This is a genomic window from Nocardia sp. NPDC004068, assembly GCF_042874315.1.
Classification (GTDB): domain Bacteria; phylum Actinomycetota; class Actinomycetes; order Mycobacteriales; family Mycobacteriaceae; genus Nocardia.
On the sequence record NZ_JBIAMW010000026.1, the window covers coordinates 1 to 51,530 of the forward strand.

At 64.9% G+C, this 51,530-nt stretch carries 36 protein-coding genes, 1 tRNA gene and 1 CRISPR repeat array; of the genes, 7 read left to right on the forward strand and 30 right to left on the reverse strand.

Translation table 11 applies throughout. The features are described 5' to 3' along the window. Positions 1 to 749: 749 nt before the first annotated feature. The 15 genes from ACFYTQ_RS36650 to ACFYTQ_RS36720 form a co-directional block, all read right to left on the reverse strand. Entirely contained in the window at positions 750 to 1,892 is a 1,143-nt protein-coding gene (locus ACFYTQ_RS36650; RefSeq protein WP_387370867.1) for a hypothetical protein, read from the reverse strand. Between the two features lie 54 nt (positions 1,893 to 1,946). Beyond that, positions 1,947 to 3,419, reverse strand: coding sequence for a hypothetical protein (locus ACFYTQ_RS36655; protein ID WP_387370869.1), 1,473 nt, complete (start codon positions 3,417 to 3,419; stop codon positions 1,947 to 1,949). Positions 3,420 to 3,422: 3 nt separating this feature from the next. After that, positions 3,423 to 4,640, reverse strand: coding sequence for a DUF1173 family protein (locus ACFYTQ_RS36660; protein WP_387370871.1), 1,218 nt, complete (start codon positions 4,638 to 4,640; stop codon positions 3,423 to 3,425). Beyond that, a complete protein-coding gene (locus ACFYTQ_RS36665) occupies positions 4,637 to 5,068 on the reverse strand; it encodes a hypothetical protein (protein WP_387370872.1) in 432 nt (143 codons plus the stop codon). The genes ACFYTQ_RS36660 and ACFYTQ_RS36665 overlap by 4 nt, the downstream gene beginning before the upstream one ends. A 59-nt stretch (positions 5,069 to 5,127) precedes the next feature. Next, a complete protein-coding gene (locus ACFYTQ_RS36670; protein WP_387370874.1) occupies positions 5,128 to 6,498 on the reverse strand; it encodes a type IV secretory system conjugative DNA transfer family protein in 1,371 nt (456 codons plus the stop codon). Next, on the reverse strand, positions 6,495 to 6,974 hold the full coding sequence (locus ACFYTQ_RS36675) for a hypothetical protein (RefSeq protein WP_387370876.1): 480 nt from the start codon (positions 6,972 to 6,974) through the stop codon (positions 6,495 to 6,497). Before ACFYTQ_RS36675 ends, ACFYTQ_RS36670 begins: the two co-directional genes overlap by 4 nt. Before the next feature lie 10 nt (positions 6,975 to 6,984). Further along, on the reverse strand, positions 6,985 to 8,385 hold the full coding sequence (locus ACFYTQ_RS36680) for an ATP/GTP-binding protein (RefSeq protein WP_387370878.1): 1,401 nt from the start codon (positions 8,383 to 8,385) through the stop codon (positions 6,985 to 6,987). 175 nt (positions 8,386 to 8,560) lie between these two features. Next, positions 8,561 to 10,138, reverse strand: coding sequence for a hypothetical protein (locus ACFYTQ_RS36685; protein WP_387370880.1), 1,578 nt, complete (start codon positions 10,136 to 10,138; stop codon positions 8,561 to 8,563). Further along, positions 10,135 to 12,327: a hypothetical protein gene (locus ACFYTQ_RS36690; RefSeq protein ID WP_387370882.1), complete on the reverse strand. Its 2,193-nt coding sequence runs from the start codon at positions 12,325 to 12,327 to the stop codon at positions 10,135 to 10,137. The genes ACFYTQ_RS36685 and ACFYTQ_RS36690 overlap by 4 nt, the downstream gene beginning before the upstream one ends. Before the next feature lie 13 nt (positions 12,328 to 12,340). After that, positions 12,341 to 13,081 carry a hypothetical protein gene (locus ACFYTQ_RS36695; RefSeq protein ID WP_387370884.1) on the reverse strand — a complete coding sequence of 247 codons (741 nt, stop codon included), beginning with the start codon at positions 13,079 to 13,081 and terminating at the stop codon, positions 12,341 to 12,343. A 38-nt stretch (positions 13,082 to 13,119) separates the two neighbouring features. Continuing rightward, complete coding sequence (locus ACFYTQ_RS36700; RefSeq protein WP_387370886.1) at positions 13,120 to 13,527, reverse strand: hypothetical protein; 408 nt, start codon at positions 13,525 to 13,527, stop codon at positions 13,120 to 13,122. A gap of 29 nt (positions 13,528 to 13,556) precedes the next feature. Beyond that, a complete protein-coding gene (locus ACFYTQ_RS36705) occupies positions 13,557 to 14,912 on the reverse strand; it encodes a MinD/ParA family protein (protein ID WP_387370888.1) in 1,356 nt (451 codons plus the stop codon). 37 nt (positions 14,913 to 14,949) lie between these two features. Continuing rightward, positions 14,950 to 16,116, reverse strand: coding sequence for a peptidoglycan DD-metalloendopeptidase family protein (locus tag ACFYTQ_RS36710; RefSeq protein WP_387370890.1), 1,167 nt, complete (start codon positions 16,114 to 16,116; stop codon positions 14,950 to 14,952). Beyond that, positions 16,116 to 18,026 carry a cutinase family protein gene (locus ACFYTQ_RS36715; protein WP_387370892.1) on the reverse strand — a complete coding sequence of 637 codons (1,911 nt, stop codon included), beginning with the start codon at positions 18,024 to 18,026 and terminating at the stop codon, positions 16,116 to 16,118. Before ACFYTQ_RS36715 ends, ACFYTQ_RS36710 begins: the two co-directional genes overlap by 1 nt. Positions 18,027 to 19,016: 990 nt before the next feature. Continuing rightward, positions 19,017 to 20,027 (reverse strand): GAF domain-containing protein, encoded by a 1,011-nt coding sequence (locus tag ACFYTQ_RS36720; protein ID WP_387370894.1) that lies wholly within the window; start codon positions 20,025 to 20,027, stop codon positions 19,017 to 19,019. A gap of 46 nt (positions 20,028 to 20,073) precedes the next feature. Here ACFYTQ_RS36720 and ACFYTQ_RS36725 point away from each other — a divergent pair, with 46 nt between their 5' ends. Next, positions 20,074 to 21,279, forward strand: coding sequence for a cytochrome P450 (locus tag ACFYTQ_RS36725; RefSeq protein ID WP_387370896.1), 1,206 nt, complete (start codon positions 20,074 to 20,076; stop codon positions 21,277 to 21,279). A 413-nt stretch (positions 21,280 to 21,692) separates the two neighbouring features. Beyond that, positions 21,693 to 22,718, forward strand: coding sequence for a GAF domain-containing protein (locus ACFYTQ_RS36730; RefSeq protein WP_387370937.1), 1,026 nt, complete (start codon positions 21,693 to 21,695; stop codon positions 22,716 to 22,718). Positions 22,719 to 22,939: 221 nt separating this feature from the next. Here ACFYTQ_RS36730 and ACFYTQ_RS36735 read toward each other — a convergent pair whose 3' ends face one another. The 12 genes from ACFYTQ_RS36735 to ACFYTQ_RS36790 all read right to left on the reverse strand — a co-directional run bounded on the left by ACFYTQ_RS36735 (position 22,940) and on the right by ACFYTQ_RS36790 (position 39,846). Then, positions 22,940 to 24,070 (reverse strand): DUF6301 family protein, encoded by a 1,131-nt coding sequence (locus tag ACFYTQ_RS36735; RefSeq protein ID WP_387370898.1) that lies wholly within the window; start codon positions 24,068 to 24,070, stop codon positions 22,940 to 22,942. Beyond that, a complete protein-coding gene (locus tag ACFYTQ_RS36740) occupies positions 24,067 to 24,513 on the reverse strand; it encodes a hypothetical protein (protein WP_387370900.1) in 447 nt (148 codons plus the stop codon). Before ACFYTQ_RS36740 ends, ACFYTQ_RS36735 begins: the two co-directional genes overlap by 4 nt. After that, complete coding sequence (locus ACFYTQ_RS36745; RefSeq protein WP_387370902.1) at positions 24,510 to 24,989, reverse strand: DUF6301 family protein; 480 nt, start codon at positions 24,987 to 24,989, stop codon at positions 24,510 to 24,512. Before ACFYTQ_RS36745 ends, ACFYTQ_RS36740 begins: the two co-directional genes overlap by 4 nt. Positions 24,990 to 25,049: 60 nt before the next feature. Next, entirely contained in the window at positions 25,050 to 33,308 is an 8,259-nt protein-coding gene (locus tag ACFYTQ_RS36750) for a toxin glutamine deamidase domain-containing protein (RefSeq protein ID WP_387370904.1), read from the reverse strand. A gap of 47 nt (positions 33,309 to 33,355) precedes the next feature. Continuing rightward, positions 33,356 to 33,679, reverse strand: coding sequence for a WXG100 family type VII secretion target (locus ACFYTQ_RS36755; RefSeq protein WP_387370906.1), 324 nt, complete (start codon positions 33,677 to 33,679; stop codon positions 33,356 to 33,358). 77 nt (positions 33,680 to 33,756) lie between these two features. Beyond that, complete coding sequence (locus ACFYTQ_RS36760; protein ID WP_387370908.1) at positions 33,757 to 34,209, reverse strand: YbaB/EbfC family nucleoid-associated protein; 453 nt, start codon at positions 34,207 to 34,209, stop codon at positions 33,757 to 33,759. 598 nt (positions 34,210 to 34,807) lie between these two features. Then, a complete protein-coding gene (locus ACFYTQ_RS36765; RefSeq protein ID WP_387370910.1) occupies positions 34,808 to 36,931 on the reverse strand; it encodes a hypothetical protein in 2,124 nt (707 codons plus the stop codon). Next, positions 36,928 to 37,239 carry a hypothetical protein gene (locus ACFYTQ_RS36770; RefSeq protein ID WP_387370912.1) on the reverse strand — a complete coding sequence of 104 codons (312 nt, stop codon included), beginning with the start codon at positions 37,237 to 37,239 and terminating at the stop codon, positions 36,928 to 36,930. Before ACFYTQ_RS36770 ends, ACFYTQ_RS36765 begins: the two co-directional genes overlap by 4 nt. A 234-nt stretch (positions 37,240 to 37,473) precedes the next feature. Further along, positions 37,474 to 37,773 (reverse strand): hypothetical protein, encoded by a 300-nt coding sequence (locus tag ACFYTQ_RS36775; protein WP_387370914.1) that lies wholly within the window; start codon positions 37,771 to 37,773, stop codon positions 37,474 to 37,476. Beyond that, on the reverse strand, positions 37,770 to 38,162 hold the full coding sequence (locus ACFYTQ_RS36780) for a WXG100 family type VII secretion target (protein ID WP_387370916.1): 393 nt from the start codon (positions 38,160 to 38,162) through the stop codon (positions 37,770 to 37,772). The genes ACFYTQ_RS36775 and ACFYTQ_RS36780 overlap by 4 nt, the downstream gene beginning before the upstream one ends. A 435-nt stretch (positions 38,163 to 38,597) precedes the next feature. Further along, positions 38,598 to 39,560 carry an IS3 family transposase gene (locus tag ACFYTQ_RS36785; protein WP_387370918.1) on the reverse strand — a complete coding sequence of 321 codons (963 nt, stop codon included), beginning with the start codon at positions 39,558 to 39,560 and terminating at the stop codon, positions 38,598 to 38,600. After that, positions 39,523 to 39,846: a transposase gene (locus tag ACFYTQ_RS36790; protein WP_387370920.1), complete on the reverse strand. Its 324-nt coding sequence runs from the start codon at positions 39,844 to 39,846 to the stop codon at positions 39,523 to 39,525. The genes ACFYTQ_RS36785 and ACFYTQ_RS36790 overlap by 38 nt, the downstream gene beginning before the upstream one ends. A gap of 98 nt (positions 39,847 to 39,944) precedes the next feature. After that, positions 39,945 to 40,796: a CRISPR direct-repeat array (repeat unit 26 nt; unit sequence GGGCTCATCCCCGCGCGTGCGGGGAG). A 273-nt stretch (positions 40,797 to 41,069) separates the two neighbouring features. Here ACFYTQ_RS36790 and xerC point away from each other — a divergent pair. Beyond that, positions 41,070 to 42,521: a tyrosine recombinase XerC gene (gene xerC / locus ACFYTQ_RS36795; RefSeq protein ID WP_387370922.1), complete on the forward strand. Its 1,452-nt coding sequence runs from the start codon at positions 41,070 to 41,072 to the stop codon at positions 42,519 to 42,521. 13 nt (positions 42,522 to 42,534) lie between these two features. Here xerC and ACFYTQ_RS36800 read toward each other — a convergent pair. Continuing rightward, positions 42,535 to 42,608 (reverse strand) — tRNA-Met (locus tag ACFYTQ_RS36800). 632 nt (positions 42,609 to 43,240) lie between these two features. Here ACFYTQ_RS36800 and ACFYTQ_RS36805 point away from each other — a divergent pair. Continuing rightward, complete coding sequence (locus ACFYTQ_RS36805; RefSeq protein ID WP_387370924.1) at positions 43,241 to 43,789, forward strand: transglycosylase family protein; 549 nt, start codon at positions 43,241 to 43,243, stop codon at positions 43,787 to 43,789. A 61-nt stretch (positions 43,790 to 43,850) separates the two neighbouring features. On the opposite strand, the gene ACFYTQ_RS36810 is transcribed toward ACFYTQ_RS36805, so the two are convergent. Next, on the reverse strand, positions 43,851 to 46,862 hold the full coding sequence (locus ACFYTQ_RS36810; RefSeq protein WP_387370926.1) for a UPF0182 family protein: 3,012 nt from the start codon (positions 46,860 to 46,862) through the stop codon (positions 43,851 to 43,853). A 126-nt stretch (positions 46,863 to 46,988) separates the two neighbouring features. Between ACFYTQ_RS36810 and ACFYTQ_RS36815 the strand changes: the two genes are divergently transcribed. Further along, positions 46,989 to 47,582, forward strand: a complete 594-nt coding sequence (locus ACFYTQ_RS36815; protein WP_387370928.1) for a PPA1309 family protein — start codon at positions 46,989 to 46,991, stop codon at positions 47,580 to 47,582. Positions 47,583 to 47,781: 199 nt separating this feature from the next. On the opposite strand, the gene ACFYTQ_RS36820 is transcribed toward ACFYTQ_RS36815, so the two are convergent. After that, entirely contained in the window at positions 47,782 to 48,807 is a 1,026-nt protein-coding gene (locus ACFYTQ_RS36820; protein ID WP_387370931.1) for a PDZ domain-containing protein, read from the reverse strand. 50 nt (positions 48,808 to 48,857) lie between these two features. Between ACFYTQ_RS36820 and ACFYTQ_RS36825 the strand changes: the two genes are divergently transcribed. Together ACFYTQ_RS36825 and ACFYTQ_RS36830 are read left to right on the forward strand one after the other, a co-directional pair. Further along, positions 48,858 to 50,258 (forward strand): zinc-dependent metalloprotease, encoded by a 1,401-nt coding sequence (locus ACFYTQ_RS36825; protein WP_387370933.1) that lies wholly within the window; start codon positions 48,858 to 48,860, stop codon positions 50,256 to 50,258. Between the two features lie 210 nt (positions 50,259 to 50,468). Next, on the forward strand, positions 50,469 to 51,482 hold the full coding sequence (locus tag ACFYTQ_RS36830; protein WP_387370935.1) for a TOMM precursor leader peptide-binding protein: 1,014 nt from the start codon (positions 50,469 to 50,471) through the stop codon (positions 51,480 to 51,482). The last annotated feature ends 48 nt before the right edge of the window (positions 51,483 to 51,530 follow it).

The window sequence follows — 51,530 nt, forward strand, 5'->3', positions numbered from 1 at the left end:
CCAGGCGATTCACGAGTCACACCCGGTCTGAAGAACCAGCACCACCCTGCCAGCCAGCCCCAGGCCAGCCACCACAAACACTTACAGGCGGTTCACCGTCGGCGGAATCCTTTCCGCCGAAGACAGCCGCCACCTCGACACCCTGCTCGGCTTCACCGCAGCGGAGTGACCGCGATATGGTTTCAGCCGCGACGGTTGCGGAAGTGAGGTTGCGACAACGTCATCGACGCGGAGGTCGGCAAGGGCTTGTCCGCGGCGAGCGCAGCGGCCGGGCCCGTAGCGCGACGCTCGCCCCATAGTCGTGACGGCTTCGCGGCGCGGACCGGCCCTCCAACATCGGTGACAGCGAGCCGGACACAAGTTACGACTTGACCGTCCCGACGCCAGAAGAGCCGGACCGCTCCCTGCAAACAAAGCCATGATCGTGCCCGCCAGCCTCCGGACCGCAGAAAACCGCCGCCGGTGGCCCACGATCACCGGCCCGAGCCGGGGCTGTCCCGGGCCACTGAACTTGTCATACGCGGCCAGCTGTCGAACGAGTCAATTCGGCTTCGGATACTCGAATCCTACTTCGAGCGTCAGCGTCCCCCACGAAAACCGCTGGTCAGTACCGGTCGAATTCGCCCCGACAGCTAGATCCGGTAGGCACCCACAATGACCAGGCGTTTTCCGGTTGCCCATGTTTTCGGTGTCCTGCCGGGGAGCCGAACCTGCGAGAAACTTTCGGTGGCGCAGAGGAACTCATCGGTCTATCTCAATCTCTGGGAACGTCCAGGAGCGGGAGCTTTCCGTCGCATCATCTGTCGGCGGGCACCAGTACTGACGGCCGGTCCGTCGCTCGGGGCTTCCCGTGCCACGGCACCGACTGGTTCATCACCAGCCGTCCGCCGTCCTGGTCGGATAGGAGGAGAAGACGAAACTGGACTGACGGCGCGAATTTTGCTTCTTGGTTCTGGCGCTTCCGTTTTGGGTTCTGGCAACACGCTTCCCGCGGGCGTGTTCTGGCCGCCGAATCCGGGGTGGCAGTCCACGCAGAGCGAATCACGGAGTTGGCGCCAGTCGCCGCACTTCGCGCATTCGCCGTTCAACTCCGGGACTTGGTGGGGTTGCGAGTGCGAGGATGGCTCGGGGGTGGTGTGGGTTCGGACCCATCGTTCGATCACCGCCCGTGCTTGCGGGTCGGAGTGGCGCCATTCCTGGCGGAAGATGCCGCGGGAGGTGGTTTCGAAGGTTTCGGCGAGGAACTCGAGGCGGGCTTCGACGGCTTGTTGGCGGGTGTGGCCGAGGGGCAGTTCGGGGACGCCTGGGCGGCCTGTGCTGCGGCATTCACCACAAAGGCCGTCATCGCCGCGGCCGTTGCGGTTTCGGTCGGTCCAGCGGTCGGCGGCGGAGCGTTCGATGCGGCACGACACGCACAGTTGTTCCTGGGCTGTGGGGAGGGCGTCTTCGTCGTAGTCGTGTTTGTCGACGATGAGTTCGGGGCGTGGGGTGCCGGGGTCGTCGCGTTCGTCTTTGGCGAGTTTGTCTTCGTAGGCCTCGATCTGGCTGCCGGGTGGGGGGTGGGTTTCGCGGCGCGCCGGTCTGCGCTCCACCATCCGTGCTGGGATGTATTGCCGTTCTTGGGGTTTGGGGACGCAGGCTTCGATCAGTGCGCGGTGGGTTTCGTGTTGTTGCCAGAGTTTGCGGAGTTTGGCGAGGGCGGCGGCGTGGGTTTTGTAGCGTAGGGTGTCGGCGATCTCGGAGATGATCAGCCAGGTGTGGTCGTCGATGCCCTGTTGGAGTTGGCGTAGTTCGCGTTTGGCTTGGCGGAGGTTTTGTGCGTCGACCAGGGCGCGGAGGGTGTCGATGGCCTCGGCGGTGGATTGGTCGGTTGGGGAGGGGGTGCTCGTCATGATGGGGTGCTCCTTTGGGTGTGGCCTCCTGGCGGTATCGCGGCGGTGGGGGTTTCAGAGGTGGCGGCCGCGGTGTGGTTGCGTGCGTGGGGTGTGAGGACGGCGCGCGGTGGCGCAGTCGCGGGTTTCGTTCGCCGCGTTCGATCGAAGGGGAGGTGCGGTCGTTCTGCTGGGCGTGGCGGTAATCGGGTGCGCGCGCTGCGCTGCGACGTTCGCGCGGAGTTGTCGGCAGACGCCGAGGTCGTCGGTCAGCTGCGCGAGGGTGTCTTCGTGGCTTCGCAGCGCGGCAAGAGAAGCGAGCGGAACCTGTTGCGCTATAACGTCTTCAGTGACATGACGCAGGTCTTTGGCGTGTTGCCGCAGCGCGTTCACGAGCTCGTGGTGGCTGCCGTAGTTGCCGATCGGCAGGATCTGGGTCCAGGTTTCGCCGTCGCTGGTGAGGAGGAGGTGTTCCTCGGCGTACCAGGGTGTGGTGATGCTGGTGTCGCGGTATCCGGCGTGGATGGTGCTGGCCGGGTCGCCGGGGTGCGGGTACTCGATGGCGATGCCGCGGTCGGTGTGCTGTCGCAGCCGTCGGGCGGCTCGGTCGACGAGGTCGTCGAGCCATGTTCGCCCGAGAGGTTCGATGGCGTAGGGGTTGGTCGACGCGAGGTTTGCGTCCGCCTCGGCGAGACGCCGCGGGGCATCTTCGATGTCGGCGTGAGCGGCGAAGTCCCGGATTTGATCGCGGAGATCGTCGGCGCGCAGACGATGTTCGAAGCGGTGCTCGACGTCCCAGGGGTTCTGCGCCGCAGCCGAGGCGGTCGAGTACTCCTCGAGCAGCACATCGACGCGCAGTTCGTCCAGCCAGGGCAGTCCACGCGGCTCATGCCAGGCGTTCAACAGATCGTCGAACCGGACCAGTTCGGCCAGAAGTTCCGTCGGCCGAATCCGCTGCGCGGTCATCACGACGCGTTGATCACCGAATTGCACCTCCTGACAAGAGATCTCGACACGGAGTTGTTGGTCGGGCAACGCCGCGACCTGCTCGGACAGCCAGTGCCGCGCCTGCCACCAGCTGGTCGCGGGTATGCGGCGGGCTTCGGTGTCGCCGACCCGCGCGTAGCTCGCCTCGTAGGCGACAGCACCCGAAAAACGTTGCGTAGCACGCCGTCTAGCGACCTCGCGGTGGCGACAGTCGAGTTCCGACACGAATTCCAGGACATCGATCGTGGGGTCGTCGGGCGGGTGTTCCTCGCCGAGGGGCGCCTGCAAGATGAGCCTGTCGAGGTAGGCGGACAGTTGCCGGGGCTCTGTGGTCCATTCGTGGTACGCGCGTTGGAGGTAGCGCCAATGGGTTTGCCACTCGTCGCGTTCGAGCCAGGCGGAGCTGATGGTGTTGATCTCGTCTCGCAGCGTCTCCGCTTCGTCTCGGCTGCGGCTGTGCCCGATCGCGGTGTCGAGGCGGACGGTTCGTTCGAAGTCCGCGTGCATCGCGTCGAGCACCTCGTGCGGGGAGGCGTAGTTCCATCGATCGTCGTCTTCCATGGCCTATCCCCTGGGCTGAGTGGTGTCGACGACCGCGTCGGGTGCTTCGGCGGCGGGCAGGGGCGGGACGTTGACCGCGGTGGTGGTGTTCCAGATCCACGGGGTCAACGGGCTGGAGTCGGGTGCGGGGTGGTGGGTGTCGGTGATGTAGCAGGCCGTCGGCGGTGTGGTGTCGGCGAGGACGGCGGTGGCGATCGGTGCGGTGTGGGCGAGCATGTAGCGCAGGGATTTGACGAAGCGGCGACGCTGCGCGGTGAGCGCACCGATCAGGGCGTACTCGGTGACGGTTTCGAACGGGATCCAGTCCCTGGTCACGGTCATCATCGCGGCCGCGTCGGCGAGGGCCAGGCCGACCTGGCTGAGGGTGAAGGTGGCGAGAAGGATCAGATGGCTGTCGGAAAGGGCTTGTCGCAGTTGGAGTTCGGTGGCGAAGGTGCGTTCGAGGTGGGCGTGGAGATCGCGGTCGAGCAGCAGCGGGAAGTCGGGCAGGTGTTTGATGATCACGGCGCTGCGCCCGAATCGGGTGGGTCGGATGGCTTTGACTTCGCCGATGAGGAGCATGAGTTTGCGCTGGCCGTCGCGTCCGGTGAGGCGGGCCAGAGCGGTGGCCCGCCGGGCGGCGATCTCGGATTTGCGTGTGCTGGAGAAGGTTTCGGGGATGTAGAGCAGGTCGGTGAGGGGGTGTCCTTTGGCGCTTTTGGTTTCCGCGGCGTCGAGTAGGCGGGCGCGGACGACTCCCCAGTGGCGTTTGCCCGCCAGTACCGGCGTCCACCGGGTCAGCCCGGCTTCGTCCCACAGGTAGTGCAACAGTCCGCGCAGGCTCAGTTGCGAGCCGGTGTCGGGGGCGGTGTCGCTGCTGCTGGCGCCGTCGGGGGCGCGGGTGCCGCGGCGGGTCAGCGCGAATCCGAGCCCGAGCCGTGTGGTGCCGAGGTCGGGCTGGTCGCAGACGGCGGTGCCGAGCACCGCCGACAGCCCGGACACCTCCGGGGGCGGGCACCACGACGGGCAGTCCGGCGCGTGGTCGGGCCCGGTGCCGGGCATGCGTTTGACGTGAAAGCGGTCGCGGATCCGCGCGATATACATGGGCACGCCGCCGGTTTCGCTCGGCGCGCACAGGCATTCGGGTCGCTCGCGGTCGCGATGGGCGAGGGCGAGCGCGTCGTGGAATCGCGCGTCGTGCGGGTCGAGGATGTGCCCGCCGAGCGCGTACTGGGTCCTCATGATCGCGTCTCCCCGCCGGTAGCGCGGGATTGGTGCGCTCGTGCGTGGTAGGTGGCGATGAGGTCGGTAAGGCCGTCGAGGGTGGGTTGGCGGTGGCGGCGATAGCGGCAGTCGGTGGGTCGGCACCCGGAGAAGTCGCTGATCTGGGTCAGCCGCTCCAGCGTGGGCCACAACCATTGCGTGTGCCAGGCGGCCGGATCCTCACTGGGCATGTCCCGCTGGTCGATCGAACAGGTGTAGGCGGCCTCGTGCGCGGCCATCAAGGCGGTGAGTTCCTCGACGACGGCTTCGTGACGCCACCAACAGGCCGGGATACGTGAGCCGAGCTGGTAGCGGTGACGCAACCAGCCGGTCCATTCGGCCAATTCGCGCCACAGCAGCGCGGTCTCGGCATGGTCCAGGTCGCGCCAGAGGTATCGACGCGACACCAAACCAGGTTCCGAGGGCGACAATCGTTGCGCTGCTTCGTATTCCATCATCCATCACCTCATCCCTGCTCGCGGATTCGTCGCGGAATGGTGCCGGTGTCGACGATGTGGTCGAACGCGGCCATCGACGCGGTGACGGCGCGCCGCCAGGACGTCACGTCCCACACGCTGGGCAGCCGCAGCAGGATGGCGGGTGCGTTGCGGTAGACGAGCAGGGCTTGGTCGGTGCCGAGTTCGCGGATTTCGTCGACGCGCAGCACGGTGTCGTCGTGCAGGGCGTAGGTGCGGCTGCCTTCGTGCAGGCTGGCCTCCCACCGCCGCCGCTCCCCCAACAGCCGCGACAGGGCGGTGAGTTCGTCGACGCCGCGCAGGCCGGGCAGGATGAGGGTCGCGGGCGCGGATTGAGCGAGCACGCGCCCGCCCTCGGTGCCCCACCGCAGTTCGTTCTGGTCCTGGTTGTGCGCGAACGCCCACACGCTGATCCCTTTGCCGCCGGAATCGGTCATGATCATCGGCAGGTCCGGGATCGGCGCGACATTGTTCATCTCGTCCAGAACGAGGCGGATCGGCGGGTCGAGCCGTTTGCCCGGCAGTCGTTGCGAGGCACGGTCGGCGAGGTGGTGGACCTCGGCGGCGAGCGCGGCCACGAACGGGGCCATGCTGCGGGAGGAGCCCTTCGACACCAGATACAGCGTGTTCGCTCCCGAGAACACGAACTCCGACACGTCGAACGAATCCTGGATCGGAACGTCGATGGCGGCAAGCAGTTTCGGGGAGGCGAGTGGTTCGAGCAGCCGCGCGGCGGCGGCCAGGATGTCGTCGGTGGATTCGCTGGCCGAGCCGAGGATCTGTTCGAGTTCACTGGCCCAGTCCGGCAACGATCCAGCCAGGACGTCGATAGCCGTGCGGTTGGTGCGCGCCGAAACCCACACGCGCACATCCCGAATCGAATAATCCGCGACCGCCGCGGCGTGCAGGTAGCAGCGCACCAGGGTGGACGCCTTCTGTTCGAAGTAGGCGCCGTTACGGGTGCCTTCCAAGGGCATGGCGCGGGCGAGGGCGTCGGCTCGGCGGATGGCGGTGTCGGGGTCGTCACATCCGGCCAGGACGGACCAGCGCAGCGGGGCGGGCCAGCCGGTGAGGTTTTCCGGGTCGAACACCGCGACCTGTCCGCGGTCGGCACGGGCGGCGTAGGTGGCGGCGACGAGGTCGGTCTTGGTGGTCGTCGCCAGCACGAAACCTGGTGCGTCCCAGACTCGTTGGCAGGCCACACGCCAGGTTTTGCCCGCGCCGGTGGGGCCGTGCACGATCACCCCGTCGCGGTGTTGCAGGTAGACGTGCTGGCGCGGCTGCTCGTGCAATACCCCGATATCGATCGCCACCCGCGCCAGCTCCGCGGTCGAGCTTTCGCGACAGCCGAAGTACTTCATCGCCACCACCGCCCGGGGAATCGCCGGGATGGCTGACGGGCGGTGAGGATCGGGTATTCGCGAGCGGCTTTGCGGGCCGCGGTCCGGGGATCGAGCCCGTTGCGGCGCAGGTCGCCGCCGCAGGCCAACCCGTCCTCGCGGTGGCGGCGCCGGAACCGGTGGTCGACCTCGGTGGCCAGGATCGCGACAGCCGAACACCAGGTGATCGCCACCAGCACGACACACGGCCACGTCAACCATGCCGGTCCCGGCCGAAGGCTCGACGGCCAGGCCATCGCGGGATCGGTCGGGTTCGTCACCGCCCGAACAGCGATCAGGATCCAGGTGTCGACCGGTGGGACAGCAAGGCCCTTTCCGATGAGGAGTCCGGACAGGACTCCCCCGCCGAGAATCCCGACCAGGGCGGCGCTGGCGAGGTATCCGGTCAACACCAACCCCGCGGGCAGCAGGGGTTCGCCGTGGACTGGGTTGGGCATACGGCCTCGGCTACTCATCGTCGGCCCCCTCGCGAGGACCGGTCGACGGGGGCGGGGTGTGTGTCTCGCCGGTGATCGCGGCGTCGGTGTCGGTGAGCGTGATCTCCCACGGTGAGCGAATGTGGGTGAGCAGGAACGGGTCCCGGCTTCCGATCTTGACCAGGCATTGCCCGCGCCCGAGCCGCATCAGGGTCTCTTCGGTCCCGGCGGGCAACCGGTACAGGCGCACCGTCTCCACGGCGTCGTCGGCGCGGCTCTGCCCGAACAACACCACGATCGACGCCTCGGCCATCAGCGCGCGAGCCGGGGAATCGGCCGGTTGATCGGCAGGATGATGAAACGCCGACACCGTCGACAACCCCAGCCCCCGGGACAATTTCAGGTTCGCGCGGAACACCTCACCGGTCGATCCCCCGGCCACATGCCAGCCTTCCTCGACTACCAGGATCGTCTGCTGATATCGAGAGGAGCGAGCGGCCAGCCGGTTCGCCAGCCACGTGTTCGCGGCCGTCATCACCACGCGCAGCGCCGGGCCGTCGGTGGGCAGCGCGCTCACATCGAAATGCACGAGCGGATGCGTGTCGAGGGCGTCGCGGACAGCCGGGCTGGTCGGCGCGTCCACCAGGCCGCGCAGATCCCGGTCGGCGAGCCGCAGCAACGCCAAGCCGGGCTCGATGCCCCACTCCAAAGCCCGTGCGCTCCATCGTGTTCCGAACACGGCCGAGTCACCAGTCGCGGGCTGCAGCAGCCGCATCGCGAGGTCGCGGATCACCGGATCGCGTCCCTGGTGGCGGGATTCGGTGGTGACGACGGCGAGGGCGGCGCCGACGGCGGCCTTCTCCTTCTCGTCGAGGGTGCGGCCCATGGCGTCGGTGAGCACGGCCAGCACGAGCGCTTCCTGCCCGGCGGGGACGACGCCTTCGAGGCCGTCGTCGTGGTCGCCGCCTCGGCTGATCGCGGGATCGAGCAGGTTCAAGCAGGCGTCGCTGCCGCCGATGCGGAACCGGATACTCGCCGCGTCCAACGCGTGCGCGATCGGGGTGTATTCGCCGGATCCGGACTGGGGTTTGCGGTCGAGGACCACGACCTGGCGGCCCGCGAGGAGTTGCCGCAGCACGCACACGGTTTTGATCCAGGAGGATTTGCCGCGGCCGATGTCGCCGATGACGACGACGTTGATGCCGGAGGTGTCGGTGCCGTAGGCGGTGAACGCGTCGACGATCTCGAGTTCCTGGCTCATAGTGTTCAACCCGGCCAGCACCCCCTCCTGGCGGGTGCGGCGGCGGTTGGTGGCCAGGTTCCACGCTTCGGCCTGCCGGGTCGTGGTCCACGCACCCTCCGCACGGACCTCGTACCAGCCGTAGCGGTCCAACCACCGACGACGCCTCGGAACGGGACGGCGGTCGAGCATCGGCTCACTTTTGGATTCGACCGCCGCAGCGATCGGCTGGTTCGTATTGTGTCTCAGCGTCTTTCGATGGTGGTGACGAATGCGCCTGTGCGTGAGCGGACGAGCGGCCATCCGGAGGAACCGCGGCATGTCAGAAATTGCGTGGCGCTGGTGTGGCATTCGAGAACCTCCTTTTTCAGCGGGTGTAGCTGGTGGTGGCCAGTCCCCGCGCCAGGGGCAGGGTGGTGAACACGGCGACGTCGTGATCGCCTGTCATCCAGTCGATTTCGGCGATGGCGGAGTCGTTGGCGGCTTCGGTGACGCGCAGGCAGGCGCGGTCGAGGTCGTCGGGGTCGCGGCCGGTGACGGCGATGCTGGCGGTGTAGACCGCGCCGTGGTGCCCGGAGCCGGGCATGAGGTCGTGGCGGCGGCGGTCCGACGCGGTGGCCAGGACTTCGACCGACCCGTCGTCGAGTTTGCCGCGCTGGTGGTCCTTGCTGCGCCGAGCCTGGTCGGCAGTGACGTCGCCGCGCGCGGCCGCGCGGGCACGGTGCGCGGGCACGAAATCGATACGCACAGACAGCGTTCGGATGGTCGGCATCGGCGCGGTGTCCTCGTCACCGGGGTCGGCTTCGACGCCGGTCAGCAACGGCGCTAACCACAACGGACCCAGCGGCACCGGCTCGATCGCGCGCGGCCGGATCAACCCCACCCGGGTCCGCCACCGCCCCTCCGGGCCGACAGCAACGTTGTCGGTTCCACCGATGTAGCTGGGCCAGCAACTCGCCCAGGTGGCGTCGCGGTGCCGGTCGATCTTGTATCGCGGGTCGAGGAACGACCGGCTCACCGCGCACGCGCGTCGCTCCCCCAGCACGTCGACCCGCCCCATCCCGGCGAGGGTGAGAAGTCGTGTGGCGCGTTCGGTTTCGTCGCGGACCACTTGGGCGATCGCGCCGTGCGTGGTGGCGTTCTTGGCGCGGGCGACGCGCGCGGTGTCGGCCATGAACGCATCGGTTTGCGGGATGCGCAGCACGATGAAGGACCGATGTTCCTCGGCCAGCGGCGCGATCACATCCACCAGAGCGCCGTAGGATTCCACCGCCGGGGTCAACCGCGCGTCATCGAGGAGCGCGACCTGCGCGGCGGCCCACTGAATGTGGCGGGTCATGTCGTGGGGGACGCTGCGATGCAGCAGCTGGATGCCCCGGACATGACTGCTCGAGCGCGCCATCTGCGCCAGGAACACCCCAAACGCGGTCGAGGTCGCGGCGTAGGCGGCGTTGCCGCGCAACCCATCGGCCACACCCTCGACCGCCAGGATCACCGAAAAATACACGCGCTCACCGGGATTGGCGGTACGGACGATGAACATCTCGTCCAACCCAGTGCCCCCGACCGGCAAGGGCGCGGCCACACCCAACGGCGGAGGCATCGTCCACCCGGGGTCGAGCGCAGGGTCGCCGTAGGCGGGATCGTGGGGATTGCGGTAGATGTGTTCGCCGCGGCGCCGCCGCAGCCAGGTCCGCAGGCTGTGCGCGCGCCGTGCCGCCAGCGAGGGTTTGTCGTGCCATTCCATGGTGGCGGCGAAGACCCCGAGCAGCAGGGCGAGCGCGGCGATGATCGTCCACGTCGCACCGCCACCGAGCAGATAAATCGCCAGTGCGACACCGACACTCGCCGCCCACGCCACCAGAACCGGGCGCGACAAGCCGAGCCAGGAGCGGCGCGCGATCTCGCCACCGAGTACCGCGGTGCGCATCTCGTCGGCGGTCATTCGGTCTCCGCCTCTCCGGGCGCGGCCTCGGCGACCGAGCGAGCCTTGTTCAGCGCGCCGCTGGCAGCCTGCGCGGCGATCGGCGCAGCCACCGTGGCCGCCGCGGCTGCTGTCGATCCGAGCCGTCTCCCCGCACCGACCGCGGTCCGTCCGGCGGCGGTCGCGCCGCGGCGCAGCCGGGACGGTTCATTCGTGGTGCCGCGCCCCGCGGTCTGGTGCACGGTGCTGTTGTGGACGGTGGTCTCGTTCCCGGAGGAGGTGTTGCGGGCCAAAGTTCGGCCGAGGCCTGCTTCGGTGCTGGACTTTCCGTCGCTTCGGCCTCGGGTGCGCCATTTCGGATCACCGGACTGGGAGCCGCCGGTGCCCTCGCTCGAGGTCTGACTCGCGCGGTGATCGACGCGGGCCGAGCTGTATCGGCTGCCCGAGCCGCGTCCTCGCATCCACATGGTCGAGCCCGCGCCGCCGACCGCTCCAGCCAAAAGCGACCCGGATTGCCCGAACCCGGCGGCGTCGGACCGCGACGGCAGCAGCGGCGCGTAGCGCAGTAGCGACCACGGTGCGAGCCCGGCCACGAGGAACGCGACCACCACCAGACACAGCTGGGCCAGCGTCGACAGCGCGTCCCCGCCGCGGTTGTCGGTCAGGCTCGCGTTGAGGGTGCCGGTCAGCGTGGCCAGCAGCAGGAACAGCAACGGTTTGCTGAACACGATCGCGATGAACAACAGCACCGGCCGCAGCGCCTTCTTCCGCCAGCTCGGATGCACCCACATCCCGAACCCGATCCCCGACGCCACCGCCAGACACGGCAGCGCGACCTGGTGCATAAGCAGCCCGAAGAACACCGCCAACGCCCCGGCGATCAGCAGCAGAAACAGCACCAGCCCCACCAGAACTCCGCCAACGAGATTCGTCGCGGCCAGACCGCCGGTGAACTTCTTCAGGTTCGTGATCATCTCGCCCATGTCCGGGCCCGCCGCCTTCGCGATCTGTTCGGACCCGGTGTTGGCGACCTCGACCAGCATCGCGGCGATCATCGGCGCGAACAGCATCAAGATCACCCCGGCGGGCAGGTACCCGAACAGGTCCGCGGCGATGGATTTGATCGTCTCCCCCCGCGCGGACGCCCGCCACAACGCCAACAGCGTCATCGCTCCCATCACCATGACCCCGATGCCGGTGCTGATCGCGTACCAGCGCAGGAACCAGCCCGCGGTCGGATCGAACCGGCCCGTCGCGGCCAACCCGTCGAGCACGCGCGAACTCAGGTCGACCGCACTGTCTTTGGAGGAGTTGGCCCAGTCGTCGATCACGCTCTGCGGGTCGGTCACGAACCGCGCCGCTTGCGAGCCTTTGTTCACTACCCAGGCGAACGCCTTCACCATCGGCCCCGCCGTGGGCCCGTACACGTCCAGCATCGCTTTGCCGAGCCGGTCGCCGAAGCTGGTGTTGCGGTCGATCCACTCCGCCGTTCCGGCGAACAGGTTCCCGACGGCCCGGTTCCATTCCATGCACCGAACCTGATCCCCGGTCGCGGTGTCAGCCTTCGCGCAGTCGACGAAAAACGCGTGCGCGCAGTAGGTTCCGTTCTCGCTACACGGGTCGGTCCACATTTTGGCGGGCACCGCGCCGGCTCCCGGTGTGCCCTGCCGGATCGCGGTGAGGGATTGATCGTCCGGAGTCGAGGTCCAGTCGAAACCCCACGCGTTCCACGCCGGGATGCGCGCCCACCGCTTCAGGTCGTCCGCGCACGCCGGGGACGGCACATGGAATGTCGCGTCACCCGCTGGAAAGACCCGGGGCAGTGCGTCTTTCGGCGGTTCGACACCTTGATCGACATACTTCTCGAGACCGGCGTTCGGGGCGTAGGCGTGCAGGATGCCGCGTTTCTGCTCGTCGCTGGCCGACCAGTACAGCAGCCGGGCCTCGACGTTCATCGCGTCGTTGATGTAGCGGCCCACGTCTCCGCCGCGCTGCGCGCACTCACCGGAAAACCACGGGCCCGAACGGAATTCGTCGGTTCCGGCGACGAACGGCCGCAGGTCGGCCGGAAATCCCTTCGGCAGCCCGCCCGGGTCGGCGGGCGCGCTCGGCGGGGTGGGGGCGGCATCGGCGGATGCGGCGAGCCCGGTCATTCCCGCGCACACCACCAGGGCGGCGACCAGGACGTGGAGAATGTGGCGTGGGCGCATGACTGGTCACCGCCTAGTTGATGTAGAAGGAGTAGTAGCCGGGCTGAACCGGTTGTGCCAGTGGAGAATCCGGGCCAGGAGACACTGTCTGATCGGGGGTGGGGCCGACGTGCCCGGCGACTTCCTTGGCCTTCCAGTCCCCCGCCTCCCACACCAGGTCGACGGTGTGTGTCGACCAGGCGGTGATGATCGCCGGGGCGGCGTTGTCGGTGACCGCGCCGCGTGAGATCACCATCGTCCACACCGACACCTCAGCCGTGGACGCGGAGTAGCTGGTGACGGTCACCGCGGCGGGCACCATGTTCACCACGTCGCGGCCCTCGCTGCGGCCTTTCCCGACCTCGATCGACTTGCGCAGTTGCGGACCCGGGTCACGAGCGATCACCGCGGCGACGACAGCGTCCATCGAGACCCGGCCTTGCCCGGCCTGGGTCAAGGCCTGAACCGTATTCACACCCGCAGTGGCGGCACCGTGTTTGTCGTGGGCATACCCTGCCGGAACCCCCGCCCGTGTCGTCGTCGGGCCGTGCGCCGCGCGGATCGCGGCATCCTCGCCGCCGGTTCGCGTGTGGGCTCGGCAGGACAACAGCACCACCAGCCCACACAGCACGAGAGCCGCGGCACCCACGGCGGGAACAACCCACCGGCGGGGCCTTCGCGCGAGCGGGCGCGCGGGCGCTACGTTTTCGGTGTCGGTGGCCGTCGTCGCGCTGTCGGGCGTGATGTCGGCGAACTTCGGTCTGCCGTCTGCCATGACATACCTCCCTCGGATCTTCTTGTGCGGTTTGGGTTTCAGCGGCTTCCGCCGACGACGAACAGAACGGTGGCGATGATGGGTGAGGCGAGCCCGACCAGACCGAGCGAAACCAGGGCGTCCTGCAGTTCTTCACTGCCCTCGGCGAGATCGTTGGCATAACCGCGGGACTTGGCCCGCTTGACCTTGAACGCGCCCACGATCACCCGCACCGACGAACCGATCACCACCAGCGCCCAGATGAACGCGACCACCCGCTTCCACGACGTATCCAACGCACCCGAAAACAGCCCCAAATCCGGGCTCACACCATCGAGCGGATTCTGAATACCGTCCGCGCGCGCCGGAGCCGCCAGGAGAACCAGTCCGGCAGCCAGCAGCGCCGCCTGCCCACCAACTTTCGCGGCCACGGTTCGAAGTTGCTTCGGTGCAATGGTTTTGAGCATTGTGAACCTCCTCCGAGGCGGTCGCGTCGTCACCGGCCGCGGTCGTCCATCAGTCGTGTGGGAGCGGGTGTGCCGAAGTGGTGGGACAAGGCGGTGGACCCTTCGCGCAGCGCGTAGGCCAGCGTTCGCCGCTGCCTCACCACCGGCACGACAGGATCTCGTGCAGGCCAGTCGGTTTCGGGCACGAACTCGGTCTCCAACGGGGCGTGCTCACGGGCGAAGGAATCAGCGACCCCGTCCGCGACCACCCCGGCGACCGCCGTCCACGCGGCGATCGTGGCCCTGGACAGCCGGTGCACCACGAGGCGCTCGCCGCTGGCGATCACCGGATCGAACGGAACAGTGACAACGCGCTGCACTCCGGCGGTCCGCAAGGTGTCCGCCGCCATCGCGGTATCGCCCACGGAGCCGAGCACGACCACCGCCCCGGCCGCGAGGTCCTCGAACCCGTCGTCGGCGATGCCGTCGAGCAACCGCAGCGCCGCGACCACGGCGTCACGGCGGCCGATCAGCGGGACGACGAGCTGGGTGGCGTGCTGAATCGCCCACCGGAACGCCGAGGCGCGCTCGTTGTCTCCGGTGTCGACGACCGCGAGCGACCGGTGCCGCCGCAGGACTGCCCAGATCGCCGCGCATTCCTCGGCGCCGACGCAGCAGCTGCCGCCAGGGCTGTGGTCGGAGGCCAGCACCTCATCGAGGGTGGGCTGCCGATGCAGAAACCGCGCCAACCCCGACGCGTCGGCATTCGCCGAACACAACTCGTGCGCGTGTCCGAGAACATCCCACACCGTTTCCGGGCCCGTGCACACCGCGGCGCGGTCGGCGAGGGTGCCACAGGCTTCGTTCGCGTCCCACGCCACCACCTGCCCACCACGGTGCTCGGCTAACAACGCCGACAACAGCACCACCGCGGGCGTAACCCCGGTGCCGCCCTTCGGGTTCGCCACCACCACCAACGGCGTCCCGGCCAACGGTTGCCGAATCCGCTCGACATCCCGGCGGTAACGCACCTCCGCGCCATCACGCGGCGGCCGCAACCGCAACCCGAATCCGTTCAACGTGCCCCGCCACCCCCATTGCGCGGGATCGGATTCCACACCGGGAGCCGGGTGACGAAGCATCGCCAGACGGGCCTCCCGCACCGCCGCCACCTCGTGCACATCCAACGTGCGCTCGGCCAGGTTCTCGGCGCCGACACCGTAAGGGTCCGAAACCTCCTGCGGCTCAGCGCCGTCCTCGGCTTCAGGCTGGTTGGGCGGCTCGGCCGCTGCGGTCGAGGAACTTGGGGGTCGCAGACGCTGGCGGCGGAGGTCGACCGGCCGCTCGGCGGTGTAGTCATCGCGGTCCCCGGCGATTTCGTCGGCTTCGATGGGGTGTTCGGTCACGGTGACCTCCTTTCACGCAACGCCTTGGCGCACGCGGTCATTGGTGTGAGGGCGAGGCGTAGTGGGTGGCGAGTTCAGGAATGGTGCGCACGTAGCCGAGGGTCTCCGCGTTCTGGCAGACCCCGCCCTGATCGAGGGTGTTCTGGGCGCCGCAGTTGTACATGCTCAACCACAACTCGGTGAGCTCACCGTGCAACCGGCCCTCCGCGAGCCCCTTCTTCGCGATATCGATCAACTCGCACGCGTACTTGCCCTGTGACACAACAGCATCCGCGATCGAGAACACATCGACAGTCCCGTCTCCATCGCCATCGACACCATGCCCTGCCCAGGTGCCGGGCATGAACTGCGCCGGACCCAGCGCCCCGGCGGGTGATCGGGCCCAACGGTTGAACCCCGATTCCTGCCGCAACTGCGCGGCCAGGATCGCCTCGGACAACTCCGGGCACTGGGCCGCGGCCTTGCGGATCCACGGCTCGAACTCCGGCGGCACCGACCCCGCCAGCAACGGTTCATTGCTCGAGACCGGTTCGCACCCCACCTGCCGCCCGCCGATGTTCGCGAGGCGGCGCGAGCGGGACGTCCGCCGAGCATCGTCTGCTACAGCAACCGGTCGCACCGGGCTACTCGTCTCGGGCGATGGAACCGCTTGCAGCCAGGGCATCGGGTCGACGGCGTCCCCGCCATGGAAGCGACCGCCCGGCCACACCTCGAAATGCAGATGCGCGCCGTTGGCTTCGCCCGCGCTGCCCACTGCCCCTATCTGCTGTCCGGCGTGCACGACGTCGGAGGTGTGGACGAGGACGCCGTCGTCGAACATGTGCCCGTAAACCGTCGAGACGAGGCCCTCGGGGCGTTGGCTGTCGACCACGATCCAGTTCCCGAACCCCGATGCCGGGCCCGCGGCCGCCACGGTGCCGTCCATCGCCGCGAGGATCGGAGTCCCCTGCGGCGCAGCGAGATCCACGCCCCGATGGAATCCACCGTCACGAGGCCCGAACGGCGAGGACACCGTGTAGCTGCCCGCAGGCAGCGGAATCACCGCCTGACCGGACGAGACCGGCTGCTGTCGAGGGGCCTGCGGCATGTTCGGCAGGCAGTGTGGGTCCGCGGGTTTCCGCTCCCCGACACCGATCAGCAGCAGGCCCGCCGCGGCGACCACCACGCCCACGATCACCAGTGCCCGCGTCGGTCCGCTGTCCATCACGACGCTCCGAGCGAACGAATGCGGTTGGTGAACCAATCGGTCAGCCACTGGGTCGCGGTGCGCTGCCCATCGACAACGTAATGGTCGTAGCCCTGATGAGCACCGGAAGCGAAAAACGATGCGGCACTGAGTCCTTCGGACGCCAACTGGGCCAACGCGTCCACGCCCTGGCCCGGTTGCTTGTCGGTCAGGGATCGAGCGACCCCAGCGACATCCGGTGATGCCTGCGAGCCGGACTTCGGAGTGTTGGTGAGCGTGTTGACCGCCAGGGTCGCGAACCCGAGCAGGGTGGGAATCAGCGCGGTCGCTCGGGCGGCGATATCGACCGGATTACCGCCCGCGGCAACAGCTTCGGCGATCTGCCACAGGTTCTCCTGCAATTGCCCAACCTGACCCGCCAGCGCGGGGATGTCGAGATTCGCCAGCAGCCCAACCAACACCGACACGGTTTGCGCGACGCCACTGCTGTCCGGAATCATGCCGATCAACCCGGAGACGGTATGCAGATCCACCCCCGCGGCCAACTTCACCAGGGGCTCGAACGCGGTGTTCACCTTGCCGAACAGGTCGTGCAGGCCGCGCACCTTGCCCACGAGGTCGACACCAGGATCGCCGATCAGCCCCACGATCCGGTTCAGCACATCGAGCAGGCTCGGCACATTCGCGGCGAACCGCAGACCGTTGACCGTCACGTTGGTGACCTGATCGACCACCACCGACGGCTTGAGCAACGACAACACACGCGACGCGTCACCGACCACCTCGGCCGGGGCCGCGGTCACCGCCTCGCTCAACGGCGCCGTCGCGGTCTTCACCCGCTCGGCCTGCGCCTGCACATCCCCTGCCGAGCTGCGTCCAGCCGCACTGGAACCGGTCTGAGAACCGATCGAAGCCAGCGAATCGAGAGCGCCAGTCAAGTCGGAATACGAAGCGGCACTGAGGATCTCGCTAGCCGTGTGTTCGGGAGTGCCTTCCGCGCCGGACGAGAGCTTCGATTGGGCCGCAGGGTTGCCTGCCGCCCATCCGGTGAGCTCGTTCAGCGGGCGAAGGGCCCCATTCAGCGTGTCGACGCTCCGCGCGACCTGGCCGGGATCGGGATGGCCGGAGGTGGCTTGCGCGGTCAGTTGCTGGATCGCGGACGGGATCTGGTCCAGACGCGCGTCGCCGAGGTTGGAGACCAGCGAATGGGTGAACTCGGTTGATGCCGAGCCGGTTTGGTCGCGTGGTCCACCCTGCGCAGAATCTCCGGCTCCCCCGGTGGGCTGCGACAGGGCGCGGCCGAGACCGGAGATGATCGGATGCTGCGATGTGTCGGTGGAGCAGTACAGGTCGCTGTCGGAGCAGATCTCCGCCGTGACCGCCGACAGCTGGCAGAAGCCCTGCCGAGCTCCCGCGATCCCTTCCCCGCTCACCTGCGGTCCGACCAACCTGTCCCCCGGCGCACCGCGATGCGGATCCGCGATCAACCCGACCGCCACGACACGATCCGCGGCCACCGGATCCCCTGAGCAGCCGATCGAGGCGACCACATCTCCGATCGCGTCGGCGCCCTGGCTGTATCCGGAGATCACGAATTTCGTTGCCGGGCAGCGCTTGTCGAAGTCGGATATGGCGCGGCGGACGGCGGCCACGCCGGTGGCCTTGCTGTCGCCGTAGGGCATCCGGTCGAACGCCGCCGACGCATACGCGGGGAACCGGAAGGCGAACTGGCTCCCGAAACGCTGCGCCAGCCCCGTCGCCACCGGCGCCAACAACCCGACCGGAGCCGACTCATCGGCCTGCGGACCCGTCTCCCACGTCCCAGGAAGAAACACACCCGCCACCACCGGGCACTGCGCGTTCCCGCTTCCCCTCCCCGGCTCGGCGCTCGCGACGGCCGGAACGAGGCTGGCGACCACGATCCCCACAGCCGTCACCCACACGGGGATCACCCGAACCGGAAAGGCCCTGCCCGCGACGACCCGAAACCTTTGGCGCACCGAGCTTCTCACAGGCCGCTCCGACGGTTCGCGCCACGGCGCGCGGCGACCCAGGCATCGACCTTCGACTGTTCCAGCCGAAGCGGAGCATTCCGCGCGTCCCCGCTCTTCCACGCCTGCGAGTACAACTCGTGCCCGAGGACCCGCAAATGCCGAATCCGATCCGGAGAATCCCCAGTGCGAGCACTGATCTGGTGAATATTCAAGACTCGATCCGTCCCTCTGCACGAACCGCAACGACCACACGCACTAGTCATCAACTTCACACCTCCCACCACCAGCCCGCGAAAAGACGCGAGCGAATATCACCGCCGCCGAACGGTTTCGAGGTCACACTCAGTTGTCGCGGACTCACGATTCCCGCGGCCGATGCTGACGAAGGCCGACGTCTCGCCATTCACGAGCGGCCCGCTTCCGCTTCCCGCGCTGCCCACGCAGGGTTCGTCGCAGGCGACGAAGCCCGTCGATTTCCTCGTCGTAGAGTCGCTCGAACCTCTCGCTCAGTGCATCATCACGAAAGGCACTGGCGGACTTAGGCTTCGAGCTGGATCGGCTGTCGAGGCTCGATGGCGCGTCGACTTCGGCAGCGAGATTTCCAGGTTGAGATAGCAGGCGCATCGCAACCTCCTCGAATCACCCATGGATGACGGAGCCGTCACTAGGCAACTCGCCCACACCCATGTATCGGTGAGCCGACCGACGCTGACTGCCGTCCGCGCGGAATACAGCCACACGAACGTAGGAAGGGAGAACGTCGATCGCGATCGTCATCTGGCCCCGCAACGGCGGTTACCAGGAAACCCGAGAACCGGGATAGATCACTAACGTTAGCGCGAAGAACCAAGGGCCGCAACGCCTGATCGCACAACCCATCAATTGCCACCACCCAGGCAGCTACCCGCTACGCCTTGCGAATGGTCAGGCGTCGCGGAAGGTGACCAGGGCGGCCGTCGTCGAGCGATTGAGGATGATCAATTTGGCCACGACCTCGACCGCGAGATAGTCACCCCGCCGAGTCAGCAGCCGCACCACCCCGAACGCCCGCCCCGAGTCCAGGTCCCGCTGCATCCGCCGCACAACCTCACGATCATCGGGATGAACCGGCGGCTTCCCGATCCGCTGATACTCCTCGAACTCCCACGCAAGATCCGGGAACGGCTCCCCGTACCACCGCAGCAACCGCAACGGATGCAACTCCAGAATCGCCCGATACTCCCCCGGCTCAGCGCTCGTCGCCGCGACCAACTCGGCCAGCATGATCGGCGACTCCGAATCCACCGCCGGCCGCGCCAAGCCGAGGTCGTGCGACAGGCCACGCAGGATGCGCTCGGGCGGCTCCTGCGGACCATCCGGCGGCGGCTCGGAAAAGATCCGGACCGCGAAGTTGACATCATGCCGCGTCCCATCCGGACGCTTCTGCGGCCAGGTCGTCTGATGCTTGGTGCCCGGCGCCGCATTGATGATCTTGACCAACGTCTCCGACGCATCACTCCCGGTCTCGAGCACATTGAACGCCTCCGCGATCGTCCACTCCCGCCGCTCGGCTTCCTCCTCCGACCCCTCCGGCACCAACCCCTTACTCCGAGTGACCGTCCCCCGCGTCAGATTCCACACGAACGCCCACGCCCGACCATGCGGCGGGCTCGAAGCCGCGTCGGCCGCGTCGACGGTCCGCAACCACACCCCGTGCACCCGCTTCCAGTCATCGCAGACCGGCTCCGCAATTGCCACTTTGTTCCCAGGAATTCCCACCTTCTGCGCTCGAGAGGACGTGCACACCCGTGAGATCACCGCGGCGAGAGCATCTTTCGCCGCGCTCCGTTTGAAGAATGCGTCGATCGGTACCATCGACTTGACGGCACCGCCCTGAGCAACCACCGTGGGCGAGCCTGGATCCAATGTTTCGATCAGCAACCAGCTGCTCGGCATAATCAAAAGGCTAGCAGCGTGACACACCGGACGAACGGAACCAAACGTGCTGCCCGACCTCGCTGAGTGCCTAACCCTGCCGCCAACCTTCTTCCAAGACCCGCACGCCTTCTATCGCTCCCTGAATGAGAGAGGCGCATTCCACCCCATCGTTCTCCACAGTGGAATGCGAGCCTGGCTCGTCACCGGATTCGACGAAGCAAAGGAAATGCTCCGCCACCCCGGTCTACGCAAGGACGCCCACACCGTCGCCGGGGTCGCCGCCCGATCAGGCGCCGGTCGCTCCGCGGCATCGACCGTCAGCGGCGGAATTACCGCCCACATGCTCAATTCCGACCCACCCCGCCACACCAGGCTCCGACGAATAGCCACCTCGGCCTTCACACCAGCCCGAGTCGCCGCACTCTATCCGCGGGTAGCGAAGATCTCCGACGAACTGCTCAACGAGATGTCGATTCACGACTCCGTCGACCTCATCGAAGCCTACGCAGCCCCGATTCCCATCACGGTCATCTGCGAAATGCTCGGCATTCCCACCGCCGACCGCACCATCTTCCGGCAGTGGACCAACACCGTCATCGACGTGATCGCCGGAGACCCCGACAACGTCGCCAGCGCCAGCAGAAGCCTCGAACGCTACCTGCACGGGCTCGTCGACGAACGACGCCGCAAGCCCCAAGACGATCTCATCTCAGCACTCCTCACGGCCGGGGATGACGCAGATCGCCTGTCCGACGTCGAACTGGTTTCCACCGTGTTCCTCATCCTGGTCGCGGGCCACGAGACCACAGTCAACCTCATCGCCAACTCCGCGCTCACCGTCCTGAACGGCACCGTGTCCGTGAAGCAGGCGCTCGAACTGCCCGAGCAGCTGATCGAAGAGACACTCCGGTACAATGGCCCGGTCAACGTCGCCACTCTGCGATACGCTGCGGTAACCATTCACGCGGGCACCCAGACGATCGTGCCAGGCGAAGTCGTGCTCATCGCGCTGATGGCTGCGAACCGCGACAGCCGACGCTTCCCAGATCCCGACACCTTCGCTCTCGACCGAAACACGCGCGGGCACTTGGCATTCGGTAGCGGAATCCACCAATGCCTGGGTGCAAGCCTGGCGCGCATGGAGACTTCCGTGGCTATCCGACAGTTGTTCACCCGTTTCCCCGACACGAGCCTCACCGGATCAGCTACAGAATGGCGGACGAGCATCCTCATCCGCGGGCTCACTCGGCTCGACGTCACATTGAGATGACCAGCTCGGCAGCAATCCCATACTTCAAGTAGGAAACCTGGCGGCGAGCCCGAATTCGCACCCTGGTCCGGGAAAGCAAACGGGGCAGGAATTCTTTTCTCGTCCAACCTAGCGCCACCCCTTGCGCCGCTGCAGAACCATGGCTTATAACCGAAATAGCAACGTGCCCGCAGCACGCGGGGTCCTGGCGCATCGCCGTCGATGCGACTTGTAGCGTTCCACACCGACGCTCGAGATCCATGAGATGTGTCGCCTTCACGCTACGAGGTGCGCCATGACTTTCGTTCGAGAACTCCCAACGCCGCTGATCACCTGGGCCTCACCCGTCCGTACGCGTCTGCATCCGGCACAAACTGCGGAGGGGTGAGGCTACGGTGACCGCAGAAACCCACTTCCCCCCTTCGCCGTCGTCGATGCCGCCTCACGTCAACTCCTATCCAAACCAATCGCCTCGCCACCGGCCATCACCGCGCTGGGTGATCGCCGAAACGCTCACCGGACCTGAGGGACCTTCTGCAGTCTTGGACGGAAATTACATCCGCCACTTTGCCAACTTGAGTCGAGTGACGATTGCGACAAACGCCTCCGTCGCTCGGCGGCTTCGTCCGCTTGTACAACGCTGCGCCAATTCAGGCCACAGCGAAATCGAAGATGTGCCCCTTCCCTCCGGCGGTTCCCAACAACTCCTAGCGATCCCTACGTTCGGGCCATCCAACCAGGTCTTCGCTGTTACTCTTTGCGCAGGAGTCCCTCCCGGCGACCAACCAGTCAGACCAGGGATCGAGACCGTCGAGCTAAACCCCAGCACCGGCACCGCCAGAGTGTCTCCACCACTACGGCACGCCATTGCGATTTCGACGGAAACGGATTCCGATACAACGGTTTCCACGTTCATGTCACGATTCGACCGCTGGGACGATCGAGAAGGATTCCTCTCACTCTTCGATCTCACGGCACCGTCAGAACGATGGGCCGGCACAACCACAGCGGCTCTGCAGACCGGCAACCGCCATCACCTATTCATCGCCGCCAAACTCTCCCCCGCTAGACGCTCGATCCACGCACTGATGTGCGATCTGGGAACACACGACGCCGTCCCACCACCGGACTTCATATCCGCCGCCCTCCGCCGCCTTCGCTTACCAGAAGGCCACTCGATCGGAATCGTTGATTTACGTTCACAACTGATTCACGAATGGGCACCCACAGGTCCCACACCATCCGGATACAGCCCTTCACATCTTCGCGTCCACCCAGAGGACGAAGGGATCTTCGCGAACGCGTGCGGGCATCTGCTGCACGGCAGACAGCAGTGGCACAACGAGTTTCGTATGTCAATTGACTCCCGAAAATGGCACCCCGTACGAGCCCAGTGGATCCTCGTAACGCGCGGCGCCCGCCCTCAAGCAGCGATCCAGATTGCAGTACGTGCCGAGTAGCACAGGATTGTCCAACGCAGTTCAGAGGCTGGTCCTCGTGGCTGCGTGAAGCACGACCGCGCATATGGAGTCATCGCGGGCCCTGAGGACTTATAATCGCCTATGAAACTGCAGCACGTCGGTCTACAAGGTCCCTTCCGAATAGCTGGGGCTCATCCCGCTGCTGGAGCATCCGGTTCGCCGCCGGAATGATCAGCAAGTGAAAAGACTTCGGAGCAGTTTCAGGCTGGAGCCTCATGGCATGCGGCAACTTCCATCAAAAGCAGATGGACATATGGCGGCTTGCAGGTCAGAATCAAGCGTGTCCGTCCAGCTTCCGACACCCATCCGCATCGAGGCACTCCTTCGAGGACATGCTCGGTTGGTTCTCCCAGTGCCTCGATGAGTGCGGTACTCATCCTGGCGTACGTTTCCCGTAGAAGGGCGTGGCCCGCATCGTCCTCCGAAGCGGGTCCGGTCACCGGAACACAGAGACAGTCCGCTTGCGGCCACTCGCCGAGCACGTATCCATCGGCTGTTCCCAGCCTCGTGTCTATAATATTGTGATCAATGTCTGTCGTTTTCGTGATCCAGCCGAGCGCGCCCGCAAGTCCGAGCGCGTCATCCATTCGCCAAGACCAGACCAGGTTCCGAAGCTGTCGGGCCAGCTTGATGATCTCATCGTCGTCCAACGCCGGCCAACCGGCGCGGACGGGCGGGTCAGAAAATCGCTTCGGCGGATTCGCTTCTTGGTGTTCCATCAAGGTCGCGATGCGCTGACCGCTGCCCAATTGATCGGCTGAAAGTCCCTTCGACATTCCCTCGGGCCAGAGGCGGTCGATGAATGCGTCTGCCTGTCGGCGCTCTTCCGTGAAAGGCGTGGTCTGCATCGGTGCAGAGTCGGGGATCGAGTAGATACGTGGATCGAGCGGGAGCGCCACGCCTTCGAGCCGAGGTTCTGCCGCCTGAACGTTCGCCTCCGATGAGGAGGGGATGGGCGCGGGCAACGAGAAATTCTGTGCGACCACCACTACCGGCGCTCCCGGCAACCGCCGTTGCCGGTCGGCGACAGTCAGACCGGCCGCGCGACATCCCAGCTCCGCCAAACCTTGCCACTTGGCGATGTCAGTTCCCGGTACGGCGTCGAGCCCGAGGGTCCATTCGTCGGAGCCGGATCGTGTCAGAGAGAGGTTCAGCGCGGTGATAGTGCGGTACTTCGGGTGTCGTTCGGTGCGGCGTGCCAGCTCGCTTCCCACTGGGTCCGCAAAGGTTCCGACCAGCCGAAGCCCCAGGCTCTCCACCAACTTGTCAAGAGCGGCCTGGTCCAATGACCCGTGCAGCACAAGTGTGAGTTGACGTTGAAGAAGGTTCACCGTGAGTCGATTCTGTACAGGCCGAGCAGCGGCAGGTCCATGAGTTCGTTCGATGCCTGTGCGTTCCACGCCTCGTAGCACAACCCAGCGGGGCTACCGACGGCGAGGCCATCACGAAGCCCCGTGACTACCATTGCAGCAAGCTGGCGGTAGATCGCCGACGCGACCGGCCACGGGACTTCGATCCACCAGTTGCCGCCGTGATCCAGGTCAGGCACCTGCCACCCGGCATCAATGATCCGCCGTCGGCGGTCCTCCGCGGGTCGGTCCGTCGGAGGAAGGTACTCGTCCCCGGTCAACTCAGCCAACAAGTACGCATCGCCCTGGGCGAATTGAGCGAAACGGTACGGAGGGCTAGAGGCGACAACCTTCACCATCGCCCCCGCGGGAAGGACAGAGAGCTGCTCCGCGAGCTGGGCGGCGAATCGATCCCAATCGGTCACATCAAGCCCTCCTTCTCCAACTCGATCGCACGATCACGGGCAGCAAGGTAGGAATTTCGAGCCAAATGCATCTGTAGGGTGTTCGCCACGACCATCAACTGCACAGTGTCCTCGCCGTCGGCCCACCGTACTTCAGCAGACTCGCCAGGCATACGCGCCGTTGGGTTGCCGAGGGCAACGCTCAACGCACCCGTCATATCCGCGAACGCATCTCGAACCTGTTCCTGCCGCTGGGCATAGTCCGTCACTTGCACTTCAATGCCCTGGACGTTCCCTGAGCGGCCGTGGACGCGGCCACTGCCGACTCCGAACCCAGTATCGAGCAGAACCCAGTCAGGCCGCGTGGTTCGCACTTGCCAACCGAAGGCTCTCGCCAAGGCTGGTACATCCGCCAGCTTCCACGACCAATCGAAAGCCCTCAGACGAGTCGCCAATTCGACGATCTCACGATTACCTAATCGTCGCCATTCTGCCATGTCACCATCTTAGCTAATATCGAGAGTCTCACTACTAGGAACTTAGTCATGCAGCCACACCTACCCTATGCCCCGCCCAAGTTCTCTCCTGAGCTCCAATGCGCGCTGCAGCTCCAACTCCCTCGCCCGTGTGACGTGCGGCGGCTCCTTCGGGCGTTCTTTGACCGCTTCACTCGGATCCGCTTGCCCAACGGTGTGAAGAAATTGATTCAACGCCATTTCAGGCGAGAGTCCGCGGTCAATATTTTTCGCAACCTGACCATAATGGAATATCAACGAATTAAGGGGGATCTCCACTCGACCCTGCCCCGGCATCTGATACACGAGCGTTCCTTTTTCCATATTTCGATCGACCGGGTCTTGCGTCCGAACGAGCGCATATAGTTCTGGATCCATGGTACGAGCTTGACCTTGAGTAAGCTGCAGCGCCGGCACTCCCACCGTTCGATTGTGTTCCAGGCGCATCGCTTCCTTTGCTATCGTCTCGACCGATCGTCCGTACGCCTCTATTCGCTGAGCCTCCAGCACTGGGACTACCATCGCCGCCTGCTCGGCACTCAAGCCGAGCACCTCCAACTGGCGATCCTCGAGATTCCGTTCGTGTTGGATCGCTTGCTGAATGTTTTTGTGCGCTTGAAGAACAACGTCGGGGTTAGGCAGTTCTATTCCGAGATCGATAGCCCGCTCGATCGCTTGAGCTTGCTCGTGAATCTTTTGAATAAACAGCTCCCGTTGTAAACCTTCCAGCTCTCGCGCCGCCGCTACTTTCGAAACCACCTGTCTAACAATTTCATTTGAATAAGCCTGTCTCGCCTTTTCCAAAGCGCGAGCATGCTCAATAGCCAACGACTCTTCAACACGCTCTCGATGACCCGCGCTCAGTCCGATTTCATCGAGCGCCCGGGCTTCCATTTGCTGTTCATATTGGAGCGTCCGATCGATAGAGTCAAGGTCCGCCAGAAGGACACTCAGCTCCGGCGACTTCCCTTGAGCAATTTCACCTTCCAGCTCTCTGACTCGGTTCAGATGATGCTGTATATACTGACTGCGTTCCTTGACCAGCGCCGCCCGGAATTCCGATACCCTCTCCGTAGCAGCGTGGATAAGTTGCCTTTCTGCAACCACTAGCTGCGCGATGGCTTGAGCATTCCGTTCCTCTAGACCGATCCGTACCGCTTGCTCGGCTGTGGGCCGCAAGTCGGCGAGGTCCAGGTCTCGTAGCGCGGCCAGCTGATTCTCGAACTCAATTCTTTGACCAAGCTCCAAATGTCCCCTGGCGGAATCAATTTTCGCGCTGATCTCTGCCAAGGGGCCTTCGTTTTCGAGAGCATTCCACACGAGGTCCATGGCCTCACGTGCCCGCACGAATTCCTGAACTGCGAGAAGGTGCGATGGACGACCGCTGGCGAAGTCCAGAGCCAACTCCACGATCTCCCGCTCACCAGGTTGCAAGCTACTCAGCCTGCTCTCGAGCTGCTCCGCAAGGGAACGGGTCAGCTCTTGCTCATGGGCAGTAACGAGATCATGGAAAGGTGTCGGAACACGTGCGATTCCGCCGATGTTCTCGATCCGCATTGGAACACCATCACGCACCAAACCATACGATGTAACCGTGACATTTCCGTTGATATCTGTATGAACCTTATACACCTCATACTGAAGAGTGCCCTGCTGGAAAGCGGTCAGCAATTCTTGTTTCGCCTGCAGTAGCCGTTGCCCCTCGATACTTTGAGGATCAATACCGCGCGCGAGCATTTGCTCGGGGGTTTCGCTGAGAATTCTTCCGATATTCTGATCGATTTCCAAGGTTCGCGCCGTATGCTCGGGCGAGCATTGCTCCGCGCGGCCTACTGGCGTATCAGCGCTTTCAAGATCTGACCCGACCCCCTTGTTCTCGAATATCAAGAACGTCGGAGGTCGATGTTCGTTTGCAGGGAGAAAGGCCGCCCGATCAACGGTTTTATTTCCATCGAACGCGCCCTCGTACGGGGTGATAGTGATGGCCTCGGGGAAGCGGTCGAGCTGGAAAGCCGCTCCACCGAGGTCACCGAGGTACTTCGACGCAGCAATCTTGTCCACATTGAGTTGGTGATACTTTTCAGCGGTATCCATCATCTCGTACAAACGCACGATTTTAGCTTCTTTTTCAGAAGCACTCAATGTGTGATCGCCGTATACCTGCCCACTCAGTTCAGCAATTTTCTTGTCGAGACTACTCAGCTTCAGATCATTGATGTCAGTGATGCCAAATTCCAACATTGTCCGTTGAGCATGTGCCAGGAGCAGATTCTGATCGATACCTTGCTGTTTTAGCCGCTCCTCGGACGTCGACAAAATTTGTTGGCGAAGCTCCTCATTTTCAACTGTATGCGTCCAGCTGGCCTCAGGCATGGCTTTAAAGCTGACGTCCTTGCTGGCTAGATGGTCGGAGACAAAGCTACCCTGCTCATCATGAAGCATGTATTTGCTGTCCCGGAACGTCCCCAGAGGGTCGGAAATGTCATGCAGCCTGCCATCTCTGGTGCGATAGCTACCCGGCCGATCACCTGGTTGATGTAAGAGGTCGTCCGCACCCCGATGCCAGCCCTTAGGCGGCGGAAGATCGTCGCGTTCCGGAATCGCCGGGACAGGCTTGTCACTCGAAGAACCGTCAGGAATGCTGTACGGCTGCCACGGCTCAGGAGTAGGACGAGATCCGGCGCGTTGATCGTCGGGATCTGAGGATTTGTGGCCTTCTGGATCAAGCCTCGGTGACGCATCTGAGTGATGTCCGGGCGGGTTCAAGCCGGATACATTGTCGAGGTCCGGTCTCAATGGCGGCACGGAGGGCGCTGGCTCGATGCCTTGACTCCATCCACGCGCCGGGTCGCTGGCGCCGCTATTCGCAGTCGGATCGGGCGCCCCCTTTCCTGCGGCATCGGAACTTCGTTCCGCAGAGTGTGAGTAATCATGGTCCGCCTTCTGCGGTGAAAACTCCTGACGAAGAGGCAATCCCAGCCGTTCACCCACACTGGGGCGTAGATTTCCAGAATCTGGTGGTCTCTCCCACTGAATGTCGTACGGATTTGGATGCCACGGTCGATCACCAAGTGGACTTCGAGACGCATCATCCGAAGAACCTGGGCGACCCTCCGGATCCTCGGACGCTTTGCTTCCGCGCATCTCGAAATCCGGGCTCGGCCATAAGGAAGGTGTACGAGTCGCACCGCGTCCTTCGACTGATGCTGCCGTCAGTCCTCGAAGGTCCCCTCCGTCGGCCACGTGCCGCTCTGACGGCTTTTCCATTCCGTCCACGACACGACGTTCATCGCGGTCGGAGAATACGGATGGTACTCGAGAGTGTGCTTGTTGATCTTCAGTCGATAGTCCTCGCGATCCTGTGGAGGCTGGGTCAGGCTCTGCGCTCGAACGTGGTACTCGATCTCCTCCGAGCTCTCCTGGATTCTTTGGATCTTCAAACGCAACTGTGGGGGGTAAATCTGTCGTCCCCCGGTGGGCTGGCCCGTTCGAATCGCCTCGTCGTACATCTTCCCGATCGTGATCGGATCGAGGCTGGGATGTGTCGTCACTACGCCGTTCTGCTTGTTCACGACCAGGTTCGGCGAACCCATCGCCGGATTGGTCAATGTATCTTCCGGTGCGGCCTTCCGGCGGCACACCCATCCGTGCTCGCACTGGATCGCTTGGAATTGTGTTGTCGTGCCGAAGATCTCGGACAGGTACTGCTGGACTTGTTGGATGGTCCGGAGTTGCGGTGGCAGCGTGATCTCCTCTGTCGGAGTCGATAGTCATGAACAGCAAACCGACCGATTGATCGGTCAAGCTACGCGGTGGCTGGTCGGAAAAGGTGCCGTCTTGCGGATCCCACCACACCGGTCCGGTAGCGTCACGCGGATAGACAATGACGGTGGCATGTCCGGCCCCGATCTGGGGTGTACCGTCGGCGTTGTACACGATCGCGCCGTTCGCATCCCGAATCGGCCAAAGAGTGCCGACCAAAGCGGAGGAACCGGGACCGTCCTGCCGCATGCGCTCATGCAGCGCCTGGTACTGCTCGGGTATGGCGCGACCGTCCTGGTAGTTTTCCCATGCACCCCCGATCCAGGCCGCGATCCGTTCCGGAGACTCTCCTCGCGCAGCGGCCTCGTCGAATTTCCCGTTGGGGAGACGGTCGATCCAAATCGGCGCAGAAACCTGAGGCCGACCATTGAACGAGGACAGCGCAGCAAGTGCACTATCAATGCAATTGACATTCCTGCCCAAACGTTCGGGACCACCATCGTTGATAAGCCGCCCGTAGGGATTGGTGCGAGGATCCGCATAGACGAGAAATTGATTACCATCGCGAAGAGCATCCTCAACGGCATGCTGATACTCGGCCCTCTCGACGGGCTGAAGACGGCCAGGACCGAACACCCGCGCTTCTGGCAAACCCTCCAACGCCGCAGGGGTGTGCGCCTCGGCGATCTCGTTACTGAGTCGGCGGAGATCCTCCGGACTCAGCCGAGTTGGATCCGAGGTCGCTGGCAAAGAGAGTTGGTCGCGTAACTGCGTCGCGAGCGAATACGGATGAAGCGATCCGGGGGTGTCATCGACGCGGATGTGCATGTCCGCTGCTGATGGATCCAGTGTCGGCACGAGATCAATGAGCACCCAGTCGCCTGACAGCAACCGGTGGCCGCGGTTGAACATCAAATCCGCCGCGAGTTGCGCGTTTTCCCACGCATGTCGCGTCTGTTCGAGAGACAAGTGGTCGGAGCTCAAGTGGACTCGGATACTCACTACGCCAACCGATTGGCCGGAACCTGCAGGATAACGACGGAACTCATAGGCAGGTCCGGCGTTCGCCCCGCGGCCGCCGCGGACGTGAGTTGCGGAGCCGTTCTCCGGTATTTGCAGGCGGTAGTACTCTCGCGCTTGCTGAATCTGGTGCGCGTCCTGAATTTCTCTGTGAGTCAGGGGTTCCGGCGCACCTCCAGGGTGGCGATATCCGCCGACTCCAAACTGGTCAAACTGGTCAGTCCGAAGCGGAACATTCTGCCGATCTAACGCCCCTTCTGAGCGACCGGAAACCGAGGGGCGCGAATCTTCATATGCCGGTGATGCGTCGGAACGCAGATTCGGTGCGGACGTAGACGAGTGAATCTCGTCTGCCGCAACTACATCGGTGGCACGAACGCGGCGAGATGAAGATGGTTCCTCGGTCGAAGAAACGTGCGCTGGGTCGTGGTATAGAGGCCGAGATACGAAGGGAGCCTGAGCTGACTCACGGGCTTCCGTTGCCGACAGCGATGCCGGATCGTCGACACGGGTTGGCGCTATCTGGAAGTGTCGTCCTTCTCGCGTCCGATCCGATTCAGCTCCGATTCGGTCCATGCTTGCCAGATCTGGATCTGATCGTCGGTGGCCGGGCGCCGACCCTCCTTCTCCAATTCGGCGCGATGAGCGTCCATCCTCTGAATCACTTCTCGATTTTCGGGGGTATCCATCGACTTCTCCATCGTAGGACCGAGGAGCTTGATGGCTATTCGTTTCATTTCCTCGGGCGAGATGGGCATCAGGATTCCTTCCGAGATCGATGAGATGGATGACGTATTTTCCGTCGTCGTGAGAGACCTTCTCGACGTAGAACATGTTGCCCGGAGGGAACACGACGTCATCCTGCTGGTAGCTCGCCCAGGAGACATCCTTACCGTACCGGGAATCAATTACGAGCTCGATATTCCCGCCAGGGTTCGACGCTCCCTTATCTGCGACACCGAAGCCGGGATCGCGCGGAGTGGAACCGGGTTTGTAATCCTCGAGAAATTTCTCCAGCTTCACCGGGTCATCGATGTAGAGCGATCGGTAGACCACACCGACATGGTCAGGCATTTTGTTGTAGGCGGTGACGAGAGCGCGGATCTCGGTGTCGTACTGTTCGAGTGCTCGAACATCGCCGTTTCGAGTCGCATTGTTAACCGACTCGTTCAGACGCAGGAACTGGTTGCGCCGGATCAGATCGACCTCGGCGGTGGATAGTTCGGCGAGCTCTGGATGTTTGCCGATCTGCCTCGCACGGAGATCGGCAGCCTCGGGGCCGATCGTCTGTCTACGAGAGTACTCGTAGGCCGCAGAGTAATCTCGGTAGTGCGGATTGTTGTAGTACGGCTCGTCTTCGACGGGCAACCCGAAACGTCGCAAGTGGCTCCGCGCCTCGGCTTCGCTCGATTGCACGTCCTGACGCGGCATTCTCGGCTCGTCCGGGCCGAAAGTCGCGCCGGTCCTGGCGTCACGAGCAGGAGGTGGTGCCGAGAGATTCGTTTCCAGGCTTTGGCCTACACCATCGGTCCGGCGGTCGGCACTGACTGGGTGAGAACGACGATCGGGGATTTCGCTCGAAGGGCGCTCAGGGACGCGATTGCTCTGCGGCTCGGCGTATCGACCGGTGCCCTGCCTCCCTGCCGTCCGCTCGTCCGAATGCCGCGGAGTAGAAGAAGCTGGCGGATTGGTGCCGATGGAGTGACTCCGATCGGTGATACCTGCACGGCCGGTGGCGTCGTCACTTTCTCGACGCCGCGTCGACGGCGGATTGGGAGCCTCGTATGCCGTCTGTCCGCGTGTCACCGCGGAATCGGCCGATTGCCTTGAGCCGCCGGCGATTTCGTCGATTGACGTTGACGCCGTTGCTCGTTCCGGTCGACCATCGTCGACTAGGGCAGGAGGAAGATCGATAGGCCGCGACGCCAGAGAGGAGCGATCGCTCGGATGGGCCCTCAACTCGACCCGACCAGGAGCCTCCGCTGGCGCACGCGATGCGGCTGGCTGTCCCGGCCGGTCGACTGACGCAGTATTGCTCGATGTCGCTGTTGATTCCGCTGCTCGCGGTACCTGGCGATCAGACGACTGGGAGATATTGGAGGCGGCAGTTGCCGACTGACCCGCTACGTGGTTGTGCTCGGAAACGGGTAATCCCGCGCCGCCGACATTCATGCTCTGTTGGGAAGCAACCGGAGTTGACCGATCGCTTAGATTGCCGATACCAGACGAATCCTGATGGGCTGCCCGTGAATCTGCCGGACTGGACTCGATCGAACCTGCATGATGCCCAGTCAAGGTTTCCTGGGCGGCGCTGAGCGCGGAAGCTTGGACAGGAGCATCCTGAACCGTCGGACTCGTGCTCGCGAGGCTCGCCGCAGTAGTGCTCGTGTCATTCGAGTGGGATGGCCCATCCGCGATGGCGGGGGTGTCGATTGTCGCTGGTACTGCGGTTGTAGACGGCATAGCCGAGGACGGGATCGTGCTCGCTCCGACTGAGGAGGCATCGGTAGATGGCGGCTGAGCGTTGGAAGTATCTATGGGAGCTGCCGTCGGGGTCTCGTCGCGAGCGGATACGCTGACCGGCCCCGCGCCGACCGGTTCGGTGAATGCTGCAGCGGCAGATCCAGCATCGAGGTGTGGAGTGGAATCGACGTGAGGCCCGGCGTTTTCGGGGCTGTGGCGGCTGAGACCACCGCCAGCACCTTCGAACAGGGTACTGGTATCGACGTGACCGCCCGAGGTGACCGCGGATCCTGCGGTATTACCGATCACGTTCCCGGGTACCTCGGACACTGCACGACTCACTATGCCGCCGAGCGAATTGGACTCCAGAACATCGCGTCCCACCACATTTGCCATGCCATCCAGCATTTTGGCTCCGATCGGAGCCGCGATGCTTCCCGCTACCGCGCCGACTCCGGCGGCCGTCCCAACAGATGACCAATCGAGTCCCTCGCGGTGACCTTCGGCCATCTCGATGCCCTGGGCCGCGAGATCGGTGCCACCGCCCATGGCTGAACCCACGGCGGCACCGGTTCCTAGGCGAAAGGCCAGGCGAGAAGCGGCACGTTCAGCGAGATAAGCCGCACCCTTGGTAGCGAGTTTTTCGAGAAGCTCCGCAACGGCTCTGCGGATTACGAGCTTGACCGCAACGGCGGCGGCAGCACCGGCAACAGTCCCGATACCTGGAATAAACGTGATCACCAGCGTGCCGAGCGAGATATAGATCGTCAACTTGGCGTGTTCGATGTCGGCGGCACCGTGCTCGAGTTGTCTGGCGAAGCTGTCGCAAACTCTGATCAGGTTCGCCAAGTTGCCATTGTCGCCGCCGATCTCCTGCCAATAGCTCTGTAAGGCAGCATGAGACTGCCCATCGATCGCCGAGAGGGCCTTGCCCATAGATTGATCGGCAGGTTTCTGAAGTTCTTTCAGCGCTTCCGCCATGTCAGACCAGTGCTTGGCGGTCCGTCGCATAGCGTCTTCATCGCCCTCAGGCCAGTGCCCGAGGACGAAATCCATGAGGAATCCAGGGATGGGCGGCCGCCATAGGGTCACGAGTTCACTCCCTACGACCGACGGTACTGCTCGGAATTGGCCTGGTCTTGGGCCTGAACTGCATTCGCCGTTCCAGCGATCTTGTCGCCAGTATCTTTGAGTCTCGCGGCCAGGATCCCGAGAGCGGTGAGGGCTTCTCCGACGCTGCCTGGCCCGTCGCCTTGCGGGTAGTGCTGTTCGAATTGCTTACCCGGATGGTCGCTGCCCCAGCATTTGCCTTCGGACTGGATACCTTGTTTCAGCTTCTCCAGAGCGGATTCCACATCCAGGCCGAGCTGCGCGAACTGCGGCGCTACCGCTCGCAGACGCTCTGGGTCCGCCCAGAAGTTCGTCACGGTTCTACTCCCTTATCAGGTACATCTCGTTCGTGTGCTTGGACGCGTGCCCTACGCGTTCGGTTCCTACATCGGGATCAGTTCGACTTGTTTGGTCCCCTAGAGGTCCGAAACTCGTCGGAGAGTTGGGCCTCGGCCCGACGCAGGCTGGGTGCACCGGGTACAAGTTCGTTGAGGTCGGCCGCGCCGTCGAGAAGAGACTTGATGGGTGCGAGCACCTCTTCTTGGGCTTGTCCGGCAGCGGTTACCGCTCCGTGGATTGCAGCGTTGATTTCCTGAGAGAGTTGCTTCGGAGTGCTGCGTTTGTAGGCGTCGTCTGCGATCGTGATCTCGATGACCTGACCGGACGCGTTCACTGTCACCCGAGCGAGGCCGTTTGGAGATGTTGCGTGGACCTTCATCGCCCCGAGCTTGCGGTGAATCTCGTCCAATTCATCGACTTCACGGTCATATTGCTCATGGATCGAGTCCAGCACTCGACGCAGCCCCGCGTTCGCTGACCGAATCTGCTCCCGCTCCCAGTCTTCCACAGGTCACCTTCCGTTGGTTGCTGTGCGCGACGAGAACGCTGGCCCAGAGCGGGCTATCCGCTCAACCCTGGAACGGGATTCGGCATCGAAATTAATCGCTACACCGCGGCTTTTCAGTCCCCGCGCTGCCCGCAGCGGCAAATCCCTTGTTTCGGGTATGCCGGTACCAAGTCCCGCACTGATAATCGGAAATCCGAAGCTCCTGGCGCGCGCGTAGATTGGGTTCACGCGGACTGCTGAGCTGGTTACGTCAGCCATGACTTCGGCGGCCCGTACCCTTCACCATTGGCCTCGTCCTCCTCACTCCAATCAGACGGTAGAACGTACTGGGGCTCACCTCGCTTGTGAAGGTTCGCACGGGCCGGTGGACGGACGAGGGCCTTATCTGGAGGGCTGCCGTACTCGATCCGCTCTTCGCACGAGGAAGGTTCGTCGGTGGATCGCTGATCGTTGGTGGCCAACTCCCTCGTAAGGGTCGCGAAAATTTCCGCACCCTCACGGGCTGTCCTGGCGTCCGATTCGAGGAATCGCCGGTGAGTCGCGCGGGCGGCGGCCGTGTAATCAGCGAGGATACGGTCCATCTCGGCCGCGTAGTTCCTCATCGCTTGTCTCCCATGTCGATCTCGATCTTCACCCCATCGGCTTGGACGACGGGCGCGGTGAACAGCGGCGTGGATTCCGAAACAGACTGAGCTTGTTCGCGATTGACGGTTTCGGAGTTCGCGGCGGGCGGTGGAGGCGACGATTCGGGAAGCCCGTGAAGGTTCTCGACAGAAGCCAACATGGGGGCTCCTGGATCGTCGATCATGCCATCGCGGCCGGGCAAGGCCGCCCACAAGGGTTGTGGTGTCACTATGCCGCTGGATCGACGTTCGGCGTCCGGACTCCCCTTTCCACCTCCCGCGCCCGCGGCCGGCGATCCGCTCATCGGCATCCCCGTCTGCGGTATACCGCTCGCCATTGCCGGGTCAGGCGTCGGCAGGGTCGGTGGCGTGGCGACCGAGCCGACGGTTTCTGCCGCGGGTCGAGCTAGCGGGAGGCCGGGTTGCGCCGCACCAGCAGTTGAATTCGCGCCCAGCGCGCCCCCAGCTTCGACAGCGTTGCTCCCGCTGCGACCGACAGGCGGCTCATCCGCTCCTCCCGACGAGCCGGAGGCTACGGATTGCGTTGACGTCGTAGTGTTTTCGGTGAAGAACGGCTTCCCGTCCTTTACTCCCACCGAGTATTGCCGCAACTTTCCATCCGGAGTGGTCACCGCGGCGGTAAATGTTCCGTTCGAAGCCTGGGCCAGGGTGAGCTTGCCACCGGGAAGCTCCAGACTCGCCAGCGTTCTCGATCCAGCGATCTCGTTCGGACTCACGCCGGGGACATCCCTCACTGCCCCGGTATCGAGGTTCGGCGTGGCGACTCCCGCAGCAGTGGTGGCCATTTGACTCAATCCCTGCTGAAGCGAGCCCTGCAGCTGGCTGAGACCCTGCTGCACGGCTTGTCCTGCCTGCCCCGCTAACCCAGCCAGCCCTTGCAGCGGGCTGTTCACCGTCGCCGCCGGAGTCACCGGCACGGAGGCCCGCTCAGGAATCGACCTCGTCACCGGTGAGACTTCCCCCGAATCGACGTTCGCCGCTTGCGTACGTACCTCACCCGGGACTGCGGTCGGGGCGGGTCGCCCCGGCGGGTTGGGTGCGGGTTCGTCGCGGGGTTTGGGAAATGGCGCCTGGTCGTGGCTGTCCAGCAGTTCTATGACCGGTTTGTATGCCTGACGAATGTAATAATCAGCGAGCGCGCATTGATGGACAAAGGCCGTGAATGCCTCCTGCACCGCGAACCGAAAATGATCGGACAACCATTGCTGGCTGATATCACGGATCTTTCCGAAGTCCCTAGCGGCTTTTAGTTCCACCAAATGGAACTGCTGTTTGACAGCTTCAGGCGTATTGTAATTCGCGTCGTGTTGATTCGCTGCGACAGTGATGATTTGACTGACCGGATCCTCGAACCCGCTCAGTCGCATCGCATGGCCCGCAACGGGGCATTGTGGGCTGTCGAATCCGGCGACAAAACTCGCCTTGTCCCGGACGATTTGCAGCAGTACGTCGGGCAGACCGGTCAAGGCCGCGGAAACCGCTTGAAGATACTGGGCCTGCTGTTCGGCGTGAGCGTGGAAGCCGACGAGATGGTCTGAAGCGGCCGCACCGGACTGACCCTGCCAGTATTCGGGCACCGCGGTCGCCACCGACGACAAATCGGCTGTAACCTGCGCCGCTCCGGAACGAGCATCGTTTCCCACCGCGGCAGTGGTGATACGGGACGACAACTCACGCAAGCTAGCCAGGTTCATGCTGCGCTGTTGGTCGTAGTACTTGAACTCCAGCCGCCGGATCTCCTTCATGGGATCCCCTGCCGCGTCGATGGTTTCAGCACCCACCTTCTCGCCCCCCAGGTCCAGCGCCGGCACATCGATCCGGTCGAACCCCGGAAGCTTCACGATTTCGTACACCCGGTGGTATCGCACCAAGGCGAGCTCGAACCACTGCAATCCCGGCGCCGCACTGTCCAGCAGCGCGTTGACGTCCGTACCGGTGATCTTCGCCTTGTCGTTCCAGATCGGCTGGTCAGGATTGAAGACGTTCGCCCCGTCCTCGCGGAGAAACCGCTCCAGATCCTTACGAGCCTTGTCCAGACCACCCTCATACGTCTGTTCGTACTGTCGAGGGTTCGTCACTGCGTACCAGCCCCACCGACTGGTTCCTGGAGCTGGCCACGGTTGCGTTCCTCCGTGGCGGTCGTCATGCTCACCGCTTGGCGGAACACGTCCACCGTGGCGTTGGACGCGTCCGACCAGGAATGCAACATCGTCACGATGCCGTCAACCACCGCCGCCAACCTCGTGCCCTGTTCCAGGTAATCCTGACCGGTATGAGCGGGATCGAAACCGACCTCGCTGATCAGCGCCGCATGCTCCCGCATCGCCTCGGTCGCCGGCTCGATCGCCCTAGCCATACCTAGCACTGACTCCGGAACGAACAGCATGGCCCCTCCCTCATCATCTGATCCCGCTCTGACCCACCTGAGACGGTCCGTCACACTATCACCGCAGGCACTGGGGATCGACCCCTATCTGGGGCGCCACATTGGTATGCCGTTGTCTCACAGCGCTTTTAGTCAAACACACCTCCACTCTTGCTGCATGCCAACCAGCAAAACGACCTACAGGATATGAATGGAGACGTTCTGCCAGAGAGCCTACAAGGCACCATGGTTCGACTACTCGTTCGTCGTTCCGTCCGTCTTCTTGTTGTAGTTCGCGAGTTCGAACAGAACGGCGCCAAAAATTCGCTCCAGATCTTGGTTCAGTTGCGCGGCAGCGATCCGCCAGCCGACGTGCAGGCCGCTGTATGCTTCGGCACTCATGCCTCGCCAATCCTGTTGCGCCCGAACCAGTAGCGAATCAGCATGGTCGAGCTGTCCTGCGACAAAAGTACGCAGATCCTCGAGGACGACCTTCGCTTCGGCAAGGTGCTCGATATGTGCGTTGTCACCAAAACTAGGATCCTGACCGGTCACAGCATCTCCCCGCGCGAAGGCTGCCCCAGGTCTCCAACCTTGTATCGGTTCCGGAAGGCAGCGGCTGCATCGTTTTCCGTTTGATGGAATATTCCCGCAGCCGAGCGAAGAAACTCACCGAGCTTGTGTAGTCGCTCGAGGCATGCCAGTCCTTCCTGATAGGCTCTGTCCCAATCGTTTCCAAAGTCGGCAGCAGCTCGACCTCGCCACTCGCGGGTCAGCGCCGAGATAGTTACGTCCGCTTCAATGAGCCGATTCTTGACCGCAGTGGCAGTAGTCATCACCTCGCGTCCAGCTGCATCCATCTCCGAGATCTCGCCGCCCACTACATGAGAGTTCGCAGCAGAGCCACCTTTGCCATCGTTCGATGCCGTCGTATCGTCGTTCAAGTGCACCCACCTAGCCCGTCCCTCAAGGCACCGCTCGCAGTGCCGTCGACGCGGCGATTCTCACACAGATGATGCGGACGCGAAAGCAGCTTCTCCAGTCAACTTCGTTGCTTTGCAACACCTTTGAGCTTCCCACATGATGCTGCACTAGGTCGGACTCTCACGATCGGCATGCCGACGGCAGAATCTCCTGAGGGCTCGACCAGTCGGGTGGAACCGAAGGGCGCCACGCAACGGGGCCGGATCGTCCTATCTGATTTCATAAACTGTCCCACACTAGCCAGGAGCACCCCGGCTGCCGTTTCGGTGATGCGCTGGAGTACTCCGCTGCCCGCTGAAACACCCGTCCTCGGCCTCGGTGAGTGCCACAGGTTCGGGCTCGTCCCCCGCGCGCGGGAACACCTCTGAGGTTCCCCCCGAACCGTGGACAGTTGGTTACGCAGCGTTCGCTGCGACTGTCATGATGGACTGCTCGTAGCGGATGGGGCTGATGCCGCCGATCGCGGAGTGTCGTCTCGAAGTGTTGTACCAGTGTATCCATTTGTCAACTGCGGCAACGAGTTCAGATTTACTGGCGAAGGTGTGGCGGTAGTAGAACTCATGTTTCAGGGTTGACCACAGCGATTCGGAGGGACTGTTGTCCCAACATATGCCAGTAGCGCCCATCGACCGGCGAAGGCGGTGACGTGCGCAGGCTTTCGCTGTGAGGTGGGCGGTGAACTCACCACCACGGTCCGAGTGCAGGATCGTGCCATCGACCTGACCGCCGCGCACCGCGACGGCCTGCTCGATCGCGGTCTCCACCACATCGGCGCCGATGTGATCGGCGACGGCGTGCCCGAGTACCCGCCGGGTATGCCCGTCCCGGACCGCACATAAGAACATGTCGCCTTCACCACAGGTCAGGTATGTGAAATCGGTGGTCCACACCGCGTCGGGGCGGCCCTGGTCGAACACGCGTGAGACCAGATCGGGCGGGAACGACGCGACCGGATCGACCACTGTCGTGCGGACTTTGAACGTGCGCGGGCTGATGCCCTCGATCCCGATCTCGGCCATGATCTTCGCGACGGTCTTGTAGTTCACGACCTCACCGCGTTCGCGCAGCTCGTCGGTGATCCGCGGGGACCCGTAGGTGCCGTCGGAGTCGGCGTGCACGTCCAGGATCTTCACCGCCAGGTCCGCGCGCCGCTGCTGCCGTGGCGTGAGAGGCGTTGCCGCCCTGCGTTTCACGTGCTGGTAGTAGCCCGACGTCGATACCTTCAACAGGCGCGCCATCCGGGCGATCGAGAATCGTTGCCCTCGGGGGAATTCGTGCCGGCGGTCTCGGCGATATTGTCGGGGCCGGCGTACTTCACCATCAGATCGAACCGGGCCGGTTCTTCTGCATCGCGGCAAAGTACGCCGAAGCTTTTGACAGGAAGGCGTTATCCTTCTCCAGCTCGCTGACTTGCCTTCGGAGCCTGAGCAACTCGGCCCGTTCCGCGGCATCCAGGGGCTTCTCGCCGTGCACCTGCGCCGCGGCGATCCTGCGCCGCTCGTCTTTCACCCACGTACCCAGCAAACTCTCGTGAATACCCAGTTCCCGGGCCACTTCGGCGACCGTGCGACCAGAATCGATCACACGATGCGCAGCCTCGACCTTGTACTCGGCCGTGAACGACCGACGCTTACGAGGAGGCATGAGGACATCATTTCAACAGGACCGGTCATCCTGTCAACTCGGTGTCCACCGCCCGGGGGAACCTCACTCGGCATCCTCGCCTGTGCGAAATGTCCACACGGCTCATCCCCGCGCATGCGGGGAGCACGATGGATCGGTCGGCCCCACGCAAGGCAGCGTGGGCTCATCCCCGCGCGTGCGAGGAGCACCGGCACGTCTGCCAGAGCACGGGCCTCGACCCGGGCTCATCCCCGCGCGTGCGGGGAGCACCTCGCTGATCTCTAAAGAGGATCTCGACGCCCGGGGCTCATCCCCGCGCGTGCGGGGAGCACGTGGATGAGCGTCCCCCGGCTGGGTCAACTCTAGGCTCATCCCCGCGCGTGCGGGGAGCACTGCACCCGATGCCGGATTGCAGTCGCTGTCGCGGGCTCATCCCCGCGCGTGCGGGGAGTACCCAGCCGCCGCGTCCACCGCAGTGCACGCACGGGGCTCATCCCCCGCGCGTGCGGGGAGTACGGACGCTCCGCGAGGGGAGCGTCCCGTTTCGCGGGCTCATCCCCGCGCGTGCGGGGAGTACACCGCCGCGTGAATGACCTTCTCGACAATCCCGGGCTCATCCCCGCGCGTGCGGGGAGTACTCCGCGGTGGCCGCCGGACTCGCCTTGCGCGCGGGCTCATCCCCGCGCGTGCGGGGCGCGGGCTCATCCCCGCGCGTGCGGGGAGTACCAGACCCCGCGTTTCGTGGACGGCCCGGTCGGCGGCTCATCCCCGCGCGTGCGGGGAGTACGTCTGTTCGGTAGCTGATCCAGGTTGCTCCAGGGGCTCATCCCCGCGCGTGCGGGGAGTACTATTCGTCATCTCAAGCAGCCCGATTCCACGGTGGGCTCATCCCCGCGCGTGCGGGGAGTACCTTGTTCGCAGCGACAGGTCCAGGTACTCGCGGGGCTCATCCCCGCGCGTGCGGGGAGTACACTTGTTGACCAGCAGCGTTGTAGCGTCAGATCCAGTATTTCATTCACTTTCGAGCGGCCTGGCGAGTAACCGATCACTATCGTGCGTGCTCGCAGGCAGGTTGCACCCATCGGGACCTCCGCCCTACCGTAGATTGGGAGCGAATCATCCCCTCCCGGCACCCGAATTCGGAACCGGACGACTCTACGTCAAATCGCAAAGTCTCGATCCCGCCGCGCCCCTTCATAGGGAAGCGCACGCGAGTTCCACGTGCGCCGCCAGACCCTCTCTCGATGGCAACCTCATGGCTAACTCTCGCCGCGTTGCCAGAGCAGTCGCTCGTCCCTTGGATCGGACCTGTACAGCGGCGCAATTCCAAGGAGGCGATCATGGGCGCTGGCAGACCCCCGCTACCGATCGGCACGTGGGGGAAAATCAGGCGGACCTGTCTGGGTCCCAATCGTTGGGTGGCGTCGTGTCAGATTCGGGATATCGACGGGATCACCCGCAAAGCGCGCAGGCACACCCCGCGCGGAGTGAAGGATATTCGCGGGGCCGCGGCCGAGCGGGCGTTGATCCAACATCTCACCGAGCGGGTCCCGCCCAGTAACAGCATCATCACTCCCGAAACCACCATGGCCGACCTGTGGACGGCTTATCGCCAGCACTTGGTCGACCGCAAGCGGAGTTCGAACACGCTGCAGCGCAACGACATCAACGCCAAGCTCATCGTCGCGGGACTCGGTGGGGTGCGGGTCCGGGAGATGCAGCAGACGCAGCGGGCCGAGGAGTTCATCCGGCGTATCGAGAAGGACAACGGTCCGGGGGCGGCGAAGTCGGTGCGCGCCACACTGTCCGGAATGATGAGCATGGCCGTGCGCTACGGTGCCCTCGTCGCCAACCCGATCCGAGAGACACTCCCCGCCGACACCGGCGGCCGCAGACCGGCACGGTCGCTCGAAAGCCGAGACGCCGTGGAGATCCTGCGCGGAATCTCCACCTCGACCGCACCGTGCCCGCCGATTCGCAAGGGCAGCGACGGGCGACCACATCAGCCGCGTTACCGGGTGCCCACCGTGGCCGAATACTGCCACAGACACGACATCGTCGATGTCATCTGGGGCTTCGCCGGGACCGGCCTCCGAGCCTCGGAGCTGTTCGGGCTGCTGTGGGAGGACTTCGACCCGAAGAAGAAGACCATCAAGGTCACGGGCAAGGTCATCCGGGTCAAGGGCCGGGGGATGGTGCGTATCACCGAGGAGAACAGCAAGCACATCCATCGTGAGATCGCGCTCCCCACGGTTCTGGTCGACCGTCTGGTTCTGCGGCAGCAGACCGGACGGCCGAACGACCTGGGCCTGATCTACCCGTCGGAGGCCGGCACGATCATGGACCCCACGAACTTCAACGACCAGTGGCGCCGCGTCCGCAAGGCGCTGGGTTTCGACTTCGAGTTCGACATCACCGGCCACACCTTCCGCAAGACACTGCTCACGATCGGCGACGACGCGGGGATCTCCGCGGTGGCGCTGGCCGACCACGCCGGGCACAGCGAGGCCTCGATGACCCAGAACACCTACCTGGGCCGCAAGCGGGTCCGTTACGAGATAGCAGCCGCGGTCGACGCGGCGCTCGGACCCCACGCGCCAGCAGAGACCAGCAGGCCCCACAAGGCGATTAATGGACTATTTTGTGACCCCGAGCATGAAAAATGGCCCAGGTCTGAGAGACTTCCGTCTCCCTGACCTGGGCCGCTTGTAGCGGGGACAGGATTTGAACCTGCGACCTCTGGGTTATGAGCCCAGCGAGCTACCGAGCTGCTCCACCCCGCGTCGGTGAATAGAACATTACACACGGGTTTGCGGTAACTCCAAATCGGCTGGTCATGACGGGTTTTCACCGCGCGAAGGATGATCATGGGAGGGATCCGGGGCGGACCCGAGAGGGTGAATGTGATCGAGGTCACTCCAGAGAGGGCAGATTCGACAGGGTGGGCCACCCGGGGACGGGAACGTCGCCCAGCAGGCCGACACCGCTGAATTGAAATGGGATCGATTCGGATTCGACCCCACCCAAAGCGGCGTACCGGTAATTCGCCCCCGCGCACACGCGCGTCGCCAATGCAATAGCCGTAAAACGTGACTCGAGTCACTATCACGGCGTGATATGGAACACATAACGGCTAGGTAACGTACCGTCCAGGATTCCCCTTCACAGCATAGCCAACCTGCATCAACACCCGAAACCCAGTTATTCGTTTCATGCAAATCTAGGAGTTATCAAGACGTGATCTGTTGAGATCCGTTCGTTATGGTCGCTCTCGGCCCGGATCAAACCGTGATGGGCGTCCGACCCGAACCGCTGCACGCCGGTGACCCTGTCCCGCGGTTCGGAGTTACCCCGACCTCCTGGGGGCAGGGTCATGCCGCAAGGCGTGTCGGTGGGCGCAGGGAGGGAAACCACCATGAACCAGAACCGGAAGATCAGCAGTCGCGTCCTCGGCGTTGCCGCCGTTACCGGCGCCCTTGTTGCCGTCCCGTTCGCCCTGTCCAGCACCGCTTCGGCCGCCGCCCACGACTGGGACGGCGTCGCGCAATGCGAGAGCGGTGGTAACTGGCACATCAACACCGGGAACGGCTACTACGGGGGTCTGCAGTTCACGCAGAGCACCTGGGCGGCCAACGGTGGCCACGGCAGCCCGGCCAACGCCAGCAAGGAGGAGCAGATCCGCGTCGCGGAGAACGTGCTCGCCACGCAGGGCGTCGGCGCGTGGCCCGTATGCGGTCAGTACCTGCGTTGGGGCGGCGGCTCCGACGATGTCGCGGAGAGCGCGCCCCAGGCCGACCCGGAGCCCGCCCCGGCGGCCCCGGCCCCGGCGCCGTCCGATCGCCAGGCCCTGATCGATCAGGCCAAGAACGCCGGCGAGCAGGCCGCCAAGCAGTTCGGTTTCGCCGACCAGTACCAGCAGGTGCTGCAGCAGAACAGCGGACTCATCGACTCGCTGGGGCGCTAGCCCACAACGACACGGCGCTGCCATCGAAAGATGGCAGCGCCGTTCGTGTTTCGCGGGACGGTCAGCCGCCCGCCTTGTTGTAGTCGTCGATCGCCTTCTGCAGACCCTCCAGGGCCTTGCCGAGCTGCCCGAGATCGCCGGACTTCTGGGCGTCCTGGACGCCCTTCAACGCGTCGTTGAGCTGGCGCACCGCGGCGTCCTTACCGGCCGAACCCGTCGGCGGCGGGGTCACCGGAGTGCTGGGCGTGGTGCCCGGATTCGTCTGCTGCGGCGGGTTCACGCTCTGGGCGGGCGGACTGCTCGCCGCTTGGCCGGGCTGCTGGGTGGCCGCGGCGCCGAGCCCGTCGGAGACGTCGTTGAGGGCGTCGCCGAGGGTCGGCTGGTAACCCACCTTGTCCCCGTAGCTGGCCAGTACTCGGACCAACTGCGGGAACGATGCCGTGTTGGGTCCGGCGTTGCGTTCCAGATACCACGGCTCGACGTAGAGGATGCCGCCCTGACCGATCGGCAGGGTCAGCAGATTCCCGTATTTGATCTTGTTGGTATTGCCGCCGGTCAGGGTCGTGCGTTCGTTGGACACGCGCGCGTCGGTCGTCATCGACGTCTGTACCTGCTGCGGGCCCGGCGTCTGCGATTCGGTCGGCAACTGCAACACCGTGAACTTGCCGTAGTTCTCCGGATCCGAACTCACCGAGATGTACGCCGACAGGAACTGCCGCTTGTAGCCGACCATCGCGCTGGTCAGCTTGAACTGCGCCTTGCCCGACTTCTGATCGCCGATCAGGACGTAATAGGGCGGCTGGTTGGCATTGGTCGGGGTGTCGGAGGTCGGATCGCTGGGCACCGACCAGAACGCGTTGTTGGTGAAGAACTCGCGCGGATCGTTGACGTGGTACTTCGCCAGCATCTCCCGCTGCACCTTGAACAGATCCTCGGGGTAGCGGAAGTGCGCGCGCAGGTCCGGGGAGATCGCGCTCTCCGGCTTGACCGCGTTCGGGAACACACCTTCCCACGCCTTCAGTACGGGATCGTTCTTGTCCACCTCGTAGAGGGTCACCGTGCCGTCGTAGGCGTCGACGGTGGCCTTCACCGAGTTGCGGATGTAGCTGACCTCTTTGCGCGGCAGCATCCGGCCGGTGTTCTGGTCGATGCTGTCGGCCACCACGCCGTCGAGCGAGGTGCGCTGCGCGTACGGGTAGTTGTCGAGCGTGGTGTAGGCGTCGACGATCCACTGGATGCGGCCCTCGACCACGGCCGGATAGGCGTTGCCGTCGGCGGTCAGCCACGGCGCGACCTGCTGCACGCGGTCGCGCGGGTTGCGGTTGAAGATGATCTTGGAGTCCGAACCGATCGCCCCGGAGAACAGGATGTTGCGCTCGGCGTACTTGGCCGCGAAGGCCAGCCGGTTGAACCAGTTCCCGATCGGCACGCCGCCGCGCCCGGTGTAGCTGTATTGCTCGGTGGGCGTGTCGTATTCGCGGGGCGGCTGGTTGTTGCCGCCGACGATGGCGTAGTCGGCGTCGGACTTGGCGATCATCTCGCCGAAGTAGATGCGCGGCTGGTCGACTTTGATGGCCTGCTTGTCCTTCGGCGTGAGCAGATCGCTGACCGTGGACTGGTCGCCGACGTTGAAGGTCGGGTAACCGTAGCCGCCGCTGGAGTTGTTCCCGCCCGCGGCCGCCGAGGCCGCCTGCTGGGTCTCGCGCGGCGGGGCGACGTTGACGCGGTTGGCCGGGGAGGCCACGAAACCGTCGCCGTGGGTGTAGACCGTGTGCTTGTTGATCCAGTTGGTCTGGTTGCCGGACAGGTTCTGCGGCACCAGCTCTCGCGCGGCGACGATGTAGTCCTGCACGTCGCCGTTGATCGTGTAGCGGTCGATGTCGAGCGGATCGGGGAAGCCGTAGAAGTTCTGCAACTGCTGCCGCTGGATGAAGGTCTGGGTCAGCAGGTTCGGATCCAGCAGCCGGATGTTCTTGATGGTCTGCTGGTCGGCCTGGCTCATATCCGCCGAGGGGCTCTTGTTCTCGGAGTTCTTGTAGTCGACGTATTGAACATCGTTGAGCCCATACGCCTTTCGCGTCGCGTCGATATTGCGCTCGATGTAGGCCGATTCCTTGGTGGCCGCGTTCGGCCGGACCTCGAACTGCTCCACGATCAGCGGCCACACCGCGCCGACCAGGATCGACGACAGCACCAGCAGCGCCGCCGCCATCGCGGGCACGCGCAGATCGCGCAGCACGATCCCGGCGAAGAACGCGATCGCGCAGATGATCGCGATCGACATCAGGATCAGCTTGGCGGGCAGCACCGCGTTGATGTCGGTGTAGGAACCGCCGGTGAAGGTCGGCTCCTCGCGGGTGCTCGACAGCAGCGAGTACCGGTCGAACCAGTACGCGATCGCCTTGAGCAGCACGAAGATTCCCGCGATGATCGCCAGCTGGATGCGGGCCGGGCGGGTCAGATTGCCCTCGCGGCCCGACAGCCGCAGGCCGCCGAACACGTAGTGCGCCACCAGATTCGCGAAGAACGCGATGACCACCGCGACGAACAGCCAGTTCAACAGCATCTTGTAGAACGGCAGATCGAACGCGTAGAAACCGACGTCCAGGTGGAACTGCGGATCCTTCACCCCGAACGCGCCGCCGTGCAGGAACAGCTGGATGGTCACCCAACTCGACTGCGCGACCAGACCGGACAGCAGACCGACCACCGCCGGAATGCCGATGCCGAACAGCCGCAGCCTGCCCATGACCGTCGTGCGGTAGCGCGCGATCGGATCGTTGGGTCCGGCGACGGGCACGAACACCGGCCGCGATCGATACGCCACCAGCAGCGCGAGCCAGATGATCGCGCCGACCACGACGGCGACCACCAGGAACAGCAGGATCCGGGTGAGCAGCACGGTCGCGTACACGCGCTTGAAGCCGACCTCACCGAACCACAGCCAATTGGTATACGCGTCGGTCAGTCTCGGCCCGATCAGCAGCAGTGCCGCGATGACAAGGGCCGTCACCAGCAGCACTCGGCTGCGTCGGGACAGCGAAGGTAACCCTGTCGGGGGGCGCATGCCCACGATGCCACACTCCCAGTTCCAGTTGCGGGGTGATCCCTCACGGGACCGTTCGCGCCCCACTTTACGTAAATCGGAACGGCGGGGACCGCACTCCCTCGCTCGCGTCATCTCCTAGACTCTGCGCGCGTGACTCTGGACAACCCGGCCTCAGCCCTCTACCGCTGCATTCGTGACGTAGCGGAGTTCGCCGACGCGGAGGGATGGGACCGGCCGCCGCAGATGTTCGCCCTCGTTCCGACCGCGGATCTGGTGGCCGCGGAGCCGACGTTGCAGGACGAACTCGACGACGGCGCCGAGCTGACTCCGATTGCGCAGGAACCGTTTCCGGAGGATGTGGACGGCGATTCCATGGCGCTCGACGAATTCCTGGCCACCACGAGCTGGCCGCCCGCGGTGCGCGGTTGTGTGCTCGTCCAACAGATCGTCGTGCTGCCGCCCGATGCCGAGCAGACTCTCGACGACGCGATCGCCCCCCTACTGGCCGACCGCGACGCCGCCGATCGCGCAGCCGTCGACGCCGCGGTCACCCACCCGGGCCGCCGCGACGCCCGCCTGTTCGCCGGTGTGCTGCGCGAGGGAACGTCCCTGTGCCTGTTGCAGGTCCGCCCCGAGGACGACGAGGAGGACCCCTTCGGCGACATCGACCTGCGCACCTACCCGAACCTCGCCCCGAACCTGGTCGAGGCGCTGCGGCACACGCTGGAGAACGAGCCGGATTAGGTGGCGAGGGGGCCCGAGGGACGACTCGGACTCGCCGCGCGCGGTCAGCCGCAGCTCGGCGTGTCGCGGCTCGGGACCCTCGGGCCGACTCGAATTCACCGATCGCCCAAAGGGATGCGATCAGCCGTCGATCGGCGTGTCGCGACGCGTCGAGGGACCCGAGAGCCGACTCGAATTCACCCGGTCGCCCAATGTCCGGTCAGCCGCAGGTCGGCGTGTCGCGGCCCGCGGTGAGGGCGTCGAGGGACTGGACGGCGGTGGTCAGGGTGTCGACCTTGATCAGGCGCAGGCCCGCGGGGGTGCGTTCCTTGGCCTCGTTGCAGTTGTCGGCGGGGACGAGGAAGGTTTCCGCGCCCGCGTCGCGCGCGGCCATCATCTTGTACTGGATGCCGCCGATGGGGCCGACCTTGCCGTCGGGGTCGATGGTGCCGGTGCCCGCGATGAACTTGCCGCCGTTGAGTTTTCCGGGGGACAGCTTGTCGATCAGGGCCAGGCTGAACATCAGGCCCGCGGAGGGGCCGCCGATGTCGGCGAGGTTGAAAGTGACCTCGAGCGGGCCGTGCGGCACCTCCTCGGGCGTGACGCCGAGGTAGCCCTTGGTCGAATCATCCGGGCGCGCACCGAGTTTCACCTCGACGGTCTGTTCCACCCCGGCGCGCCGGACCACGATCGGCAGCACCGTGTCCGGCTTGTCGGCCTGCACCGACGCGACGAAATCGGCGGCGGTGGTGACGGGCTTGCCGCCGACCGACACCAGCTCGTCGCCCGCGCGCAGCTGATCCTTGGCCGGGCCGTCGGGGGTGATCGCGCGCAGCCGGACCGTCGTCGGGTACTTCAGGAAGTGCAGCGCGGCGAGTTCGGCGTTGTCCTCGGACTCCTTGAAGTCCTGCTGATTGGATTTGTCCACCTGCTCGCGCGGCACGCCCGGCGGATAGACCTCCGCGCGCGGGCGCAACCCGTACCGACCGTCGGCCCACAGCGCGAACGCCTCGAAGATATTCAGCCCGTCGCGAACGGACACCGTTGTCATATTGAGATTGCCCGAGGTCGGATCGAGCGTCGCGCCACGCACGTCGACGACCTGTTTGCCCTCGACCTCGCCCAGCGTATTGAACGTCGGACCGGGTCCTAGCGCGACGAACGGCACGGTGACGGCACTGCCGACGAGGCCGAGGACGAGCACCGGAACGAGGGCGGCGACGAGGGTCATGATCCGACGGTTCACGCGGCCAACAGTAGCGGCTGCCGATTCGGCACCCGCGTAATGTTTGGGGTATGAGCGATGTGCCCTTCGGATTCTCGAACCGCGACGACGATGACGACCGCAAGAAGCGGGACGAATCGTCGGGCGCCGGGGCGAACAACCCGTTCGGGGGGTTCTCGATGGGGGGTTCCGGCGCGGGCTTCGATCCCTCCCAGCTCGGGCAGATGCTGACCTCGCTCGGCCAGATGTTCAGCAATATGGGGCAGCCCGGTTCGCAGTCGGGTCCGGTGAACTACGACGTCGCCAAGCGGCTGGCCCGCCAGCAGCTCGGCGCGGCGATCACGCCGGTGTCCGCGGGCGCCGAACGCGCGGTGACGGACGCGGCGCATCTGGCCGAACTGTGGCTCGACGCCGCGACGACCCTGCCGACCGGCGCGACCAAGACCGCGGCCTGGACGCCCAACGATTGGATCGAGCAGACGCTGCCCACCTGGCGGCGGCTGTGTGATCCGGTGGCCGAACAGGTTTCGGGCATGTGGACGGCCACGCTGCCGGAGGAGGCCAAGGAGTTCGCGGCCCCGATGCTCGGCATGCTCGGGCAGATGGGCGGTCTGGCGTTCGGCTCCCAGCTCGGGCAGGCGCTCGGGCAGCTGGCGCAGGAGGTGCTGACCTCCACCGATATCGGTCTGCCACTGGGTCCGGCCGGGACGGCGGCGTTGCTGCCCGCGGCGATCACCGAGTTCAGCAAGGGGCTGGAGCGGCCGGAGAGCGAGATCCTGGTGTATCTGGCCGCGCGCGAGGCCGCGCATCAGCGGCTGTTCGCGCATGTGCCGTGGCTGCGGCAGCAGGTGCTGGGCGCGGTCGAGGACTATGCGCGCGGCATCCGGATGGACTTCTCGGCCATCGAGGAGGCGGCGCAGGGCATCGATCCGATGATGCTGACCGATCCGTCCAAACTGGAGGAGCTGCTGTCGCAGGGCACCTTCGAACCGCAGACCACCCCCGAGCAGAAGGCCGCGCTGGAGCGGCTCGAGACGTTGCTGGCGTTGATCGAGGGCTGGGTGGAGGTGGTGGTCACCGACGCCGTCGGCGATCGGCTTCCCGGCGCGGGCGCGATGGCGGAGACGTTGCGGCGCCGCCGCGCCACCGGCGGACCGGCCGAGCAGACCTTCGCGACGCTGGTCGGTCTGGAGCTGCGGCCGCGCAAGCTGCGGGAGGCGGCCGCGCTGTGGCGGCGGCTCACCACCGACGCCGGGCTCGAGGCGCGCGACGCGGTGTGGGCGCATCCGGATCTGCTGCCCGGATCGGAGGATCTGGACAATCCGGCCGGGTTCATCGACGGCGTGATCGGCGGGGGCACAGAGGTTTTCGACGATCCGCTGGCGCAGCTGGCCGAGACCGAGGCGCGCGAGCGCGAGGAGCGGGACGCCAAGCGGGGCGAATCGGGCGACAAAGGCGACGAAAAGGACTGAGCGCCGGGCACTTTCGTGCCGTGTGGAAAAGCTTGGGAAAACTTGTCGATTCGGGCGTGCCGGTGTCGCGCGGTGTTCGGGAAGTGGTCCGCGAGCGGGGCGCGGACACGTGGCTGTCCTCATGAGTTGCCCTGTGGATGAAGGTTTTTCCTGTGGATAACCAGGGCTTTCCGAGTCGGTGGGGTCTGCCTCGAGCGTGATACTCGTGGCATGACGACCACATATTGCCCACGCGGGCCGATGTTGCATCCACGACTGGCGGTGCTGCGCCGCCCGTCCGGCGAGGTTCAGTTGGGATGGGATCCCGAGCACGCCCTGGTGCTGCGCCCGCCCGGCACGAGTCCCGATGCGGTGCTGAGCTTTCTGCGCTTGCTCGACGGGGCGCGCAGCCATCCGCAGATCGTCTGGCAGGCGGGCCAGGTCGGCATCGAGGCGGAGGACGCGCTGGAGTTGCTCAGCGCACTGGATCGGGCGGGATTGTTGTTGCGGCCGTGGGACAGAGCCACCCGGGTGCGCGCGGTCCACATCCATGGCCGCGGCCCGCTCTCGGACGCGATCGCCACGGGAGCGCGCACACTCGGCTTGCGCCCCACCCGCTCCCGCGACTCCGATCCCACTTCTCCCATTGAGACCGGATCCTGCGATCTGGTCATCCTCGCCGACGCCCTCGTCCCCGAACCCCATATCGTCAACGACCTTGTCCTGCAACGCATCCCGCACCTTCAGGTCCGCATCCGAGACGGCCGAGGCATCGTCGGCCCCCTGGTCCTCCCCGGCGGCACCAGCTGCCTCCGCTGCGCCGACCTCACCCGCATCGACAACGACGCCGACTGGCCCCACCTCGCAGGCCAACTCCTCGGCCGAGTAGGCCACGCCTCCCCCGCCACCATCGCCGCCACCACCGCCCTAACCCTCCGCGACCTCGAACTGATCGTCGCCGGCGACACCACCCGCCCACCCGAAACCCTCGACACCACTCTGGAACTCGACCCCGAAACCCACCACATCTCCCCCCGCCACTGGTTCCCCCATCCGGACTGCGCCTGCCGAACCCTGCCGCCCCTCCCCTCCCAGCCCCCACCCACCTACGAGGACCCACCCATCCCAACCACCGCCCACATCCCCAGGACACCGCACGCCCGCAGCCAGAAGGCACCTACCGGCGATCCCCCGTACGGGGAGTGTCGGAATTTTTGTGGGCAGAACGGTGAATTGTCCTGCTAGTTTCCGGTTATCCGCTCACCATAGTGCAGGGCGAGCGTGTTGAGTATA

Coding starts and splice junctions, on each gene's coding strand:
- ACFYTQ_RS36695 (WP_387370884.1), bottom strand. CDS start 13,081: ATGGCAGACGGCAGACCGAAGTTCGCCGACATCACGCCCGACAGCGCG.
- ACFYTQ_RS36660 (WP_387370871.1), bottom strand. CDS start 4,640: ATGAGGACCCAGTACGCGCTCGGCGGGCACATCCTCGACCCGCACGAC.
- ACFYTQ_RS36730 (WP_387370937.1), top strand. CDS start 21,693: ATGCCGCCTCACGTCAACTCCTATCCAAACCAATCGCCTCGCCACCGG.
- ACFYTQ_RS36825 (WP_387370933.1), top strand. CDS start 48,858: ATGAGCGATGTGCCCTTCGGATTCTCGAACCGCGACGACGATGACGAC.
- ACFYTQ_RS36805 (WP_387370924.1), top strand. CDS start 43,241: ATGAACCAGAACCGGAAGATCAGCAGTCGCGTCCTCGGCGTTGCCGCC.
- ACFYTQ_RS36745 (WP_387370902.1), bottom strand. CDS start 24,989: ATGGCAGAATGGCGACGATTAGGTAATCGTGAGATCGTCGAATTGGCG.
- ACFYTQ_RS36680 (WP_387370878.1), bottom strand. CDS start 8,385: ATGCTCGACCGCCGTCCCGTTCCGAGGCGTCGTCGGTGGTTGGACCGC.
- ACFYTQ_RS36710 (WP_387370890.1), bottom strand. CDS start 16,116: ATGGACAGCGGACCGACGCGGGCACTGGTGATCGTGGGCGTGGTGGTC.
- xerC (WP_387370922.1), top strand. CDS start 41,070: ATGGCAACCTCATGGCTAACTCTCGCCGCGTTGCCAGAGCAGTCGCTC.
- ACFYTQ_RS36675 (WP_387370876.1), bottom strand. CDS start 6,974: ATGCCCAACCCAGTCCACGGCGAACCCCTGCTGCCCGCGGGGTTGGTG.
- ACFYTQ_RS36655 (WP_387370869.1), bottom strand. CDS start 3,419: ATGGAAGACGACGATCGATGGAACTACGCCTCCCCGCACGAGGTGCTC.
- ACFYTQ_RS36770 (WP_387370912.1), bottom strand. CDS start 37,239: ATGCTGTTCGTTCCGGAGTCAGTGCTAGGTATGGCTAGGGCGATCGAG.
- ACFYTQ_RS36750 (WP_387370904.1), bottom strand. CDS start 33,308: ATGGATTTCGTCCTCGGGCACTGGCCTGAGGGCGATGAAGACGCTATG.
- ACFYTQ_RS36700 (WP_387370886.1), bottom strand. CDS start 13,527: ATGCTCAAAACCATTGCACCGAAGCAACTTCGAACCGTGGCCGCGAAA.
- ACFYTQ_RS36720 (WP_387370894.1), bottom strand. CDS start 20,027: ATGCCGAGCAGCTGGTTGCTGATCGAAACATTGGATCCAGGCTCGCCC.
- ACFYTQ_RS36670 (WP_387370874.1), bottom strand. CDS start 6,498: ATGAAGTACTTCGGCTGTCGCGAAAGCTCGACCGCGGAGCTGGCGCGG.
- ACFYTQ_RS36790 (WP_387370920.1), bottom strand. CDS start 39,846: ATGCCTCCTCGTAAGCGTCGGTCGTTCACGGCCGAGTACAAGGTCGAG.
- ACFYTQ_RS36685 (WP_387370880.1), bottom strand. CDS start 10,138: ATGACCGCCGACGAGATGCGCACCGCGGTACTCGGTGGCGAGATCGCG.
- ACFYTQ_RS36690 (WP_387370882.1), bottom strand. CDS start 12,327: ATGCGCCCACGCCACATTCTCCACGTCCTGGTCGCCGCCCTGGTGGTG.
- ACFYTQ_RS36830 (WP_387370935.1), top strand. CDS start 50,469: ATGACGACCACATATTGCCCACGCGGGCCGATGTTGCATCCACGACTG.
- ACFYTQ_RS36650 (WP_387370867.1), bottom strand. CDS start 1,892: ATGACGAGCACCCCCTCCCCAACCGACCAATCCACCGCCGAGGCCATC.